Here is a 57671-nt window from a genome sequence, read left to right on the forward strand (position 1 = left end):
CAGGATCAAACTCTCCATAAAAAGAAATTTGATTAGCTCAAATTGTTTTGCTGGCATCATGTTTGATGTCCAAAATTTTGTTTCGTTCACCAACTCTAGGTTAGTTACTAAAAACTTTATTGATTACGTTTTGCTTGTTCAGTTTTCAAGGTTCATTTTGTTGCTGTTGTTTTCAGCGACTTTATTATCATAACTTGTATCCGATAAGAAGTCAACAACTTTTTTTCAAATCTTTTTTCAAATCTTTTTTTCAAGTCGTCCTTCTTGTTAAGGACAAGTAATAATATATAATATAGCAATTTATAAATCAAGCTTTTTTTAAAAAAAGTTTAAAAATCTTTTTCTCATCGACTACAAATAAGAGAATTCCTACTATAACAATGAATCCGCCAAAAATTTGTGTGGCTATTAAATACTCTTTAAAAATTAGAAGAGCTAAAATGGCCGCGCCAATTGGTTCAAATAAGATCGCAACGGAGACTACATTTGTACTAACGTATTTAATAGACCAATTAAATAGAGTATGACCAAATAAATTAGGAACTATCGCTAATAAAATAAACCATATCCAGTCCATAGCAGAATATGGACCGAACGATTCCCCTTTAATAAGAACATAGATAAACAATGTAATTGTACTAACAGCATAAACAATCATCGTATATGTCACAAGAGATAATCTTTTCCGTACATCTTGTCCAAATAAAAAGTAAGCTGTAACGAGTGCGCACGCGACAAGAGCAAGCATGTCTCCATAAAATGCAGTACCGCTAAGTTTAAAATCTCCCCAACTAATTAAAATACTACCGACAATAGCAATAACTCCTGCAAAAATGGTTTTCAGGGTAATGTTCTCTTTAAAGAAAAAATATGTACCTACAAATGCAAACAATGGCTGTAGTGTAACCAAAACTGTAGAACTTGCTACAGAAGTGTAATTAAGTGATTCAAACCACAAAATAAAATGAAAGGCTAAAAATATACCTGCAACAGAAGAAAATAGCCAATCACGTATTCTTAATCCCTTTACCTCCTTAGCGTACTTCCAAAAAAACAGAGGAGCCATTATTAACACCGAAAAGAACATACGGTAAAACGCAATAACCCCCGCTTCTGCATTTGCTAATTTTACAAATATGGCAGATAAGGATACTGAAATAACGCCAATAAAAATAGGTATGTATGGATGAATTTTTGGTTTCTCCATAAAATCCAACCTCCAATCAATTTTGTCTAGGTAGCATTACGTCTGGATTCGGTTTTACGCTCAGGCCTGCATGAGGGCCGACACGATGTCGGTCATTTCGGTAATGCCACAGGACGTGGCGTTTTTACCGATGCAGGTCAGTTAGCCGTTATCGCATGGATACGATGATTTTAGGCTAACATCCTTTAAAGACTCCTTTCCAATCCCGTGAAATCTGCGGGAAACTTTAACTTATACTCACATTCATCTCACTACATATAGAGGTAAAGACATTTGTAGCCGACGCTTTGCTTTCGCTACATAAAACTTTTGTGGCTGTCGCTTTGCTTTCGCTGTATAGAACAATTGTGGCTGCAGCTTTCTTTCGCTACCAAAAATATGTGCAGAAAGAATTAAAAATACTTATACTTCATTACGATCGTGATGTACAATACAAAAAAGTAATGTACATATAATAATGACACCTTGCATATCTCTTAGCAATACGAAATATCTGTGGAGGGTTGCGTATGGAAACCTTGGAAAATATGATTACATATGAAGTTGGCATAAAATTAGTAATTGCAGCCACATTAAGTTTAGTAATCGGCATCGAAAGGGAATTAAAAAAGAAGCCTGTAGGATTAAAAACGAGCTTAGTTATTGCTACATTTAGCTGTTTACTCACTATTATTTCGATTGAAACCGCCTACTCAACACCCCCTAGGTCAGGAATCAATATAACAATGGACCCCCTTCGTTTGGCTGCTCAAATTGTTAGTGGAATTGGATTTCTTGGAGCAGGTGTTATTTTAAGACGCGGGAATGATAGTATCTCAGGTTTAACAACTGCAGCAATGATTTGGGGAGCTGCGGGAATAGGGATTGCAGTTGGTGCAGGCTTCTATATAGATGCTACATTAGCCGTTATTATCATTGTCTTCGGAATTGAGGTTTTATCGCCGTTTCTAATGAAAATAGGACCAAGAAGAATTCGTATGCGAGAAATATCATTGAAGGTTCAGATTAATAATGATGAAAAGAGTGAATCCTTTTTACAATTCCTAAAGGAAAACAATATTATTATCGAAAACATACGCATTCAAGATATTCCGGATCCTGAACATGTTTTTCACGAATTAGATTTACGCTTATCATTAATAGTCTCTGATAACTTACTGTCATTTTATCGTTCATTACGAACACTACCCTATATAGAAAAAATCGAGATGGAAATTTTAAACTAGTTGGAGGATTCTTTTGTGGCAGAAATATTGAAACTATTAAAAAACGGGAATAAACCTTCTCTGTTGGCAGCAGTTGTCAATGCCTTTTTAGGAATTATTAAAGGTGTTGCCTTCTTCTTTACAGGTAATGTTGCCATGTTTGCAGAAATGATGCACTCACTAGGAGATGCAGCAAACCAATTATTCGTTTATATCGGCTCAGCGCTTTCGAAAAAAGCACCGACAAAACAGTTTCCTGGAGGCTTTGGCCGAATAGTAAATTTAGTTTGTCTTTTTGCTGTTATAATTGTGGCGATCCTTTCTTATGAAACTATAAAAGAAGGCTGGCATCATTTTATACACCCAGCTGGAGAATCTAAAGGAATGTTCATTGCACTTGGCGTATTATTGATTGGTATTGTTTTAGAAGGGTCAGTTCTTGCGAAGGCTGCCGTTGAAATACTACATGACGCTGGGCAGGAGAAAACTGGAATAATAACTGCTATCCCTAAAGCTTTTCCCTATTTAAATCGCGCAAAACCAGCAACAAAATTAGTGTTTATGGAAGACTTAGTGGCTACAGGCGGTAACTTCTTGGCCTTCGCAGCTATTTTAATCGCACATTTTACAGGCTGGACAAGAATAGAAGGACTTGTATCAATGATTATTGGCTGTATGATGTTCTATGTAGTAGCGAAAGTTTTCCTTGATAATGCGCGTGGGGTTATTGGTGAAACAGACGAAGAAATGCTAAATCATATTGCTCATCTTGTTATGGATGATCCAAACATTAAAGATATTGTTCGTTTAGAGGTCGTTAAAGAAGGCGAATTTTTACATGTAGAATTAGTTGCCGAAGCTGATCCTAACCTATCACTCGCTTTTTTAGATGATGTACGCGACCATTTAACAGAGGTCATTTCAAGTCAGAAAGGCGTATCAAAAGTAGCCATTTTATTTGATGAGGATGATGGGAAACTAGCTTGGGTGCATATTGGTGAAAGACCGGAAAACTCAACACCCAAACAATAACATCATGATCCAAAATAATTTTTCTAAATAAAATAAATAGCCAATTGCCTTATTTCAGGCAGTTGGCTATTTATTATACCAGCACTAGATGACTTTGTTCTCGTTTAACTTCTTTTGTATCTTCTATTAAGTAATCTAGAATCTCTTCATTATTTACAAAAACATGATCTGTTATCATAAAAGTTAATAACATTTTTAATGCAATAACCTTTTTTACACCTTGCTGTTGAATAACGATTTTTGAGAATTTTAATGTTGCCAATCGATTAGCTAATGCATATTCTTCTGCATTTGTAATCTCTCTTCCATCTGCATAGCAACCTAATATGAAATTACCCGCATAAGAATCTTTCAATACATTAGGATGCATAGATCGGTAATGTACCTCTGCAATTGAATCATCATTATTCATCATTTGATGAGTCACCAAATAATGTTTTAAAGCACCTTTTAAATCAATCGCAATAGCTGTATCTGCTAGTATTGTTCGATAATAAACTAGCACTATTTCAGCATCTCGTAAATAAGGTTCCACTTCTACAACGATTTCTCCAGAAGGACGTACAAAAACTTGTACATTTGCTTTATTTACACCATCTGTAAAGGTAATATTCGTTTGGCCACATTGTAAACTTTTAAAGAATATACTTTGATCAACGATATATCCCGTGACAATTTGGTCATTCTCAACTTGCAGTGATTTCGTTTCAATCCCCAATACTTCTACACAATTCTGCATTTTATAAACGTGCCGCTGAAATGGAGTCTTTATGCAACCCGATGTGACATTGCAATCTTCAAGCATTTGTTTCAACATTTGTCCCTCTCTATCCTAGTTTATTATTATCTTTATTTTAATAAACATAGTTGAACAAATTCTGAACAATTTTACAATTAACGAGAACATTCGACAAGGAATTAGTTATTTCCTAAGATTTTTGTTAGGACACTTGCACAATAAAAAATATGAGACTACAACGGGTAGCCTCATGTCTATTTTCATATTAAAGAGCGTTTTGCAAAATAGTTCGCACATCTTCTTCCTGTAATTTTTTGAAGTTTCCAAAGGGTCCATTTTGCATAGCATGCTCTACAATTTGCTGGAATTTTGAATCATCAATTTCATAATCTACAAGTCGACTCGGAGCTCCTAGTGAAGTCCAGAATGCCGATAAACGATCAATTCCTTCGTATGCAACCTCTTCTGGAGACTTCCCTGATGCGTCAACACCAAAAACGCGTGTTGCAATGCCTGCAAAACGTTCTGGATTTACGGGTACACATAGACGCATCCAATGTGGTTGTAATATCGCTAAACCACCTGCGTGCGGAATATCGTACACTGCAGATACAGCGTGCTCAATATTATGTGACGCCCAATCACCGCGAGAGCCAATTGATAAGAATCCATTTAACCCAATTGTTCCGGCTAATAAAATCGTTTCACGCAACGGAATATTCTCTAAATCTTCTATTAATTCAGGTGCTGTTGCAATGACAGTTCTTAATACTCCTTCACACATTTCGTCTGTAATCGGTGTATTCGTCGTATTATGGAAATATTGTTCAAGTACATGCGACATCATATCAACCATACCGTAAACTGTATGATTTTTTGGTACTGTCACCGTATACGCTGGATTTAAAATCGAAAATTTCGGGAATACCGCAGGGCTACCCCAGCTTAGTTTTTCCTCAGTAGCCGCATTTGTAATAACAGAGCCTGAGTTCATTTCGGAACCTGTTGCAGCTAGCGTTAATACCGTTCCAAGCGGTAAAGCGTCCTGCACAAATACTTTACGCTTTACAATACCCCAAGCATCGCCATCATATTTTGCACCAGCGGCTATTAGCTTAGAACAGTCAATTACGGAACCACCTCCTACAGCTAGGACTAGATCAATATCTTCTTTTTTACAAAGATCAATACCAAGTCTTGCTGTTTCAACACGTGGATTTGGCTCAACACCACTTAGTTCAAATATTGTTTTATCGGCTTCTTGTAACTTCTCGATGACAGCATCGTATACACCATTTTTCTTAACGCTACCTCCACCATATACAACTAGCACCTTTTTACCATGCTGCGCTAACTCATTCGAAAGCTTTTCCAATGCATTTTCACCAAAATGTAACTTCACTGGGTTATAAAATGTAAATGAATCCATTCAATTCGCCCCTTTCTGCTTGGATTTTCTCATATTTATATTGGAGAAAGCAAAGAATAAAGATCCCTAAACATGAATCATGTAAGCATTATAAATACTAAAAATTTTCTCTGGTACTGAAATACCAATTTCCGATAATTTTTCTTGTATCCTCTCATAGCACTTTATACAATCCTGTTTTTTGTTTTGCCCAATTAAAAATTCTAGTAGTAGAAACATATAGTTTTCGTTAAACTCATCTAGCTCTAACGTCTTTTGTAAACAGTTTAATTTTAGTAATGAATTAATAGAAATTGTAGTAGTAATATACATTTCGAGTACATGTAAGATCCCTTGCTTTAAGCGCAGCTGGGTTTGAATAGCCCAAGAGTACTCCTCCTCCGCTAAAAAATCACCTTCATAGTAATTTAAAAGCTGCTGGATGGATATTTCATCATGCCTTTTCTGCTCTAGCAAATAAATAAATTTATCATAATCACTAGCAATTTCCACATTTAATTGATAATGATTATTGACCAATCGAATTGGATCTTGAATACCTTTTTCTTTAAGGTGCTTCCTTAACTGGTAAATAGACGTATGTAAGTTACTGGCCGCCTTCTCAAATTCTAAATCTGGCCAGAGCTCCTCTATTATGACAACATTTAACATAGGCTTTTTTTGATGAAACCATAAATATAAAAATAGTTCTCGCACTTTCCTAGTACGCCACTTCATAACCTCATGCTGGGCATCCAATAAATAAAAGCTTCCAAATGTATGTGCATATAAGAGATGTTCTTTTTTCACTTTTGCTACATCTTCTTGTAATTGCAACTTCTGCTGCGCTTTGATCAACGCCTTTATGAGCCGCTTCTCATGAACAGGTTTTAACAAATAATCCGTTGCCTCTACATCAAATGCATCCACTGCAAATTGGGCATGTGCTGTAACAAATATTATTTGTGTAGATGATGATTTCCCTTTTAATTGTTTTGCTACCTGTAAGCCATGCACATCAATCATTTCTATATCTAGAAAAACAACATCAATAGATTCTTTTTCTAGAAAAATCAGGGCATCGGCTGCATTCGTAAATGTTCCTTTAATAGAAATCTGAAATTGTGTAAGTCGATTTAACTTGAAACGTAAAACATCAATAGCCATTTTTTCATCATCTATGATAATAATATTCATGCTCCATCACCCTTCGGTAATAATATTAGAATAGTTGTCCCCTTTCCTTCCTCACTATTTAAACGAAGGCTCGCATTTTTCATTAATTTAAATTTTTTTAACGGATTTGTAAAACCAATGCGCGAACTTTCTTCATTAATTAATTGTTGTAACTTTTTAGCGGGTATACCTACCCCATTATCTTGTATTTTAATCCGAACAAATTGTCCTTCTCTCTGGACACTTACTTCAATTGTACCTCCCTCTGGCTTTTTGGAAATACCATGAAAAACGGCATTTTCCACTAAAGGCTGTAGCGATAATGCTGGAATCATAAGTTGTATAGATTCATCAATATCATATTTGACAGTTAAACGATTACCAAAACGCATCTTTTCAATATAAAGATATGCTTTTACGAGCTCCAATTCTTCTTCAATCAACACCATACTGTTACGATAATGAACATTGAGCTTTGCACGGAAGTAAGTTGCTAGGCAGTATAGTGCTTCCCTTGTATTATCCATATCGGAATAGCTCAATCCAATAATTGTATTGAGTGTATTATAGACAAAATGAGGGGTCACTTGCGCATATAAATAATTCATCTCAACTTCGATTGCATCTATTGATGATTGTCTAACCGCTAATAATGATTCTATTCGTATAAGCAATTCATCAGTTGCTACAGGCTTTCGTAAATAATCATTCGCTCCTACTTGCAAGGTTAGCACTAAATCAGAATGTTTCATAATAGCAGTTAAAACAATGATTGGTAGTTCTAACATGTCATATTGCTTGCGCACTTGCTTACATAATTCATAGCCCGACATACCTTCCATCATTAAGTCGACTAGCATACAATCCACTTGATTCGTTTTGATGTAGTCGATAGCGTCAAAGCCATTATCAACACCAATCACTGTATAGCCCTTTAGTGCTAATACATCCGCTAAAACCTTTATATTGACATGATCATCATCTACTACAAGTATTTTTTTATCGTTTCCATTATGAATCAACGGTAGCTCAAGTTGTAATATTTTGGATGTGTTGGCATGTGAGACGATTGCGAATGAGTTTTCAATACCCACTTGCTCTTCTGTTGCAAGAGGCATTGTGAATGTAAAGATTGTTCCTTCTCCTAAAGTACTTTTTACATAAATATCACCATTTAATTTATCTACAATATTTTTTGCAATGCTTAATCCTATTCCAAGGCCCTCTTTCTGATGATTATTTTTCACTTGATAAAACGAATTAAAAATGCGTTCTAAATCCTGAGCAGGAATCCCTTTTCCGGTATCGCTTACCTCGATGACCATATGTTTCTCTTGCTGATAGGCAGTTACAGTAATTTCTCCAATTTCGGTATGCTGGATAGCATTGTGTAACAGATTGTACAACACCTGCTTAAAGCGCAATTCATCGGTCAGCATGGGTGGCAATGTCAAATCTACTTCAACGAGTAATCGTACGTGACTATTAGTAGACATCACACTGCGAATTTCTGCTACTACCTCATTAATCACCGTTATTGCCACTGTACGAGGAGAGACACGTATTTCGCCAGACATATAATTGGATGAAAACAGTAAATCCTCTACTAAATAACCTAAACGCTGCGTCACATTATGAATTAAAATCACTTGCTCCTGTTGGGTACGCTTCAACGGCCCCTCAGCACCTTCCATTAGTGACTTTGATAAATTCAAAATCCCATTTAACGGTGTGCGCAATTCATGGGAGGTTTTCAGTAAAAATTCATCCTTCATTTGATTGTGTACTAATAGCTCTTTTGATAATGTCTGTGCATCCGTAAAGGCCTGATTCATACGATAGTTTAGGAGTAAAGTGAAGCCAACTAATGTACAACCCAAAAATACCAATTTACTATACTCATTAGGTACTTCTATTAAAAAATTAATGATTACTAATAACGCATAACAGCAACCTCCTGTAAAAATGATTAATATATATCGTGCACCTTCTAGTTTTTTCAAGATAACACGGATTAACATCAATTGCGTGTAGCCAGTTAACAAAATAATCAAAGCTACGTATGTAATTTGTCGAATAATCATTGCTTGTGCAGTCATTTCACTTGTATCGATATAAAATGGATTATAAATACCATATAGAAAAAAAACGCAACCTAGTGAAATAACAATTGTATTGACAATTTTTTTATTCGCCACTTGTGGATACATAGTATAAAGAAAAAGTATTTGACAAATATCGATTAGAGGGATAACACCGAGCTGTAAACGTGACTGCGTAAAGGTTTCTGCTATAGGAAAAACTTGAAAGAAAATCTTGTGATTAGTAAAGGACGACTGAAAACCTATCAGTAACATATAAAGTCCGAAAAACAATTCTTCTTTCCTTTTGCGACTTTGTCCATAGATAGTCAGATAAATGATGCCAAAAACGATATATCCAAAAATCACCAATACATCAATTAACCTCTTGTGATCGTAGAAATTCTGTATGCTCTCCCTTGTTCCAAATTCAACAGGATAAATCATTCCCGCTGTCGGATATTTATTGTAGCTAGCTACCTGTATTAATATATCAAGCTCTTGCTCGTCACTTTGCCCAATGGCAATAAATGTATCATCATTTTCTGATTGAAAGCTTGAGAAAGACGTACTTGGGTTTCCTTTTCCCCCAACCTTAATACCATTAATGAAAACACGACTAGATGAGTGAATATAGCGAAAAAACAAACCATACTGCCCTTCTGTAGGAACCTTTACTACAAGATGATATGTACCGACAAGAGGACCTTTTTCATTGAATTGAAAATAATCCTCCCATTTATCAGGAACTTTCATAGATATACGCCGCTCTTCGAAATCATCTAATGACTGTTGAGGCGATATCAGAACGTTTGGATAAAAAGACCAATCTCCATTGAGCTTAATGGTGTTATTATTTTCAAGTTGCTCATTTGAAACAACCGTCATTCCCTGTTTCACAATACTGTCATTATTTTCTAAAAAATAATGCCTATTCCCTATTACAAAAACTATGGCAAATAGCATGAAGATACTAAACACTATTACAAAATCTTTTTTCATTATTATGTTCCTACTATCGTTTGATTTATTTACATACATTCGATTGCTTAGTCATTTATTTTTTTATGTAATTTTTTCTATTATAAAATATTTGAACAAATTCTGAACAATAATTGGGAAGTTATTTAATAATTTACCCATTCACAAAGCCACGTTCAAACAATTCATTAACATATTCATAGTAGTCAGAGGTTGTTTTGACATCCGTAAATACTTCCTATTTGCGGCTTTTGCCATGTTTGATGCCACAACAGCAATTACACTTGTAGCCATAGCTGCTTTAAATAGTTTGTCGTAAAGTGTTGTGCTATTTTTCATCTTTATGTTCTCCCCTTCACTAAATATCGGCTTCATGATTTTCCTATTTAGTCTATAAGGGATGCCTGAACAGAATCTGAACAGATCTTTTAAAAATATCAACTTATTACCAAAAAAATCTTTTCAATCAATAAATAACTGAAAAACAGGCTAAAAAATACTTAGCCTGTAATTGCCCATACTTATTCAATTAATCTGCTCTTGCCCCTCTTCATCGATGAAATATGCATGAGGTTTTGCAGCCTCTTCAATTTCGTTAAACGCCCAGTGAGATGCCTTTACATCTGGGAAGCTTGGTGTTGTCACACCATGTAGTGGACCGCGTTCAAACATACGGTTCATCATCACCACGGCTTGGGCACGTGTTAAGTGCTCATCTGGTGCGAAACTTCTGTCTGCGCGACCGTTAATAATGCCTGCATTACGATTCGCTTCAATAATCCATTGCGCCCAGTGGCCTTTTGTATCATTGAATGTAATTGCTACATTTTCTTCGATATGCAGCTGCTTATAGTTCGCGACCACTGTAGCCATTTGTGCACGTGTGATATTCTCACTTGCGCGGAAGTTGCCATCCACATCCCCATTCATAATACCGCGCTCTTTGACAAAGGCAATTGCGCCAGCTGCAAAATGATTACTTGGAATATCATTGAATGGTGCCTTGCTAACTGCTTGGCCATCTGTATAGCCTAAGATACGCGCAATCATCGTTGCCACTTGGGCACGTGTCACGTTTTTCTCCGGACCAAATGTACCATTAGGGAAGCCTTTAATGTATGCTTCATGGTGGTGAATAGCTTGCTTTTCCACCTGAATAATCGTAAATGTACTAAACTTGTCCACTGTGAAACGTAAGCCAAGTTCACCCTTCGCCTTTGTCACGACTTCAGGGAATACAACTTTTTTCTCGCCATCCGAATGTTCAATAAAGACAGCTAATTGGTCTAGGAATGCTTGTCGCTCAGCTGCCGCTACTGGCACATTAACACCTTTCAATGGAAGTGTCACTTGTACTGGTCGACTTGGCATATTCGTTTCAATCGTCATTGGACGAGCTACGACACGTACATTATTGCTTTGCAGTGTTTTACGGACAACCTTCTCCACTCTTGCACGTTCTTCAATCGCCTTACGCTCACTTTCCTTTTTCACAGGTACTAAACGGAAGTAGAAATTATCATTCACACCGTCCATTGAGCTGAGTGGAATTGCAATCAGTCCATTCTCTGTAGCAAATTCTAATGATAAACCATTGTCATGTAGTAATTGAAGAGATTGTTTCGCTATTTCTATCGTTACTTTATCTACTTCATCATTGACATCCGGAATGACGATACGAACAATGTTATTGCCAATTCGGTTCGCTTTTTCTACAGCTTCCTTCGAGTTCGCTTCTGTTAATACCACAAAATCTGTGATTTCACCCTTGGCATGTTTTGTGCGCTCAATTTCTACTGTTGTTTTTTCCAGTGGGTTTTCGCCATCAATTTCTAATGCCACTTGGATTTTCGTTGTAGTTGTACCAGGTTCAGTCGTTGTTGGTGGAGCTGTCGTCCATGTATCTCCGCCACCGCCTGAGCCTGATGACGAGTCAGCGGCACGATAAACCGTAATTGTATATTGTTTGACTCCTGTACCATCTTGAACCGTAATAACTACGGTATTTGCACCGACTTGGAGTGGAACAAGACCATTTGTCGCAACTTGTCCATTCACAGTCATCGTCACTGTAGCATCTGGATTGCTCGGGAGTGCTGTAAATGTTAATTGAGACGTTGCGTAATTCACATTCATTGTGTAATTTGTGACTTTTGATGAGAAGTTTGGACTTAATGCGCCTGTTGATGGTGTTAGTGAGCCTAGACCTGATGTTGGTTGTGTAGGTTTCTTTACAAGTGCATTCTGCGCTGCTGTTAATGCTTGTAAGGCATCGTCTATTTCTGTTTGCGTAGCGCTTCCTTTTGTCAACATAGCTATTGCATCATTTAACGCTTTTTGGTAGTTTGACCAACTTTCTGGTGTATAGCTACCTGCCGATAAGTTCGCTGATTCATCTACTTTAGCTTGCAATGCTGTTTTATCTACTGTAGGAGCAGTCGGGGCATCTATTAATGCATGACGCGCTGCAACTAATTTTTCCCAAGCTGCATTCACCTCTTCTTGGGTTGCTTGTGGATTATTGAATACATCTTGAGCATCTTTTTTTGCCGTTTCAAATGCAGACCAACTATCTTGCGTATAATTCAACTCGCTAAACCCAGCGGCAATTGTAAGCTCTTTTTGCAGATTCGTTTTATCAACTGTTTTATCCGGATCTACAAACTCCAATCCATCATGTTTTGCTTTTAAAGCATTGTAAGCTGCTTCTATGTCAGCTTGTGTTGCATTTGGATTGTCCAATACAGCTTTTGCTGCACTCAATACTGGCTCTAAGTTATTCCAACTTTCAGGAGTATAATCTTCGTTTGTTAAGCCTTCGACAATCTCCACTCGTGTCGCTAAAAGTGATTTATCTGGCGCATCGACTGTTAAAAGTTTTGATACTATGCCAGATGTATGACCATTAAGTTCGGCTGTATACTCGACATTGTATATGCCGTTAGGTATATCTTTGTTCGGTGTGATGCTCCAGTTTCCATGTTCATCTGCTGTTGTTGTTAACGTTATGTTATCAGAATTTTTGATTTTTACTGTTGCACCTGGTGTTGCTGTTCCAGTAAATGTTGGTTTACCTGTACTCACCGTTTCTGTTGGTGCTGTTACTCCCACTGTTGGATTTGGAGCTGCTGTATCTACTGTCATGTTTACCGTTTGTTTTGCTATCTTGTCGCCTTTTTTTGCCTCGACTTCGATTATGTAGTCGCCATCTACTAAGTCAATGCTTGGCGTGAATGCCCAATTGCCACTTCCATCAACCGTCGCATTCCCACTCGCATTTGGTACTTCATTGCCGTCTTTATCTTTAATCACAACTTTCACCGTTGCGTCTTTATCTACTGTTCCTTTAATGTCTGGTTTCTTAGTGCTCACTTTACCTGTTGGATCCGTGATTTGTAGAGATGGTATGGCAGTGTTTGTCATAGTTTCTTCAAAGCTATTTACCGGTACACCATCTGTACCTGTTAATTTTCCTTGTCCGTCATACTCTACTTTTACGGATTTACCAGTGGAATCTGTCCCTGGTAATGTAATCAGTAATTGCTTTGGATCAGCTGGATTTACTTTCACATCGGCATCAGTTAGTGTAATTGTTTCAGTTCCTACTGTCACTGTAAATCCAGTTGCTTCAGGTGCTGTTAATTTGATGTCTTTATCAAACGACACGATAATTTGATTTTGATTCGCTGTGATTTCTTCCACTTTCACGCTTAGTGGTGCTGGTGCATCCGCTGCAAACGTGAAATATTGACCATTGGCTAATGTCGCTTTTGCAGCATAATGAGGTGCGCCATTTAAAGTAATCTCTGTTAATGTATGTTCAGTCGCTAGTGCAAAATCTGTATCGCTGCTTCCTACTCGTAATGTTGTGTTTTCTGGAAGAGCACTCTTTGGAATGGCAATTTCTACTTCACCCACACTTCCTGTATTTTGTACTTTCCAAATACGTTCAGCATGATTTTTGTGAGTTGTGCCGATTTGCTTTGTGAACGCTAGATCCTTGCCGTTATCGGCCCAAATCAAATATTGTCCATCTGTAAGCGTACCTTGATTAGCCAAATTTGTAGCTGTAAGTGCCTCAACACCAATTGCAACCTGTGTACCTTCGTTAATGCTTCGGCTTTGCTTTTGCTCAAGGTCCTCTGCATTGTCACGACCGATACCAGCGATATTTTGTTGATACTTGGTGTTTGCATCCCACACAACCGTGTTATTCGTCGCAACGTAATTGCTAGCACCATCATTTAACGTAATGCCATATTTTACGGCTAAATACGTTTCAATTTTAGCAGCATCTGCACTTATTTCCCCATCATACAAAATAACCTCTGCCACATCAGCATTGAGACCTGAGAAGTTACTACCAGAAGCTCCAGGTCCAGTAGCTCCAATAACAGGTGTAAATGTAATGGGTTTAATTGTAATTGTTGGTTGGCCTACAGTAGTCAGCTGTCCATTTATTCTTGCTAATGCCTTTGTGCCATCATCATTCATTTCATAGTTTGCCATTTGGAATATTTTTCTATTAGCAGGTCCAAAAGAGCGCCATGTAGAGTTTGCACCTGTCCCTACTGCGAAATAGTTTCCACCGCTTCCACCCCCACCTAAAATCTGAGTACCGTACTTGATTATTTCCGTAGAACCAACAAGTGCCCCTGCAGTCCCAGCTTCAGGCCATTTATAAACCGCATATCCAGACTGGAAAGTAATCTGTTTATCTCCTACTAATTTAGCAGATTGATTATAGTGAGCTGCTCCACTTGGGTTATCAAATTTTACACTTGGGTTAAAGTTCACACCATTTACGTTATACTTCGGTGTTCTCTCTTCTTGTCCTGTTGGAATATCAAGTGTAAAATTCACTGGTGCTACAGATTGATCAGCCCAATGTGTTAAATTTCCAGCACTTTCTTTTACACCTTCATTTGATTTCAACCATAGTACTGGTTGTGTACTTACACCACCCGGATTCACAGGATCCGCTGCTAGCGCTTTTTTAGGCAACCCTGTCAGCGAAACACTACTTGTCACAAGTGTAAGTGAAAGCATGACCGTAAGTGAACGCTTCCACCATTTTTTCTGTTTCGTTTTGATATGCATCCTTTTCCCTCCTACCTATTTAAAACTCCGTTGTTTTTCATTAAATATTTTCGCCCCTTTCAAATTTTTAACACCGTCATACCTCAATTTACTATAGTCTTCCTGAACAGAATCTGAACAATTAGTTCTATTTGTCTATATATCAATTCTATCTACCTGCACATATAATCTATCCATATGTTCAGATTTTGTTTAGGTAGTCATTGTATAGTAGAGACAGTGCATAGAACAAAGGAATTTTGCTTATGATTATGTTAAATATTGTAACTATTTGGTTTGTTGTTATTTTCGGTGGATTAGGTATATTGAAATATATGGTTATACAAAAGGAGCGGAAAGTAAGAAAAGCGATGTTAGAAAAGCGGCTGGAGCATCTTATCCAAACGAATAAATTCAAATCGCCCCAAGAAAAAAACGAGTCATCCTAATGATATAGGAGTGACTCGTTTTGTATTTATTTATTTATTTATTTATTTATTTATTTATTTATTTATTAAACCCATCCACGGAAGCGTGAAGCTTCTGCAGTGCGGCGAACACCTACCATATAAGCTGCTAAACGCATGTTAATGTTACGTGTTGTCGCTGTTGTATAAACGTTTTCAAACGCATCAACCATTTTTTTGTAAAGACGTTCTTCAACTTCTTCTTCTGTCCAGTAATAACCTTGGTTATTTTGTACCCATTCGAAGTAAGAAACTGTTACACCACCAGCAGATGCTAATACGTCTGGTACAAGTAAAATGCCACGATCAGTTAAAATTCTAGTTGCTTCAGAAGTTGTTGGACCGTTCGCTGCTTCAACTACAATGTTTGCTTTAATGTTGTTTGCATTATCAGCAGTAATTTGGTTTTCAATAGCAGCTGGCACTAAAATATCACAATCAAGTTCTAGTAATTCTTTGTTTGAAATTGTGTTTTCAAATAATGTTGTTACCGTACCAAAGCTATCGCGACGATCTAATAAGTAGTCGATATCTAAACCTTCAGGATCATGTAGTGCACCATAAGCATCTGAAATACCGATTACTTTTGCACCTAAATCATGCATGAATTTCGCTAGGAAGCTACCTGCGTTACCGAAGCCTTGAATAACAACGCGCGCACCTTTTATATCAATGCCACGTTTTTTCGCTGCTTCTTGGATAACGATTGTTACACCTTGTGCAGTCGCACGGTCACGACCTTGAGAACCACCAAGCACTAATGGCTTACCTGTGATGAAACCTGGAGAGTTGAATTCGTCCATACGGCTGTATTCATCCATCATCCAAGCCATAATTTGTGCATTCGTAAATACGTCTGGCGCAGGAATATCTTTTGTTGGTCCTACGATTTGACTAACTGCACGTACATATCCACGGCTCAATCGTTCGATTTCATCCATAGACATTTGACGAGGGTCACAGATGACACCGCCTTTACCACCGCCATAAGGTAGATCCACGATACCACATTTCAATGTCATCCACATTGAAAGCGCTTTAACTTCTTCCTCAGATACGGCCGGATGGAAACGAACCCCACCTTTAGTTGGTCCTACTGCATCATTATGTTGTGCACGGTAACCAGTAAATACTTTTGTTGTACCATCATCCATTTTCACTGGAATACGCACTTGTAGCATGCGAAGCGGTTCTTTTAACAATTCATACATTGCTTCGTCATAGCCAAGTCTATTTAGAGCCTCTTGAATGACTTCTTGAGTTGATGTGAACAGATTTAAGTTTTCAGACATTATTAAATCGCCTCTTTGTTTTTATAATGATAGTATATCGGCATCATTGTAACATACTTCCGAATTGAAATGTGAACATTTTGTTAAACTTTAAAAACTTTTTCAATTTGCTCAATTGACCAATCTAAATCCTCTTGTGAAATAACAAGTGGTGGCGCAAATCGAATGACAGTATCATGTGTTTCTTTACATAATAGGCCTAATTCTTTAAGCTTTTCACAGTACGGGCGTGCTGCCTCTGTTAATTCCATTCCGATAAATAAACCACGACCACGAACGTCTTTAATGACTGGGTTGTTAATTTCTTTTAATTTCCCTTTAAAGTATTCACCAAGTTCGTGTGAACGCTCTGCTAATTTTTCATCTAGTAATACTTTAATTGAAGCAATAGATACAGCACATGCTAAAGGATTACCACCGAAAGTTGAGCCGTGTGATCCTGGATTGAATACACCTAAGATTTCACGATTTGCAGCTACACAAGAAATCGGGAATACACCGCCGCCTAAAGCTTTTCCTAAAATGTACATATCAGGTTCTACTTCTTCCCAATCACATGCGAACATTTTACCCGTACGTGCTAAACCAGCTTGGATTTCATCCGCAATGAATAAAACATTGTTTTCACGGCATAGCTCGCGAGCAGCTTTTAAGAAGCCTTCTGATGGAATAACGATACCCGCTTCACCTTGAATTGGCTCAATTAAAAACGCTGCTGTGTTTGGAGTAATTGCTGCTTTTAATGCATCCAAGTTACCGTAATCTACTAACTTAACATTCGGTAACATTGGACCGAAGCCACGACGATATTCTTCGTCAGATGATAAAGATACAGCAAGCATAGTACGACCATGGAAGTTACCATTACATGCGATGATTTCAGCTTTGCCATCTTCTACGCCTTTTACATCATAAGCCCAACGACGAGCTGCTTTAAATGCAGTTTCTACCGCTTCTGCACCTGTATTCATCGGTAATACCATTTGTTTATTCGTTAATTTACCAACAAGCTCATACCATTCACCAAGGTTTTCGCTATAAAATGCACGAGAAGTTAATGTTACTTTATCAGCTTGTTCTTTTAACGCTGCGATAATTTTTGGATGACGATGCCCCTGATTTACAGCAGAGTAGGCTGATAGCATATCTAAATATTTGTTACCTTCTGGATCTTTTACCCAAGCACCTTCAGCCTCTGAAATAACGATTGGTAGCGGGTGATAGTTTGCAGCACCAAAATTTTGAGTTTGTTCAATAACTTGATTTGTTTTTGTCATATAGTTTTCTCTCCTTACGTTCATGATGAAAATCTCTGGTAGACTCTGTTTTTCTATAAGTAAATTCAATAGAATAATTTCAGCATTTTCTGAATATAAAAAGCAAGAATCTGCACACTACTCCTAGGTAAGCCACCTCGACATTAGCGCCTGCGGTTCTTGTCGGACTCACTTTACCAGGAGGAGTCTCGCAGATTCTCTTATAATTTATGCCTCCACATAATTGCGTCCGGAGGCAACTTCTTCTGTCAGCCGAAAGAAGTTATAGCATTTCAGAAGTTGTTTTTGCTTGCATGTGAAGTTGTAGATAGTCAGGGCCACCTGCTTTTGAGTCAGTACCTGACATATTGAAGCCACCGAATGGTTGGTAACCAACGATTGCACCAGTACAGCCACGGTTGAAGTATAAGTTACCTACATGGAAATCTTCACGTGCTTTTTCTAAGTTCATACGATTATTTGTAATAACCGCACCAGTTAAGCCGTATTCAGTATCATTTGCAATATCAATTGCTTGATCGAAATCTTTAGCTTTTGTAATAGCTACAACTGGTCCAAAGATTTCTTCTTTCATAACGCGTGCAGAAGGATCTACGTCTGCAAATACTGTTGGTTGGATGAAGTAACCAACTGAATCATCAGCTGTACCACCTGCAACAAGGCGACCTTCTCCTTTACCAATTTCAATGTACTCTGTTACTTTATTGAATGCTGCTTGGTCAATAACTGTTGCCATGAAGTTGTTGAAGTCTGATGGGTCACCAACTGTTAACGTGTTTGTTAATTCCACTACACGGTCAACAACTTGGTCATAGACATCTTCAACGATAATAGCACGAGAACATGCTGAACATTTTTGACCAGAGAAGCCAAATGCTGATTTTACGATAGATTGTGCTGCAAGCTCTAGATCTGCTTCTTTATCAACAACGATTGTATCTTTACCGCCCATTTCAGCGATAACACGTTTAATCCAAATTTGACCGTCATTTAATACAGACGCACGTTGGTTAATACGTAAGCCTACATCACGAGATCCTGTGAAGCTGATGAAACGTGTTTTTGGATGATCAACTAAGTAGTCACCTACTTCTGCACCAGAACCTGGTACAAAGTTCACAGCTCCTGCTGGAAGACCAGCTTGCTCTAACACTTCGATAAATTTATAAGCAACTACAGGTGTTGTTGAAGCTGGTTTTAATAATACAGTGTTACCTGTTACTAAAGCTGCCACCGTTGTCCCTGCCATAATAGCGAATGGGAAGTTCCATGGTGAAATAACAATACCAATACCTAATGGAATATAGTCATAACGGTTATATTCACCTGGACGACTTTCTACAGGTTGACCTTCTTTAATACGTAGCATTTGACGACCATAGTATTCTAAGAAATCAATTGCTTCTGCAGTATCTGCATCAGCCTCAGCCCATGGTTTACCTGCTTCTTTTGTTAAAAGTGCAGAGAATTCATGTTTACGACGACGGATAATTGCCGCTGCTTTAAATAGTACGTCTGCACGAATAGCTGGATCTACTTTTTTCCAAGTTTTGAATGTTTCGTCCGCAGCTTGCATTGCTTTTTCAGCTAGTTCTTTGTTTGCTTTTGATACGCGACCAATTACTTCTGTTTTCTTTGCTGGATTATATGAAATGATTTTATCTTCTGTCGTAATACGTTCTCCACCAATTATAAGTGGATAATCTTGACCTAAATAACCTTCTACTTTATTTAATGCTTCTAAATAAGCGTTGTAATTTGCCTCTTGAGTAAAATCTGTGAATGGTTCGTGTTTGTATGAAATCATACTAAATCCTCCCTCGTGAGATATGTTTTAAGTGTGCAAAAAACATTGACGCAAAATATCTTTGCGTTTAGAATATTCTTACACTTATTATAATGCAAAATTTCGTTGCATATTTCAAGTAAAAAATTTTTTGAGGTGCACATTTTATGAAAAATTTTGAACCTTTACTCCCTTTTTATGAGTTCATTGCAACAAATGTATCTGTTGGTATTCATGCTGTAGACCTTTCTGGCAAAACAATTATTTATAATACAAAGATGAAAGAAATTGAAGGTTTCCATTTTGATGAATTAGCAGATCGCTCTGTTATTGAAATGTTTTCCTTCCGCCAGCATGAAAGTACTTTAATGCGAGTATTACAAACAGGCAAAAAGGAGATCAATGTAAAACAAACTTATTGGAATAAAAATGGTCATGAAATTACAACGATTAATGATACTTTTCCACTTTATGTTGAAAATAAACTAATTGGAGCGATCGAATTTGCTCGTGACATTACATCACTCGAAAAGCTAGTTTATCAGCCTCTTCGTCGATATGATGAACCTTTAACATTCGATATGATTACAGCTGTATCCGAATCGATGCGACAAATTATCGCAAACGCCAAAAAAGCAGCAGCTGTGAAATTACCGGTATTACTAATTGGAGAATCGGGTACAGGAAAGGATTTAGTCGCAGAGGGCATGCACCATGCAGTATCGGCTGATCCTGAAGCATTTGTAACTCTAGTGAGTCGTCGCTCTGCTCAATCTGTTTTAGACAAATTACAGGAGCTCTTACAAGATGACAAAGCATACACTTTTTTCTTTGAACGCATAGATTTTTTAAGTCTAGATATCCAAGAGCAACTTTTAGAGATATTACAATCTCTTCCACAGTCTAAATACATGCTCATCGGTAGTGTCGGAAGCGACCCTATTGCATTGATTGAGGAGAAGAAACTTTCAAAATCACTGTATTATTTCTTTGCTACAATGTCTATTACCATCCCAAATCTAACAGATCGAAAAGAAGATATTCTTCCATTCGTAGATGATTACTTTAACCGCCATCGAGAACGCTTCGCTTCAAATGTCGCGAATCTAGCACCTGATGTACAGGATTTATTCTTGCAATATGATTGGCCAGGAAATTTAAAAGAGCTTGAGCTATTACTAGATGAAATTGTGTCATTTATGACCACTGAATCAACAGTTACCTCAGATTTATTACCAATGCATTTCCGTTTCAAGGTACAGCAGCAAGACACATCTAATCACGAGCCGGAATTCTTTATGTTCCAGCAACAGAACGATGTTATGCCGCTCGATGCTTATTTGCGTGAAGCCGAATCATATTATGTGCAAAACGTCTTAAATTTATATGAAGGCAATATTACAAAGGCCGCTAGTGCACTTGGCATGAGTCGTCAAAACCTACAATATCGAATTCGAAAAATAAAAAATCAATAGTTATATTTGAATACAAAAAAACGAGGGTACCTTCATATTTGAAAGCATCCTCGTTTTTTTATCACGCATTAACAGGCAGTAATTTATATCTCAAAATTCAGCAAAAGCAAAGAAGTTAGGTAAAATAACTGCCAGTAAACGCCCGATCAGTGGAAACTAGTAATCAGTGGAGATCACTGATTACAGTTTTACTTTATTGTCCTGACTGTTCGATCCAGTCCTGTAATTTATCTTTTAGGGAATTAAAACCATTCGCATCCGATTCATCTACACGGTCCTGCAATGATTTACGTGGTAGTACATCTTTTTTACGCAATGTAGCTGGGCGCTCCTGCAAAGCACGAATCGATAAACTAATTTTTTCGGCATCTTCATCGATTTCAAGTATCTTCACTTCGACCTCTTGCCCAACTGACAAAAATTCACTAACGTCCTTTACAAAGCCGTACGTAATTTCGGAAATATGTACAAGGCCTTGTGTATCTTCATCAAGCGCAACAAATGCACCATATGGCTGTATACCTGTAACTTTACCAGTCAACACGTCCCCTAATTCATATTTTTGTCCCATAACCTTTGCCCACTTTCTTTTTGTTTGCTACGTATATATCACCATAAATTATAACATAGGTGTATTAGTGGGGCAAAAAATCTCCTTACTCGTTAATAGCACTAATTAGGTAATGCTGTCCACCATTTTTAGTTACTACAGAGGTTAATTTAAAGGATAATTGCTGTCCAATTACTCCATGTGCTGCACTTTTTACAGTGGCTCCAATATGAAGTGAGTAACCCTCTATTTCATGAAGAGATTTAAAATTTCCCATCCCATCAAACTGAACAACTTTATCTATATCCAAATCATCAGTTAGTAGTGTTTGAGCTACTTCTCGATCACCAACCCCATGAGCATATAAAAATAAACTAACGATATTTATTGGATTTAATGTGTCAATAATTGTCTCGTCTCTCGTCTCAACATACGAATTATAAAGAGATTTAGTTTGCTCAATCCAATCAGGATTAATTGCTATACTTGTTGTCCCATCCTCCGTCTGCATATACGTGTCTTCTCGCGCATATAAAATCCCCATCCATATATCGTATGGTGTTAACTGTTCTAGAGTTTTGGATTGTCCAGTCAACTTTATTTCATCTAGTATTAATTGAGCAGTTTTGCGCATTGCCTCACCATATTCACCATTCGCAATAATCGTTAGTAGATCCATGTATTCAGGCTTAAATTGACCAGTTTTTGTGCGAATTGGATTGCTGTCAGTTCCTTTAATAATGGCAAGCCACGTATTTTCAAACTCTCCCTTTAATACGTTAAAATTAACCTGCTCAGTAGATTGATCTGCTACAAGTGTTTTTTCATAGAGACGCAGAATAGTGGCAGAATCCTCTATAGAATAAAGTAAATCTCCGCCAACAAGTAAAGAGCCTGTAGCCAAGTATTTAAAATAACCTAATACATTTGGGTGAAGGCGGTCCAAATATTCGGGCGCGTCTTTTCCGAATACAGGATTAGGTCGAAAACTATAACTTTGTCCATTATATCGCAATTCCAAATATTGCCTTTTAGCCGTAGCAATTAATTTATTTAGGTCTGTAGGGAGACTTTTTGGTTTTTGTGATAATACTTTTTCATACGGAGCAAGTTTATTGGAATAATAGCCTGCAATTTCTTCTACCGAGTTAGAATATATACTATAAAAGTAATAAGATTCTTCAAACGACATAGGATTTTCGAAAGTTTCGATACTCTGTATTAGCTCCCGTGGCGTTTGTAGATTATCCAATGCATCTTTTTCTAAACTTTTTAAAAAGTCATTATTATTGGTGTTCTGTATTTCTATAAACATCTCTTTTCTTTTAGGTAAAGAATAAATTTCAGTATCTGCAATTTGAACTTTTGATATCTCACTAAACTCTTTCTCTGGTATATCGAGCTCTTTACGCATCTGCTCACGTTTTTCTTGATATTTTTTTGTAAAGTTTGAAACCCATTCGTTATATTTTTGTTCTTGTTCCTGTTCAGCTGTTTGAACAAAAGTCGATGGATCAATGACATACGACGAAATAAGAACACTTAATAAAAGTACACTTGCAATGCTTGCTATCCAGACAGCTGGCTTTTGCCATCTTAAGGGGGGCTTTTTTGTTGTTATGATTTCTGGCGAATGTTGTGTTGCATTTTCTGCTTCGATTTGTGTGAAAACGGCTTCTGGATCTAACTGTGATTCCATGCGATCATAGGATTTTTTTAGAAGCTCCATTCGTTTTTCAAATTGTTTATCATCCATTTTCAACACTCCCCTCCTGCATTAACACCGCTTTGAGCTTTTCCTTTGCACGTAATATACGAACTTTGACAGTTGATAACGAAATATTTAGTACCTCGGCTATCTCCTCATACTTTAATTCATGGAAGTAAAATAATATAAGAGGATAACGATATTTTTCATCCAGTTCGTTAATGGCATTATGTAATAGCCTATCCTCCTCAAAATTAAGGGCATGCTTTTCTGCTGAAGATGAGGGCATTTGTTGCTGAGCACTTAGCTTTTCTTCCTTTGCCTGCTCTCGTTGTTCTTTGCGATAATAATCACGTGTTGCATTTAATGTGATTTTATAGAGCCATGTCGTAAAACGATCCTGCTTAAATTGATGTAAAAAACGATAGAGCTTCACAAATACCTCCTGCGAAACATCTGCTAAATCATCACTATGTACGCCGCATTGAAAAGCAAATTTTTCAACTGTTCGTTGATGTATTCGGATCAGCTCTATATAGGCGTCTTTGTCTCCTAGCTGAGCCCGTTCTATTAATTCAGTTTCTGTCACAGTCATCCCCCCCTTTGCACATGTAACGAATCATCCCTCCTAATTGTTACATATTTAAACGAATTTTACTTTTTTAATAATTTACCCAAACACTTATTATGCCTCTAAAATTACCCCGGTTGCACAAACGAAATTATTTTAGAATATCTATAAGTCATTTCTGAAATTTGCTTGTGTAACGAGAATATTGCTGTAAAATGAAACTTTAGTATAAGGAGGATTTATTTTCGTGTCTTCGAGAGATCAATTTACATCTAAAATTGGGTTTATTTTAGCTGCCGCTGGAAGTTCTATAGGGTTAGGAGCGATTTGGAAGTTTCCTTATATGGCGGGTACTAACGGCGGAAGTGTTTTTATTTTATTATTTATCCTATGTACATTTTTCATCGGCTTGCCGGTATTAATTGCAGAATTTATGATTGGACGTCGCGGGCAAAAGGATGCCGTCACGTCGTTCAAGGAACAAGCGCCAGGAAAACCATGGTACTTAATAGGGTGGGGCGGCATGATTATTGCCGGTCTAATACTTTCATTTTACAGTGTTGTTGGTGGCTGGATTTTAAGCTATTTAGGCCGTTCCCTAACGTTCCATTTCAATAGTTCAAATGGTAATTATGCAGATTTATTTAGTAACATTATTTCAAGCCCATTTGAAGCGGTGATTGTTCAAGGGTTATTTATGTTGTTAACTGTAGTGATTGTATCAGCTGGTATTAAAGGCGGGATTGAAAAAACTAGTACATGGATGATGCCACTGTTATTCATCTTTTTCATCGTATTAGTTATACGTTCTTTAACTTTGGACGGTGCAATGGAAGGCGTCAAATTTATGTTCGTCCCTGATTGGTCCTATTTAAATGCGGAAACATTTTTAAAAGCGCTTGGACAAGCATTCTTCTCGTTAAGTGTTGGGATTGCGGTAATGATCACATACGCTTCCTATTTGTCGAAATCAGAAAAGATTGGAAATTCAGCCATCAATGTGGCATCGATGAATATCATTATTTCTTTACTTGCAGGTCTAGTAATTTTCCCAGCAGTGTTCGCACTTGGCTATACTCCTGATCAAGGCCCTGGCCTCGTTTTTATTATTTTACCTGCTGTTTTTGAACAATTACCTCTTGGTGGTCTATTCTTAACGATTTTCTTCGTACTCTTACTATTTGCAACAGTTACTTCTTCCATTTCCATGTTAGAAATTGTCGTGGCTATCGCAATTGGAGATAAGCCTGAAAAGCGTAAAAAAATCGCTTGGATTGGCGGTATTATTATTTTTATTGTCGGTATTCCAAGTGCATTATCATTCGGTATCCTATCTGATGTAAAAATTTTAGATCGTTCTATTTTCGACTTTGTAGACTTCTTGACGAATAATATTGGTATGCCAATTGGAGCCTTACTAATTTCTATCTTTGCAGGCTATTATTATACAAAAGATATTTCTCGTAAGGAGCTTGCCTCATCTAGTCTGATGTTCAATATTTGGTATATTTTAATTCGGTATGTTTCTCCAATAGCGATAGTAATTATTTTCATCCAGGGGATCTTACCTTTGTTTAAATAAAAAAACGAGGTTGTCTCTCAATTGAAAGTGACAACCTCGTTTTCTATAGAAAAGCAAAAGCATCATTGCGTCCGGATTCGGCTTTGTGCTTAGGCCAACAGATGTTTTTTGCGCGTAAGCGTAGTGCTAACGCAGCGGCAGCGGCATATGTTTTTTGCGCGTAAGCGTAGCGGCAGCGGTATGATGTTGGTCACTCAGTCATTGCTACAGGACGTGGTGTTCTTATACTGAGTTCCTTTATTTTAGCGGATGTTTTGACTCCCGCTAAAAAGAAGTTAAATAATGCATTTTGCTTCAAATTTTATCGCAATAAGTTTGTACGAAATAGCTACACAATCTTCAAATGGAATCCATTCTTCAAACGAATGCTCATATGTTTCTTGAATAACCTTTGCAAGAGTAGATGGATCATCAATACCTTGCAATGCTGCTACAACATCTGCAGTTTCAGTATCATAATGATCTGGACCTAAGTGGAATGGATCCCACTCCTCTAGCAGACGTACGGCTGCTTGATTCATTTTTATATTTTCCAAAATACTCACCTATTATCCTTTTATCATACTCGTATGATACCATAGTAAATAAAAAAGAAAAGAGTGATTTGCTTGTCTATTTTCGATCAAACTATTAAACGTCGTTGTACAAACTCTGTAAAGTGGGACGCAATGGAAAATGTATATGGGCTACAAGATGCTTCAGACATACTACCAATGTGGGTAGCTGATATGGATTTCGCTGCTCCAGTAGCCGTATCAAAAGCGCTACAAGAGCATGCTGAAAAGACAGTTTTCGGCTATAGCTTTGTTAGTGATGAAGCAGTGCAAGCGATTGTAGACTGGCAGAATGCTCATCATGATTGGCACATTGACAAAGATTCAATTGTTTTCTGTAACGGTGTTGTTGCTGCTTTAGCGGATAGTATCAAGGCATTTACAAATCCAGGAGATAAAGTACTTATTTCCTCACCTGTCTACCCACCATTTTATAACATTCCAAAAAGTAATGGCCGAGAGATTGTTAGTTGTCCTTTAGTAGAAAAAGATGGCACATTTGTCTATGACTTTGAAGCCTTTGAACAAGCACTTGCTCAAAATGTGAAAGCCTACATATTGTGTAATCCTCATAATCCTGGAGGCTATGCATGGGATGAAGTTACATTAAAGGAAATCGTACGACTATGTGCAAAATATGATGTAGTGATTATTTCCGATGAAATTCATTCTGATTTAATGTTAGATGGCTCAAAACATACACCATTAGCAAAAATCGCTGGTGATGAAATTGATCGTATTATTACGTGCATGGCACCGACAAAAACATTTAATCTAGCTGGTATTCAAGTCGCTTATATGATTGTGCCGGATAAGGAAAAGCGTATGCTACTAGAAGCAGTTCATATGGCTAGTGGGCAAGGCTCCTTAAATACCTTTGCTTCTGTTGCACTTCAAGCTGCTTATACAGAGGGTTCCCCATGGTTAAATGACATGCTTTCTTATATTTCAACTAATATGGACTATGTGATTTCTGAATTAGGGCAATTACCTGGCATCCATATTAATAAACCTCAGTCCACATATTTACTTTGGATTGATTATCGAGAATTAGGACTTGATGAAAAAGAAATCATGAAACGCTTGCTGGAAAATGGCAAGCTAGCATTAGAGCCTGGGACAAAATATGGTGAAGAGGGTCGTGGCTTCCTACGTATGAACGTCGCTTGCTCATTTGACACAGTGAAAGACGGTGTTCAGCGCTTTAAGCAAGCACTTCAGCAATAGAAAATAAATAGCGAAGGATATCTCAAGTTTTCCCGAGATATCCTTTTTTTGTTTAGAAAATATATCTCATATGGAGAATGGTACTAAGAAAACAATACATGAGGTGTTTTGGCATAAAATAAATGCGAAAATACAAATGCCCCGCAGTCCTTAAAGGCTGCGAGGCATCTCGTACAATCAATTATGCCTCGGCATAATTGTAGGCTATAGGCTAACAGATGTTTTTTGCGCGAAAGCGTAGTGCAACGAAGCGACAGCACAGATAAAACCGTGTTGCTGTCGCTTCGCTTTCGCACAGATAAATTGCCACAGGACGTGGCGTTCTTAGACTGAATCCCTCTAATTCAGTGGGTGTTTAGACACCCGCTAAATACAGTTAAATATTTTGCTGATTGTTTGTATTATTTTTCTCTGAAAGAATACGTGCTTCGATTTCCTTTGATTTCATTTCTTGTTTCTTAGAAATCTTACGGAAAACAGTAAAGACAACAATACATAAAATAAGCATTATTAAAAATTCAAAAGCTGCAGGAATGTAGCCTGATTTATCTTCTGGGAAATATAAAAATTGATACATTAAATGTTTCATGTTTTACACGTCCTTACAATTATTATTCAAAAACTGTAATTGACTCGATTTTCACATCTTCTACTGGTTTATCACGCATGTCTTTTTCTACGTCTGCAATTTTGTCTACGATGTCCATTCCTTCAACAACATGACCAAATACTGTATGTTTATGGTCTAACCAAGGAGTACCACCATTTTGAGCATATGCTTCAATAATTTCTTCTGGGAAGCCAGCACCTTGTAATTGACGAAGCATATCACTTGGAAGGTGCTTCATTTGTACGATAAAGAATTGTGAACCATTTGTGTTTGGACCCGCATTTGCCATTGAAAGGGCACCGCGAAGATTAAATACGTTTTCAGAGAACTCATCCTCGAAAGAGTTACCCCAAATTGATTCACCGCCCATACCTGTACCAGTTGGGTCACCACCTTGAATCATAAAGTCTTGGATCACACGGTGGAAAATGATGCCGTCATAGTATCCTGATTTTGCATGGCCTAAGAAGTTTTCAACAGTTTTTGGTGCATGCTCTGGGAATAATTTAATTTTGATGGCACCTAATGTTGTTTTCATTTCTACAAGTACTTCGCCTTCTAGTACTTCTGTTGTTAATTGTGGAAACATTGAAGTCTCTCCTTTAAATGTAAAATTTCAGTTTCAATGAAAATGATAGCACTATCATTTCTGACCTCATTTTAGTCTAACATACTTCTTAATGGTTTTCTTCACCAAAGTATTGACGATTTTTTGCACTTTTAATTTTTTAGCTTATCACCATACCGTGGGGTTGATTTCCGTTCCGGTTGGACGCTTTGCTTTCGCTACAGAAAACATTTGTTGCTGACGCTTCGCTTTCGCACAGACAAAACCCAGTTGCTGCCGCTTCGCTGCAGGATCTCGAGCCAACATGTTGTTTGTCACGAAGGCGTTATCACAGTACTGGTTAAGAAATATTCTTTCATATTAACCCCCTTAGTATATTTTTTATGATTGTTCATATATTCCGTTGGTCAATCGTAAAAATGGATTATATGGATAATGATAAAAAAAAACGGAGGGATTGAAATGAAATTCATACAAAAAATAAGTGTAATCGGACTGTCGGTATGTATGTTGAGTATCGTTTTTTCATCTGCCAGCATGGCAACAAAAACCGTTACAGAAGAGCACCTGAATTCAGTAAATGATAAAAATAAAAAAGAAGTTAATTATTACAAAAACGACTCCGCCAAAATATTAGCACAAGAAACAAAAACGGTACTGATTAAAACAGTAAAAGAGGATCAATCATTATTAGAGCAAAAAACAAAAGAATTTGAAGAAAAAATGAAAAAGGAACAAATAGCCTTTATTGAAGAGGGTTTGAAAAAAGCAACAACGCTTCAAGATGTAGAAAAAGTAAAAAGTGAAGCAGCCAGCTTATTAACAAAAGAAAAAGAATTGTTTAAAGCAGAAAGTGAAAAATATGTAAAACCAATGATTGATACGGAAAAAATGAACTTAGCGATGATTTCAAGTTCATATAAGACGTTTAGAGATGACTTTTTCACCTTTAACAAACACGGATTCTATTACTATGATGTCGATAAAAATGAATTTGTTCCAAACAATAAAGTAAATACAACAAAAGAGGTAAAAGAATTTGAAAAAAAACACATAGAAGATACAAAAGTAAAAGATAATCCAATCAACACCTTAATCCTGTTCATTCTCCTTGGATTGTTATGTATAATTCCTCTTTTCATAAGTAACAGACAAAAAAACAGAGCGTAATCTTTGTTGCTGCTAGTAGCCTTCGTTCTCTATCGCTAACCCTAAGGAGTTGCCAAACCTCCACTCCAATCAACTTATTTACAGGAACACGCATTCCTATAAAATAACACCCCACTTTTTAGTTTTATCGACATTCGCCTTCCTAAGAGCAAAAAGGATTTACACAAAACTGTGTGTGAATCCTTTTACTTTATTATGTCGCCCAGCCTCTACTCCAATCATTAATAAGCTTTAACAACCGTCATCTCCAACTTCATGGCAAAATTAATTATTTGATAAATACAAATAGGTCGTAACGCGTATTTGGAAACTATCCAAATTATGTTATTCTGTTGAGTGACTCATATTTAGAGTGGAGGCACACATGAAAAAGGCTTTTGGTTTTTTTATCATTTTACTGTCCTTACCTGTCCTTTGGTGGATTAGTACAAATATTAGGACAGAGATCAATGCGGCACAAGCGCATGAGGAGGAAATTGCTAGTGCTATTCATTTACCGGAAGTACAGCCACAGCTTCCAGTAACACTTATTGATCGAAACGGCAAAACATTTAGCGAGGAATATGTCGAATGGCGTCAACCTCTAACATTACAGGAAACCCCAAAAATTGCCCAGGAAATTTTTATCGCAAGTGAGGACGCACATTTTTATGAGCATATCGGCTTTGACCTCAGTGCGATCATCCGTGCAGTTGTTGCTAACTCAAGCTCAAATTCAGCTTCTCAAGGTGCTAGCACCATTACACAGCAGCTCGTTCGTATGCGTTATTTATCCGATGAAAAAACATATGAACGAAAATTAACAGAGATTTTTTACTCCTATGAGCTTGAGAAAGAATTTGATAAAGACGAGATTTTAACGATGTATCTAAATGAAGCCTATTTTAGCAATCAAGTTTATGGAATTGGTGGAGCAGCTACATATTATTTTCAAAAACCACTCCAAGAGCTATCTATAGCTGAAATTGCTTTTATTGCTGCCATTCCAAATAACCCCTCGCTTTATAATCCTTTAAAAAACTTTGATAAAACAAAAGCGAGGCAAGAGCGGTTATTAGATACACTCGCAGCGAGTGGCGCTATAACAAAAGAAAATGCCACTACATATAAAGCTGAAACTATAACGTTAAATGTAAAGAATAAAGCGCAAAGCTACCCTATGTACAGCACGTATGTCCTACAAGAGCTTAGATGGTTAGTTGCAGAAAAAGAAGGTTATTCAGATCGACTTGCAAATACACAAGGCGAGGAAGAGAAGAAAAAAATCAAAGCGCAGCTAGACAATCGACTCAATACATTATTCCAAAATGGATTAACGATTTATACCGCGCTTGACCCAGACAAACAAGCACATGATGAGAAAAAAATGACTGCAATTCTAGGCTCAGGTAAATTACAAGCAGCTGGAGCAGTTATTGATAATACATCCCGAGAAGTTGTTAGTCTTTATGCTGGGAAAAACTACGAGAAGTTTGGTTATCATCGTGCCTTTCAAGGTACGCGTCAGCCAGGCTCTGCCTTTAAACCGTTAGCGGTGTACGCTCCTTTCTTTGAAACGACAGCTCACACACCTGATTCTATAGTAAGTGGTGGCAGTTATTGTGTCGGTTCATTTTGTCCGCAAAACTATGGAGGCTTTAAATACGGTGATGTACCAATTAGAGTAGCATTTCGAAATAGTTACAATACATCGGCTCTTCGTCTCTTTAACACAGTCGGAATTGACACAGCCTTTAGTTACTTAGATCGCTTTCATTTCCGCTCCATCGTGGCAAAAGACCATGATTATGCTCCTGCCTCTTTGGGAGGGTTAACGTATGGTGTTACAGCACTTGAGCTAGCAGATGCTTATACAAGCTTTATAGACGGCTCATACGTACTTGCCCATAGCATCCGTAAAGTAACAGCATCTGATGGCACGGAGCTTTACAGCTGGGATTCAGCACGCGATCAAATTTGGTCACCGAAAACGGTTAAGTATATGCGTTCGATGCTTACAGATGTTGTTACTAAAGGTACAGGACAAGGCGTTTATAGTAGAAGTAACTATGTCGGTGCCAAAACGGGAACAACTAACGACTATCGCGACTACTGGCTTGCTGGATTAAATGATGAATACACTGCAGCAGTATGGCTTGGCTACGATAAGCCACAATCTATGGAGAGTTTAGAATCTTATAAGATTCACCACAAGCTATTTAATGTTTTACTGGAATAAAAATCAATTATGCCTCGGCATAATTGTAGCTGACGCTTTGCTTTCGCTACATAAAACATTTGTTGCTGTCGCTTCGCTTTCGCACAGATAAACAATACGTCCGGAATCGGCTTTGTGCTTAGGCCTGCGTGAGAGCCACACGATGTCGGTCGTTTCGGTAATGCCGCAGGACCTGGCGTTTTTACCGATGCAGGTCAGTTAGCCGTTATCGCATGGATGCGATGATTTTAGGCTAACATCCTTTAAGCACTCCTTTCCGATTCCGTGACATCCGCCGGAGGCTTAACTTCTTACAGCGGATGTCTTTTGTACCGAAAGCGTAGCGACAGGTACAGATGTTTGGACAACCGCTGTAAGAAGTCAAAAGGAGCAGCCCTGAGTGAAATTCTTCACTCTAGGGCTGCTCCTTTATTGTTTTAACGTTACTATGTAATTTAATAAACCACGGCATTTAATGAGCAAACGGTAAGCTTGCCAAAATACCATTATACAATTTTAAAACAACATAAACTAATAGCGATAATAGTATTGTCCACATAAAAAGCTCAAATACTAATAAGCCAATCGTTCCACCCATCGACATAAAATGACTCATTTTATAGATAAGGTAAATAAAGTAGATAAAAACAGTTAAGATAAAAATACCTACTAAAACGTAAATAAATTGAATAGCAAAGGCTGAACAGATTGCACCAACCAATAAAATGATGTATCCACCTCGTGCTTGATTAACTGTCGCACCATCATGATCCTTTGAGAAAAACAACATTCCTAGTTCATGAATAGTTTCCCCTACTAATTTTAATGCCGAAAATAACATAAAAAAGATTACTGCAAAGACAATTAGCAAGAATACACGGAGCTCGAAATCGGATAAAAACTCACGCATGCCGGAATACACACCGATTGCATGAAAAACTAGCAACGATTCACTTACTGCATACATTCCAAATGTCAAACTAAACAATAAAATCGTAATTAATGGTAGATAACCATAAATATAAGGGTTCTTCATAAATTTTTTTCCTCTATTATTATTGATAACTTCCTATTTATAATATATCCAAAATTCTTCCACTATCGCAAGCTAAATCCTATGAGCATATGCATTCATACAAAAAGTGCGATATAATTAACATACTTATCTGCATAAAGGAGGATTTTTTTGTTACAAGTACTTTATATTTTCATTCCAATGCTTGCTGCAATATTTGTGCCACTTTTATATAAAAACATTAAAAATATTCACACAGGCTGGTTTGTTCTTGCGGTACCTGCTACACTCGCGATTATTTACGCGTCTTATATCGGGAAAGTAGCAGATGGTAAAGTATTTCTTGAAGAGCTTCCTTGGATTCCATCGCTTGATATTTCCATCGTTTCTTATTTAGATGGACTTAGCTTGCTGTTCTCATTACTGATTACTGGAATTGGCTCATTAGTCGTACTTTACTCTATTTTTTACTTAGACAAACATAAAGAAAAATTACATAATTTTTATGTTTACCTATTATTATTTATGACCGCAATGCTAGGAGTAGTACAGTCAGATCATTTAATTACGCTGTACTTCTTTTGGGAACTAACATCTATTTCATCATTTTTACTGATTGGCTATTGGTATTCTCGTGATGCCTCTCGCTTTGGTGCACTTAAGTCAATGATGATTACAGTCGGTGGCGGCTTAATGATGTTAGGAGGATTCATCCTTCTTTATATAATGGGAGGAACGTATTCAATCCGTGAACTTATTATCATGGCACCTAGTTTAGTGCAGCATCCGCTGTTCACCTGGTCGCTCGTTTTAATACTTCTAGGAGCATTTACGAAATCTGCCCAATTCCCATTCTACATTTGGTTACCAGATGCAATGGAAGCGCCAACACCAGTAAGTGCATACCTTCACTCTGCAACAATGGTAAAGGCAGGTATTTATTTAGTTGCACGCTTTACACCGATTTTTGCTGTTTCTGAGCTTTGGGTATGGCTCGTTACAGGCGTAGGTATCTTAACGCTATTCTGGGGTTCATTCTTTGCTGTGAAGCAAACAGATTTAAAAGGGATCCTTGCTTTCTCTACAGTGAGTCAGCTTGGACTTATAATGTCATTGCTCGGCGCAAGTGCTTTGGCGTTTCATGGCAACGGGGCAACAGATACTATTAAATTTGCTGCCTTTGCGGCGATTTTCCACCTTATTAACCACGCAACATTTAAAGGAAGCCTATTCATGATTGCTGGTATTGTCGATCATGAAACAGGTACACGTGATATTCGTAAGCTCGGAGGCTTAATGAGTATTATGCCGCTTAGCTTTACAGTAGCGGCAATCGGAAGCTTATCAATGGCTGGTCTACCGCCATTTAATGGCTTCTTAAGTAAGGAAATGTTTTTAACTGCAATGCTTGCACTGCAAAATTTCGAATTTTTAGGCTTTGAAACATGGGGAGCACTCTTCCCGATTGTTGCTTGGATTGCTAGTATATTTACATTTGTCTATAGCTTCTATTTTGTTTTCAGAACATTTACTGGTAAATATACACCAGAAAAATTACCTCATAAACCACACGAAGCACCGATTGGCATGCTAATTTCGCCGATGATTTTAGCAGCATTAGTCGTAACAATATTCTTTATTCCGAACCTAGTTGGTGATACTTTTGTAAAGCCAGCAGTACAAGCTATTCAGCCATTCTTATATGATTCACCGAAGGATATTGATATTCATGTGGCAGCCTGGCATGGTGAAATTACACCTGAATTGCTTATGACGTTTGGCATAGTAATTGTTGGGGTTCTATTATTTGTAGCGTTACCGAAATGGCAGGGTATTTATCAAAAATTCCCACGAGCTTTAACATTAAATAATGCATACAACAAGATTATGCTTGGACTAGATGTTGGGTTAAATCGCGTATCACGTCTTTATATGACAGGCTCTATGCGTCACTACCTGCTGTATATGTTTAGTAGCATTGCAGCAATTGTAATAGGTTCTTTATTTGTGAAGGATGCTTTTACAGTCTCCTTCCAAGATACTGCACCTATTCATCCTTACGAGATCATTTTAGTTTTGGTGTTAGTCGTTGGAACAGCCATTACTATTTTAGCAAAATCACGTTTAACAGCCATTATAGGTCTTGGTGCAGTGGGCTACACAGTAGCATTATTCTTCGTTATTTTTAATGCTCCTGATTTAGCATTAACACAGCTTGTCATTGAAACAATTTCTGTTGCGCTATTTTTACTAGCGTTTTATCATCTGCCTAAGCTTGGAAAACGAGAAGAGCGCATGAGATTCCAATTAAATCGCGCGATTGTTTCCATTGCAGTCGGTGTTATGGTTACGCTTTTAGCACTGTCTGCACATTCACAAAAATTGATTCCAACTATTTCGAAGTATTATGAGGAAACAGTTTATTCAAAAGCAGGCGGTGGAAACATTGTCAACGTGATCTTAGTAGACTACCGTGGCTTTGATACATTATTTGAAATTACAGTACTAGCTATTGCTGGAATGGCCATTTTAGCAATGATAAAGCTACGCATGAATAGAAAGGAGAAAACACATGAAAACAAATGATGTCATTATACAATTTACAACAAAAATTGTATTCTTCATTATTTTCTTCTTCTCCATTCATATTTTTCTCGCTGGTCATTACACACCTGGAGGCGGCTTTGTTGGTGGACTTTTAACATCGAGTGCTATTGTACTCTTAGTCCTTGCCTTTGATTTAAATACGGTTCGTAAGGTTTTACCTATAAATTATACGTATTTAACAGCAATTGGCTTACTACTTGCACTGGCAACAGCCGCTTTCCCAATGTTTGTAGGTCAACCGTTTTTTACACATTTCTTTGATTATTTCGATTTACCGCTTCTAGGCAAACAGTCATTACACACGGCTATGCTTTTTGATAGCGGTGTCTATTTGGTTGTTGTCGGCGTTACGATGACCATTATTCAAACGATTGGGGAGGATGAATAATGGAAATATTGATGGCGTTTGTCATAGGCTTTCTGTTTATGGCAGCGGTTTATTTAATCTTATCTAAAAGCTTATTGCGTATTATTATCGGGACAGGCCTTTTAAGTCATGGCGCTCATCTTCTCATTTTAACGATGGGCGGGCTAGGTGGAGAAGCACCACCTGTTTTAAAGGAAGGGGCAAAAACTTTTGCAGACCCATTACCACAGGCGCTTATTTTAACAGCGATTGTTATTAGTTTTGGGGTAACAGCTTTCTTCCTTGTACTAGCATACCGTTCTTATCAGGAGCTTGAGACAGATGATATAAGCTTAATGAGAGGAAGTGATGAGGATGAATAACTTCCTTCTACCGCCAATTATCATCCCGTTTTTCTTCGGTATGATTTTAATGTTTGGGCAAAAAAACTTAAAATACCAACGTTCATTCGCATTACTTGGTATAGGGCTCGCACTTACATCAGCGATTTCACTACTTTTAAAGGTGAAAAATGACGGTATCCAAAAGGTGACATTCGGAGATTGGCCTGTGCCATATGGCATTACGATGGTTTCTGATATGGTGTCCGCACTGCTTGTCACAACAACGCTGCTGATCGCACTTTTTGTTGTTTGGTATGGCTTCGGTTCCATCACAAAGGAACGTGAACGCTTCTTCTACTATCCTGGAATTATGTTTATTTTAACCGGGGTTAACGGGGCATTTACGACAGGCGATATTTTTAACCTTTTCGTATTCTTCGAGGTATTGTTAATGGCCTCTTATTTACTCATCGTTCTTGGGGGCGAGAAAGGACAGCTTAAAGGTTCTATTAAATATATTTTAATTAATGTTATTTCATCTGCATTATTTGTTATTACAGTTGCCTACCTTTACTCTGTAGTAGGTACATTAAACATGGCAGATATTGCAGTAAAGATTGCTGAAATTAATCAACCAGGTATCGTTACTGTTATCGCTGTACTATTTTTAATGGTATTTGGGTTAAAAGCGGCTATTTTCCCGCTATACTTTTGGCTTCCAACTTCTTATGCAGCAGCACCTATACCAGTACTAACGCTATTTGGTGCACTACTAACAAAGGTGGGCATTTATGCGATTACTCGAACATATACATTGTTCTTTGTTCATGATTTATCGTATACACATGATCTACTGATGGCATTAGCAGTTGCAACAATTATTGCGGGCTGTATTGGTGCACTTGCCTATCACGATGTAAAGCTCATCATTATCTATAATATTGTCATAGCTGTAGGTGTTATTTTATTCGGTGTATCTCAAATGAATGAAATCTCCCTAAAAGGTGCAATGTTCTATTTAATTCATGACATGCTTATAAAAGCAGCGCTCTTTATGTTAATAGGCATAGTGATTTACATTACGGGTACATCTGATTTACGAAAAATGGGCGGTCTTATGAATAAATATCCTGCTCTTGGTTGGTGCTATTTAATTGCAGCATTTGGTCTAGCAGGGATTCCTCCACTTAGTGGCTTCGTTGGAAAGCTGTTGATTGTACAGGGAGGCTTTGAAGCAGGCAGTAAATGGAGCAGTATTTTTATTTTAGCTTCGTCTCTTCTCGTTTTATTGTCTGTTATTCGTATTTTCCTTTATGCCTTTTGGGGTGAAGAAAAAGAAACAACGGGTACTGTCGATAAAAAAGTCTACAATACTCTATTTGTGCCTACTGTGCTTTTAGTACTCATTACTGTAGCCTATGGTGTAGGCTCTGAATGGATTACTCCATTTATGGACGATGCGGCAAAACTATTAAGTGATCCATCTATTTATATAGATGCTGTAATGAAGGGGGATTAGAGATATGGCATTTCAAATTATTTTAAATGTTGTACTTGCCTTCGTTTGGATGTTCCTTTCTTCTAATTACACAGCAACAGGCTTTATCGTTGGGTTCATTCTCGGTATTATATTGCTCATTATTATGCGAAGGTTTTTTACTACCCGACTTTACGTCTACCGTATATGGGCAATGATTAAACTGACGTTACTCTTTTTAAAGGAGTTAGTGTTAGCGAATATACAAGTTCTTCAAGTAGTCTTAAAGCCTAAGTTGGATATGCAGCCTGCATTCTTTGCCTATCCGACTGTTTTAACAGAAGAATGGGAAATTACTTTATTATCAAGTCTTATTACGTTAACACCTGGTACAATAGTAGTGCATGTATCAGATGATGCAAAAACTTTGTATGTACATGCTATCGATATGAGTGATGTCGATGAAGCGATTACAGCAATTCGAGATTCATTTGAGAAAGCGATTTTGGAGGTGAGTAAATCATGACAACATTTATTATTGCTTCGATTGTAGTGATTTGCTTATCAATGATTGCAGTCATTTATCGAATGGTTAAAGGACCTTCTGCATCCGATCGTGTAGTAGCATTGGATTCATTAGGTGTATCAGTAATCTCGCTAATTGGACTGTTTTCAGTACTGGTTGAAACAAGCTTCTTCCTGGAGATTATATTATTGTTAGCGATTTTATCGTTTATCGGTACTGTTGCTTTCTCTAAATTCATAGAGAAAGGAGATATCATTAAACGTGACAATTCTCGCTAATAGTTTAGTTATCTTTTTCATTTCTGTAGGGGTGCTATTTATAGTTGTGACAGCCATTGGTCTTGTCCGTTTACCTGATTTGTACACACGTGCGCACGCTGCTTCTAAAAGTGCAACGCTCGGTGTCATGTGCGTACTCATTGGCGTATTCTTTCACTTTTGGCTGATTGAAGATCACTTTAATCCCCGCATTTTGCTCGGTATACTGTTCCTGTTTATCACAGGTCCTGTCGGAGGGCATATTATGGCTCGCTCCTCATACATCGCTGGCGTAAAACCTTGGAAAGGCACAGTACACGACGAGCTGGGACCTGAAATTGATCGGATGAAAAAGGAACAAGGCATTAAATAACTTTTCAAAAATAGTTGGCCAATGAATAAACTTCATTGGCCAACTTTTTTTAATTATTTGATAGCATAAAAAATTCCTTCTCTAAACCAATGCCTTCCCAAAAGTTTAGTGCTAAGTCATTTTCTAAATCTACATAGACATTTACTACAGTAGTATCATGTTCGTCATTAAACCAATTCACTAAATCATCTACTAGACGTTTAGCAACCTTCTGTCTTCTATATACTGGTACTACATAAACCTCGTCTATTTGACCGTAGTTCATATCGTAAATAAAATCCTTTTTGATCGATGCCAATCCAAAACCAATCATTTCATTATTTTCATTCGTTGCTATATAAATGGCCCCATATTTTGAATGAATATATTGTTCCAGCTGTTCTTGAATTCCCTTCCTTTCACTCTCCCCTAATTCACAATCTGCCGTTTCTATGGCATTTTCATTCCATAGTTCCAATATTTCATTTAATAATTTCTGGTTTACAACATCCTCAGTTAATAGTTGAATATGTATGCTCATTTCTTTCATCTCCTATAACGTTTGATGATTTAATCATCTCACAATATATGGAATCATTCTATTATAAACAGGTAAATCTACCAATTAATTATACTTCGGCATAATTGTTGCTGTCGCTTCGCTTTCGGTACAAAAAACATTCGCTGAAAGAAGTTAAAAAAATCTGCTCATCATAAGTAAGCAGATTCTTTAAGAAAACAGATTTAGTATATATATCCTTTTAAAGTTAATATGTCTGTGAGCTGTTCTACGCATTCTTCGATAGAATGGCGTTCTGTGTCTAAAATAATTTCTGGGTTTTCCGGTTCTTCATAGGGTGCACTAATCCCAGTAAAGTTTGGAATTTCCGCATTACGAGCTTTTTTATAAAGACCTTTTGGATCACGTTTTTCACATGTTTCAACAGAACACTTCACATAGACCTCTATAAATTCTCCGGCTTCCACAAGCTCACGGACAACTTGACGATCTTCACGGTAAGGTGAAATAAAAGCAGTTAGAACAATTTGTCCATTTTCCACAAAAAGCTTAGATACCTCTCCAATACGTCGTATATTTTCTTTACGGCTTGTTTCGTCGAATCCTAAATCCTTATTTAAGCCATGGCGAACATTATCACCATCTAAGACAAATGCTTGATTGCCCCGTTCAAAGAGTCGGCGCGCGAAGGCATTCGCCACAGAAGATTTTCCTGATGCTGATAAACCAGTGAACCATAAAATAAAGCTTTGATGCTTGTTTTGTGTACGACGCTCCTCTTTCGTAATGGACGCTTCATGCCAAACGATGTTTGAACTCACTTTAAAACCTCCTTACGCATCCCTTTAATTAGTACATCCACAACCTCTTTACGACTAAATGTACTTGGTGGTACTTCGCCATTACGTAACATTTCACGAACCTTAGTACCCGATAAAATAACATGTGCTGAGCTATCATGTGCACAAGTTTTCGTCGTTGCCATGCCTTCACATATGTTGCAATAGAAGCTATGCTCAAATTTTAAAGGAACAATTCCTAATTCATCTTCCGTAAATTGTTCAAAGATTTTTTGTGCATCGTATGTGCCATAGTAATCACCAACACCTGCATGGTCACGCCCAACGATAAAATGCGTACAGCCATAATTTTTTCGTACAAGTGCATGGAAGATAGCTTCCTTTGGCCCTGCATAACGCATTGCAGCTGGAAACACGCCTAATTGCACGCGTTTTTCAGGATAATAATTTTGTAGTAAAACTTCGTAACTTTCCATGCGAATTGCAGCTGAAACATCGTCTGACTTCGTTTCCCCAACTAGCGGATTTAAAAATAATCCATCAATTGTTTCAAGTGCAGCCTTTTGAATATATTCATGTGCTCGATGCACAGGATTCCGTGTTTGGAAGCCAACAATTGTTTTCCAACCCTTTTCAGCAAAAAGCTTTCGTGTTTCAAGCGGATCGAATGAATAGCCAGGAAACTTTTGCTCTAGACGTTTTACTAATGTAATTTTTCCACCCACATAAATACTTGGACGTTCAAGCAACTTGTTAACACCTGGATGCTGTATATCCTCCGTGCCGTATATTAACAATGCCTCTTTCCGTTTATTTGGCTCATAAATATCGGCAACTTCAATAACACCATAAACAGCATCACCGAATACTAGTTTTGCCTCATCACCAGGCTGCAATGTTGTCGCTACATCCTTTGCTACAGGTAATGTAATCGGAATACTCCATACCACGCCTGACGCTAAACGTGTATGTTCAACAACGGATTCATAATCTTCCTGCGTTAAAAAACCTTCAATTGGACTGTAACCACCGATAGCAATTAACTCTAAATCACTCAGTGCAATGGCATCAAGCTCGATAACTTTATTTATATGCGTTACATCCTTCTCTGGATTAAAGGCTTGCACTAATAGTCCACCATGTGGTTGTAAACTCATCAAAATCTCCTCCTAGTTCTATAAAATTACTCATTTATATTTAAGTGTATTTGCATATTTTATTGATTTTTTGTCTTAGGCAAATTGAGGCTTCTGCAATTGACTGGCTTCCTTTCAAAAGTGATCGGGCATCTCCTCTGATTTGATCGGCTTCCTTTCAAAAGTGATCGGGTACTCCTCTGATTTGATCGGCTTTCCTCCTCAACCGGATATTTAAATTCCTTCACCCGCATCGTATATTGAGCGCTCTTCTTCACGCATTGTTCGCATTAAACTAATGACACCCAGTGTTCCAACAATAATACTGCCAATTAATACGATGGCATAGACATCTTTCTCTAAAAAAAGTTGTACTAAAAAATAGGAAATGGCTAAAGAAAGGATTGGCGAGACAATCCAAATACGGATTATTTTTTTCACAATATGCTTATGGAAAATTTGTTTCCCGTCTTTGGCCATCCCCATTCCGATAATCGAAGAGGATGTTACTTGTGTTAATGGTACGGGAAGCCCAAAGATAGAGCTTATACCGACTAGAAATGCACCTGTACTCGATATTAATATTCCTTCTGCCTTTTCAAAGCGCATAATTTTTTTTCCGTTTGTTTCAAGCACACGTTTTCCTAGTAGCACCGCCCCAAGCGCCACAAATGCCCCACCAAGCAATATTCCAGTTGTTACACTCATCATTCCTGCACCAACAAGAGGCCCAATTGCATTTGCTACGTTATTCATCCCTGCTGAAAATGCTTCGAAAAATCCTGCAAACACAAGGAGAATCGTTAATATTGGATGATCTTTTAACAAACCTTTAACTCGTAATTTATACAGCCACTTCCCAAAGACAAATGCAATGACAAACGCTATGATTGGCACTATTACCCAAAACGATATGATGACAAGCAATGATTTAATATATAACACTTTGTAGGCAATCCCTACACCTACAACTGCTCCTACTGTCACTTCACTTGTTGATAACGGAATGCCTAAAAGATTGGCGAGAAATAGTGAGCTTGTCGCAGAAACCAATATAATAATGACAATCTTTACTGTAATGTACTCCTGCGGCATTATGCCGGAGCTGATTGTTTTTACTACCTCTCCACCTCCAAGAACTGCCCCAGAAAAAACTCCTACTGAGCAAATGAGCAATGCTTGCCAAGCTTTTTTGATGGCACCTGCTCCGTAAGCAACTCCCATTGAGGCTGCCGCTCCACTAGCACCTATATTCATCGCAAAAAATAAACTAATCGCTATTGCTACATATTCAAGCATGGCAAAACTCCTTTACTCATGTAATCCACACTCAGTTTTACCAGACCCCTGCCATCTACCTGAACGCAAATCATCCATTGTAAATGCTGGTTTTGTACAATGCTCACAGCCAATGCTTGGATAGCCTTTATCATGTAAAGGATTGTACGGCAAATTATGCTTTGAAACATACCGCCAGATATCCTTCCATGACCAATGAATGAGTGGACAAATTTTAATGGATTTAAATTTATCGTCATGATTGATAAAGTTCATATTTTGTCGGGTTGGTGATTGTTCACGTCGTAAGCCTGAAATCCAAGCCTTTGCTCCAGCTAACGCTTCATGTAACGGCACAATTTTGCGAATTTCGCAGCATTTATTTGCATTAGACTTCCATAATTCATTACCAAATTCTATTGCCTGTTGTTCGAGTGTCAGTGCAGGTTTTTGCATAATAATGTTAAGCTGCGGATATTTTTCTTTTACTTTATCAATTGTTTCATATGTTTCCTTAAAATGAACATCTGTATCTAAAAAGATAATCGTAGCATTAGGCTTCACCTTTGAAATAAGGTCAATCAAGACAATTCCCTCAATCCCAAAGCTACATGCATAGACGATATCCTCACCATATTCAGCATAACTCCACTGTAAAACCTCCAATGCACCCTTATTCGTTTCGTCTACCTGAAAATTCAATGTTGGCTCATGCCAAGTTGCATATGTTAGCATATAATCCCCCTCATAACGAAAAAGAGGCGTTCTAACGAAAGACATATATAGACATGTCTTTGTTAAAACGCCTCTAGTTTTACTAGCCAGCTTATTAGTTCATTATGTAATGATTGTTCACTAGTATTGCCTACCCCGTTCTACAATCATTTTTCTTATTACCCAATATATACTAAAGTACACCTAGTAGTCAACTAGGTTTTTGTAAAAATTCATTTCAATGAGTCCAAATTTTTTATCCCGGTCAAAAGTAATATCTTTAATTCCATGTTGACTAATAGGAAATATATGTTTAATGTATAACTAAGCTTTGAACCAAACCAATATAAAATGCTGATCAGAGGATCTGAAGGCCATCTACTTATGACGATTATAAATCGTATTGGTAGATGGCCTTTTGTTTCTCTAGACAAAAAAGGAGCGATATATTTTATGAAAAAAAGAAAACAACTTTTCCAATCGTTAGCATTGATATCTGCATTAACGCTGACATTAACAGGTTGTGGTAGTAGCTCTTCGGAAAAAGATACAGGTGCTCAGGATACCAAAAAAACTGTAGAACTATTAAATGTATCTTATGATCCAACACGTGAGCTTTACGAGGAGTTCAACAAAGATTTTATAAAAAAATGGAAGGATGAAACCGGTCAAGATGTAACGATAAAACAATCACATGGTGGCTCTGGTAAACAAGGTCGAGCTGTAATCGATGGTCTGAAGGCTGATGTTGTGACACTAGCACTAGCTTACGATATTGATGAGATTGCACAAGCTCGAGGCCTATTAAAAAAAGATTGGCAAACAAAATTTGAAAATAACTCTACACCTTATACATCGACTATTGTCTTTTTAGTACGCAAAGGCAATCCAAAGGGTATTAAAGACTGGGATGATTTAATAAAAGACGATGTATCTGTCATCACACCAAACCCTAAAACATCTGGTGGTGCACGGTGGAATTATTTAGCCGCTTGGGCCTATGCAGGGAAATTATATAACAATGATGAGGCAAAAATAAAAGAATTTATGAAAGCTCTATATAGCAATGTGGAGGTGCTGGATTCTGGTGCACGCGGCGCTACAACAACTTTTGTTGAACGTAAAATTGGTGACGTTTTAATTGCATGGGAAAATGAAGCCTATTTATCGCTTAATGAATTGGGTGATGATGAGTTTGACATCATTACACCTTCTTTAAGTATTTTAGCTGAGCCTCCTGTGGCAATTGTTGACAAAATCGTTGATAAAAAAGGTACACGCGAAGTAGCAGAGGCCTATTTAAAGCATTTATATAGTAAGCGGGGTCAAGAAATTGCTGCTAAAAATTACTATCGACCACGAGATGAAAAAATTCTAGCAAAATATCAAGAGCAATTCCCAAAACTTGAACTTGTTTCAATCGATGATTTCGGTGGCTGGGCAGAAGCACAAGCAAAACATTTTAAAGATGGTGGTACATTCGACGAAATTTATGTACCTCAATAAGGAGACCTATCTATTATGAGTAGTTTAACTGCTAATAAGAAAACACGCCGCATTATCCCTGGCTTTCACCTTTCTCTTGGCTATACCATGTTATATGTTAGCTTGCTAGTCTTATTGCCACTATCGATGATTTTTATTCATACAATGTCTCTAAGCTGGACAGAGTTTGTTAATATTGTGACCGCCCCTCGTGCTGTTGCTTCCTATAAGGTAAGCTTCAGTACAGCTCTCGCTGCTGGTTTATTAAATGTTATTTTTGGCACAATCATTGCTTGGGTGCTTGTGCGCTATAGCTTTCCCTTTAAACGAATCATCGATGGGCTTGTCGATTTACCATTTGCTTTACCAACTGCTGTAGCAGGCATTGCCTTAACATCACTCTATGCACCAAATGGTTGGATTGGTCAATTTTTCAATTTTAAAATTGCCTTTACACCACTCGGCATTATCATTGCCCTTACATTTATCGGGCTACCATTTGTCGTTCGTACTGTGCAGCCTGTCTTACAAAATATTAGTGCTGAGGTTGAGGAAGCCTCTGCAAGCCTTGGAGCAACTCGTCTACAAACCTTTCGTAAAGTGATTTTTCCAGAGCTTGCTCCTGCCATTTTAACAGGTTTTTCATTAGCATTTGCACGTGCACTAGGAGAGTATGGTTCTGTTGTTTTTATCGCCGGGAATATGCCGATGAAGACTGAAATTACGCCATTAATTATTATGACAAAGCTCGAACAATATGACTACGCTGGTGCAACTGCTATTGCAGTGATCATGCTTGTCACGTCCTTCATCCTATTATTTAGCATTAATTTAATACAATGGTTGGCAAATCGTCGCTTTGTACATTAGGAGGTATTTATGGAACAGTCAACATTTATACAGCAAGTTGCTCCTGAAAAAAATAATGCAGTGACAAAGTCTGCTGCCTTACAAGAGCCTCGCTTTGTCCGATATACGCTAACTTTTATTGCGCTAGCTTTTTTAGCATTGTTCATTGTGCTTCCGCTAGTATCAATTTTTTCCACTGCCTTTCAAAAAGGAGTAGACGTATATGTAGCAGCTATCACACATCCAGATGCATTGGCGGCTATTAAGTTAACCTTAACTGTCGTCGCGATTGCAGTACCAATAAACGCAATCTTTGGAGTTATGGCTGCTTGGGCTTTAACAAAGTTCAACTTTAAAGGGAAAAATCTATTACTTACGATTGTCGATCTTCCTTTTGCAGTATCTCCTGTTATTGCAGGTTTAGTATTTATTTTGTTATTTGGCTCACAGGGACTATTTGGGGATTGGCTATTTGAACATGACATTAACATTGTTTTTGCGCTACCTGGTATTGTCCTAGCTACTGTCTTTGTCACGTTGCCCTTTGTTGCACGGGAGCTTATTCCTCTTATGCAGACACAAGGCACTTCTGAGGAGGAGGCATCCATTTCACTTGGTGCCAATGGTTTTAAAACATTTTGGCATGTGACATTGCCAAATATCAAATGGGGCTTATTGTACGGCCTTATCCTATGTAATGCTCGGGCAATCGGTGAATTTGGTGCCGTTTCTGTTGTATCAGGGCATATTAGAGGGATGACAAATACGATGCCCCTTCATATTGAAATTTTATACAATGAATACCAATTTGCAGCAGCCTTCGCCGTTGCTTCATTGATGAGCGTGATCGCCATTATTACACTTATCGTTAAAGATATTATTGCTTGGAAATCAAAATCTGCCTAAAGGAGGTATTGTCAGCATGAGCATTCAAATTAAAAATGTATCTAAAAAATTCGGTTCCTTTCAAGCTTTAGAAGATGTTTCACTTCATATTCAATCAGGGGAACTGGTTGCCCTTCTCGGCCCATCTGGTTCTGGCAAAACTTCTTTACTACGCGTTATTGCTGGGCTTGAAACGTCAGATGTTGGCGAGATTTTATTTGACGGTCAATCGATGATAGATCGTCATCCAAAGGAGCGAAATGTAGGCTTTGTATTCCAGCATTATGCGCTTTTTCGCCATATGACAGTTTTTGATAATGTCGCTTACGGTCTTAAAGTACGCCCTCGTAAAACAAGACCTTCTAAACTTGAAATTAAGGACAAAGTGATGGAACTTCTACGACTCGTCAAACTAGATAATTTTTCTGATCGTTACCCAACTCAGCTTTCAGGTGGGCAACGTCAGCGTGTTGCACTTGCTAGAGCTCTCGCCGTGGAGCCCAAGGTGCTTTTATTAGATGAACCTTTTGGAGCACTGGATGCTAAGGTACGCAAGGAATTGCGGCGCTGGCTACGAAAGCTTCACGATGATTTTCATATAACAAGCATTTTTGTTACACACGATCAGGAAGAGGCACTTGATGTTGCAGACCGAATTGTCGTGATGAACAACGGCAAGATAGAGCAAATTGGTAGCCCAGACGACGTATACACAAACCCAAAGAGCCCTTTTGTTTTTGATTTTTTAGGTAATGTGAATCTCTTTAAAGGACGATTACATAATGGTAAGCTCCTGCATGGTGAATTTGCGATTGATGTACCTGGCGTACAAGAACATACAGAGGATCATGCAGTAGGCTATGTACGTCCCCATGATATTCATATTGAGAAAACTAACGTACCTGGCACCGTCCCCGTCAAAGTAAGCCATATTCATTTGCTCGGACCTATCGTGCAGATTGAGCTACGTCGTGAAGATATAGATGAATTTTTAGAGGCAGAACTGACTAAAGAACAATTTACTAATCTGCAGCTTAAGGTTGGTGACCATGTATTTGTCAGACCAAAGCAATTAAAAGTCTTTATCCCCGAAGACTTTTCCATTTAAAAAAGCCGTGTAGCAAATTTCTGCTACACGGCTCTTAGTGTTGAAAAACAAAATGATCAAGGAAATATTGTGAAATGTTCTGCCGCTTTAAATGATGATGATTCCCGTTCTAGGCTACTAGTCACACAACTAAGCGTCCAGTCGGAACGGAAATCAATCCCTCATTTTGCCGAAGACCCAGACTTTATTTAATAGGACACAACAACATAAGCCCTGTAGCAAAGAAATTTGCTACAGGGCTACTATTTTATTTATGATGAAAATCTCGTCCGTCGTGAACAGCTGTTACATAGCCAGCACGAATAACAAAATCACCGAAATGCTCGCCATCTTGACGTTCCTTCGCATAGCGCAGAAGGATTGGACGAAGCTCCGCTAAAATCTCCTCTTCACCTATATTTTCGCGATAAATTTTATTGAGACGATTACCAGTAAAGCTCGCCCCTAAATACATATTATATTTTCCTGGACCTTTACCGATAAAGCCAATCTCAGCCATTGCTGCGCGTGAGCAACCATTCGGACAGCCTGACATGCGAATAACGATTTCTGTATCGTTTAAGCCTGCTTCATCGATGATTGTTTCTATTTTTGTAATAAGAGAAGGCAGATAACGCTCTGCTTCTGCCATGGCTAAACCACATGTTGGTAACGATACGCAAGCAATCGAATTACGACGCAATGCAGAATAGTGTGCACCATCTGTAAGCTTGTATTGCTCAATAATAGCAGCGATTTTTTTCTTCTTTTGCGGCGTTACATTACTAATCATTAAATTTTGGTTTGGCGTTAAGCGGAAATCACCCGTATGCACCTTCGCAATTTCTCGTAATCCTGTTAGTAGCTCATAATTTTCAAAGTCCTTAATACGACCATTTTGAATAAATAATGTATAATGCCATTGGCCTTCTGCACCTTTAATCCAGCCAAACTCATCACCTGTACGATTAAAGGTAAATGGACGAGCCTCTTGAATATCCCAGCCTAGACGACGTGTTAGTTCTTCGTTAAACCATTCAAGTCCTCTAGCATCAATTGTATATTTAAAACGTGCATTTTTACGAACCGAACGATTCCCATAATCGCGCTGAATCGTAATAATTTTCTCCGCTGTTTCCAGTAGTTTATCAGGTGTGATAAAGCCAATTATACGAGCAAGCTGTGGGTATGTTTCATGATCGCCATGTGTCATGCCCATTCCTCCGCCAACTGCTACGTTAAAACCTATTAACTTATCCTCTTCAGCAATTGCAATTAACCCTATATCTTGTGAGAATACGTCCACATCATTACTTGGCGGAACAGCAATACCAATTTTAAATTTACGTGGCAAATATTGCGCACCGTATATAGGTTCAATTTCTTCATCTTGAGTGTCAACTACCTTTTCACCATCTAGCCATAGTTCATGGTAAGCTCGTGTTCTAGGCAGTAAATGCTCACTTAATTTGGCAGACCAATTATAGATTTCCTCATGTAATGCGGATTGATTGGGATTCACATTACACATGACATTACGATTGACATCTCCGCAGGCAGCTAGAGAATCTAATAACACCTCATTAATTTCCTGCATATATTTTTTGACGTTCCATTTTAAAATACCGTGCACTTGGAACGCCTGACGTGTCGTTAATTTTAAGGAGCCGTTACCATACTTTCTCGCCATTTCATCCATTACAAGCCATTGTGCTGGAGTAGCTGCTCCGCCCGGTGTACGTACACGCACCATAAATTGATAGGCAGGCTCAAGCTTTTGACGCTGGCGTTCATTACGAAGATCGCGGTCGTCTTGTAAATAACTACCATGGAACTTCATTAGACGATTATCATCCTCTGGAATACCTGAGCTTAATGGATTGTTCATCGTACGTTCTAATGTCCCGCGTAGATAATTACTGTCGGTTTTAATACGTTCTACATCACTAGGCTTCCCTGGTTGTGGAGGTAGAATAATTTTTCCTGTCATTTGTTATCGCTCCTTTATTAATAGACGTCACGTTGATAGCGTTTCTGCTGTTTTAGCTCTTGAACAAAGGCTTTCGCTTCCTCTGGCGTTTTTTGTCCCTGTTGTTCAATAACGCGAAGTATTGTTGCATCAACATCAGCAGCCATTGATTTTTCATCGCCACAGACGTAAATGATAGCTCCTTGCTCTAGCCATTCATAAAAGGCGACAGCATTTTCCTCAATTTTATGTTGAACATATATTTTTCTATCTGTATCACGTGAAAAGGCGACATGCATTTCACTGAGCGTGCCTGCAGCAAGCCAACGCTGCCAATCCGTTTGATAAAGGAAGTCAGTGACAAAATGTTGATCCCCCAAAATTAGCCACGCTTTTCCTTCGACGCCTAATTCCTCACGCTCCTCCAAAAATGCACGATACGGGGCTACACCTGTGCCAGCACCAATCATAATAATCGGTGTATCCTCATGCTCCGGTAATCTAAAGTTCGGATTTTTATGAACATATATCTTTAATGTATCTCCAATTTGAATATGTTCCGCTACACTTCCGGAGCAAACACCAAGACGTTGTCGTCCATTCGTCTCATAGCTTACTTTCCCAATTGTTAAATGTACTTCTTCACTATTTGCCTTTTGACTACTAGCAATGGAATATAGACGTGCTGGAATTTTACGTAGTAAATCTACAAATTGCTGCGCATCCCATATAAATGGTGCAAAGTCTTGCACAACGTCAAGTAAATCTCTTCCTTTTGCATAGTCCTTCCAGGAATTAGAGTCCTCAAGTAGCTTTGTAAATTGCTCATGGACCGTATAGGCACCAATTTTTTGTAACAACGGCTTTGACAGTACAGTAATTTCTAGCTTTTTTTGTAATGCATCCTTTAATGGTAGCGTTTCTTCGAAGACGGTTACATCCGTTTGTGGATCAAACTGTAACGCAGTGATTAAAGCATCTACTAGCTTTTCATCATTATCTGGTTGAATACCGATACTATCTCCTGGTTCGAAGTGGAAACTTGCACCTTCGATGGATAATTCAATATGGCGTGTTTCTTTGTTTGATCCTCGGCCGTTTAAATTAATGTTTTCAAGTACTTCTGCATAAAACGGATTTTTACGAGAATATGTAGTGTCTCCTTGTACTGTCTGATTTTGTGTAGTAGATGTAGCAGCTAAATCGGTCTGTTGCAACAACTCCTGCTGAACAGCAGAAAACCATTGTGCAGCCGTGTCATCATAATCTACATCACAATCTGTGCGAGGGACGATTAGAGTTGCCCCTAATTTTACAAGTTGCTCATCAAAATCCTTTCCTGTTTTACAGAAAAATTCATAAGAACTATCTCCTAAGGCTAGTACAGAATAATGAAGATGCTCTAACCTAGGAGCACGCTTACTATGCAAAAAATCGTAGAACTGTATTGCTTGATCAGGCGGATCCCCTTCCCCATGCGTGCTAACAATGAGCAAAAGATTCGTTACCTTTTTTAAATTATTTGGTTTAAACGTTGCTAGCGATGAAATGGTTACGTCGACATCGTTATCTTTCAAGGCTGAGGCATATTTTTCAGCTAACCCCTGACTATTGCCTGTTTGTGAACCATATAAAATCGTCACTGTCTTGGTGCTTGGTTTTACTATCGGCGTTGCTTCTTCGACAACAGCATCAATAGTTGCTAGTGGTGCACTTAAATAGCCGTTTAACCACACCCTCTGTTCTCCTGTTAGTTTAGGAAGCAGCTCATTTAACAGCTTTACCTGCTCCTCATTAAATGGACTATTCACTACTTGCAGTTTCAATCTTGCCACCTCACGTATTCGTATCATTTTCTACTCTTGATATTTTGTCTGACAAAAACATTATTATCGAAGTCGGATTTTTTCCTTCTTTTCAATTTGGACCACATAGGAATTTTGCACAATCAATGTAATCGATCCGTGGTTCACAGTATTTAAAATTTGGCGAACATTATCTAATGCTAGATTTACATTTTCAGTTCTTTTATCTATCATTACAAAACACCTTCCTCGGTAAATTTTAACAATGGATAAATACGTTCCACTAAAACTTTCTTTACATTGTCGTCATAGCCTAAACTTTCACATAACATAACGTTCTTATTCTCATAATCTTGTAATCGCCTTGTTATGCTTTGGCGCAAAATCCCAGTAAACAACAAATACGGCACTATAAATACTGGATTGGTCCTATTCTTCTCTTGTTGTAACCACTCTTCAAACGTAGGACCCATTCCATATAAAAAACATGTGTCTACGGTTTTATAAGCATATTTATCACGTAATCTTGCCGCAATTTTGGCTAAAACACTCTTTACTTCAGGATCACTACTCCCACGACCTATAAGTAAAACACTTGCATCGTTAGTAGGGCACCTTGCTTCTAAAATTCTAGTCTGTAATGTATCAATTAATAGTTCATGGACACCAAGTGGTTCACCGTATGTAAAACGCACTTGTGGATGCTGTTTTTTTGCTTTTTCAATTTCATTCGGAATATCGTGTTTTGCATGCTGAGCGGCAAGCAATAAAATAGGCACGATCGCTATAGCTGTAGCCCCTTGGTTAATACAGCTTGCTATACCTTCAGCAATTGTCGGCGTCGCGAGTTCTAAAAAACTAATTTCTTGAATCGGTATGTCAATCTCCTGTTGTACACTCTTTAGAAAGGTTACAGCTTGCTCTACTCCTGCCTTTACTCTACTTCCATGAGCGATATATAAAATGGCTTGCATAACCCCACATCCTTACACAGAAATTTCTGCTAACTGTGGCTGTGGAATGTTTTGCTCGAACCATTGAATTGTTTCCCTCAAAGTCACAACTTTCCCTACTACAATTACGCTTGGATTTTGAATATTTTCTCGCTGCACTAGTTCTTCAATATTAGCTAAAGTACCTGTGACTGTTTTTTGTTGAGAAAATGTACCCCAATGAATGAGCGCTATTGGTGTTTCTTGATCACGGCCATACTTAAGTAGCTGCTGACGGATATAGGGAAGGTTACCGACCCCCATATAAATAGCAATCGTATCAATCCCTTTCGCCAGACTTTCCCATCGGATGGCATCATCCTTGCCCTCTCTCATATGTCCAGTAACCACTGCAAAACTTGAGCTTAAGTCACGATGTGTAACAGGAATCCCAGCATAGGCAGGAGCTGCTATCCCTGAAGTAATGCCAGGCACAATTTCAAATGGAATATTATGCTGAGCTAGCACCTCTGCTTCCTCAGCCCCCCTTCCAAACACGAAGGGGTCGCCTCCCTTTAATCTCGTCACAATCAATCCTTGCTGTGCATGGCTGACAAGTGATTGATTAATTTGCTCTTGAATCATGGCGTGCTGCTGCGGTAGCTTACCGCAAAAGATAAGCTTAGCCTCTTGTTTAGCATAGGATAGTAGATTCTTATTAATGAGTCTGTCATACAGGATGACATCAGCACATTCGATACACCGTAATCCTTTTACCGTGATAAGATCAACATCACCAGGACCAGCACCCACTATAAAAACTTTTCCCATTTGATTTCACTCCCTCTTGTCAGATAGAAAAAAAAGACTCAAATCATTCATGGACAGAGCAATGTCTGTGAATAATTTGAGCCTCTAGTTTGCTAGTCAGCTACGTATTTAATTCTTAGTAATATAATAAGAATAATATATAATGTAGTATATTCTGTCAACAGTTTATTTAGTGCCTAGAATATGATATTTATTTTATTTACTTAATTAAAGAAAAAACCAGGTGTCACTTGCTGACATCTGGTTTTTTTGAGATCTATCTTATTTGAATTAAAATCTACGAGGACCTCTAAATGGTGGACCTGGTCTGAAACCTGGTCTGAAACCCGGACCGAAAAACGGCGGTCTGAAAAACGGTGGGCCGAAAAATGGCGGCCCGAAAAATGGTGGTCCAAAAAATGGCGGCCCGAAAAATGGCGGTCGGAAAAACGGCCCACCTACTGGCATAAAGCCTCCTGGAAAACCTCCGAAGAATGTCATAAGCTTCCTCCCTTTTTTTATTCTATCTTATGTAGGAGGATGCATTTATCACATGTCTATTGCCTATTCTATTTTTCTTCTCCCAAACGTTGCACAAAATTTGCTAGTGTACGTACCATTACTCCTGTACCACCTTTTGGACCTAGGTCATGTGCAGCAATCGCATCTGATGTTCCTGCTATATCTAGGTGAATCCATGGTGTGTCACCAACGAACTCTCCAACGAAGCCTCCACCAAAGATCATATGTCCATCACGACCAGGAGAGTTATTTAAATCAGCGACATCTGATTTACGAATTCGTTTTTTATCATTTTCTGTTAAAGGCATGCGCCACACAAATTCATCAGTCTCCTGTGCAGCTTCAATGAAAGCAACAAAGAATTCATCATCATTTGAAAGGGCACCTGTTTTATCCATACCAAGTGCTGTAATTACTCCACCCGTTAACGTTGCAACATCGATCAGGGAAGTCGCTCCTTGTTGTTTAGCATATGTAGTAGCGTCTGCTAATACTAAACGTCCTTCCGCATCGGTATTTAAAACTTCTACTGTCTTACCACTATATGTCGTAATGACATCATCTGGCTTAAATGCTGTGCCAGATACCATATTATCGGTAGAACCAATAACTGCAACGACATTTTTATTAGGACGTAATTCACCGATGATTTTCATGGCACCTAGCACTACTGCTGCACCACCCATATCACCCTTCATGCCTACCATTGCATCTTTTGGCTTTAAGGAGTAGCCACCTGTATCATACGTAACCCCTTTGCCGACAAGGCCAATTGGATCGTCAAAGTCTTCAGTCGCTTTATATTTTAATGTTATTAAACGAGGTTCTTCATGGGAGCCTTGATTGACACATAAAATACCACCCATACCAAGCTCCTCTATTTGTGCTTTATCTAAAATTTCCACTTCAAAATCGTACTCGACTGCAAGGGACTCTGCGTAATTAGCTAAGTCTGTCGCTGTCAGTAAGTTTGGTGGTAAATTAATTAAACTACGTGCTTCATTTACAGCATTTGCATAAATAGCACCAACCTCAAAGCCTGCCACCACTTCATCTAAATCATTAGCAGTAGTCACAATGTGAACAGCGGCAATACGTTTCTCTACTTCATTTGATGTTGTTTTGTAATGAGGAATTGAATAATAACCAAGTCCTGTTCCTTCACCAGCTAAAAAGGCAACATCTGTTACAGTAATCGACTCTGTCGTAAACGACTCAAGCCAAATGGAATATTCTTTAACCTTTAAGGCTCTTAGTTCCTTGCCAAGCGATCCAAATGCTGCACGAACATCGCCTTCTGTTAAGTTTTTTCGCTCATCTAAACCAACAAATAATATGCGTTTAAGATTTGCGTGGCCCTTCAAGAATGGCAATTTCGTTATTTTTTTTAGCTCAGTAGATACATCCCCTGCACTAATCCACATATCAAGGGATTCTCCATAAAATGTTGAAAAGCTTGCCCAATCCTGCATTTGCTCACGATGTTTAGTGACTCCTACTACTAACACTTCAGTTGAAATCGTTTCAAATGTTTTTGCTTCTTTTACAATATGCATGTTAAATTCCTCCATTCACTATTCTATTATACCTAAGTTTCAGAAAACGCGTTATATTTGGCTTTTAGAAAATAATGAATGTTATAATAAAAACAATTATAAGTGAAGGTTGTGATGATTATGAGTTTACTTCAAAATACCCCTTTACTCGTTGCCCTTTTTGCAGTTCTCTTTGCACAGTTTGTAAAAATCCCTATTCATTTTTTTATGACAGGCAAGATTAACTGGGGATTATTTACTTCCACCGGAGGAATGCCTAGCTCCCACTCCGCTTCCGTAACAGGACTAACAACCTCTATTGCCTATGAAACAGGATTAGATTCCCCAATTTTCGCTGTAGCCGCTATGTTTTCATTTATCGTCATGTATGATGCGAGTGGAGTACGCTTCCAGGCAGGTCAGCATGCAGCCGTATTAAATCAACTACGTAAAGACTTTCAAACATTGCTACATGATTTAAAAAAATGGCCTCAAATGGATGGGCAAGAAAAAATGGAAGAGCTAAAAACATTGCTAGGCCATAAACGGAGCGAGGTAGTTTTTGGGGCATTAACCGGCATTTTTATCGCCATCATCACATACCAGTTTATTTTGTGAAAACAGACACATCCTCATGTTGAGGCTGTGTTTTTTATTTATCGGAATAATTTTGAGATTTATCGGAAACTTTTCACGTTTTATCGGAATCTTTCGTGATTTTATCGGAAACTTTTCTAGATTTATCGGAAACATTCAAAAAAAAATCAGCAGGTGTATTGACACCCGCTGAAAAGTGACTTAAACCCGCATTCATCTCATCACCTATAGAGGTGGGGGACATTTGCTGAAATAAGTTAAAACATTCGATAACCACTTTTACGCAAATAAATCATGACAATTCCCGCAACAATTGAACCGGCAAAGCCACCAGATAAGATTGAAATATCTACAAACTGCAGTGCTTGCAACTTATCTAAAAGTGCTGGAAATGCGGAACCTGGCTTGAAAAAATAATCTAAAAAGCTTACATCATCGATAATAAAGATAACAACAATTGGATACACTATTGCCATTAACCATGTCATTCGCAGAAGCATATTCAATAAAAATCCAATACCAAAGAACATGACGAAAAATAACAAAATTGAAATAATTAACTGTACTAGTGAAACTGGACCATCCATGTATGTATAACCTCCGTTTTCCTCTCATTAGTTTACATGATTACTACAACGCTTTCAATGAACATATCCTTGATTTCGCTTGTTCGTCATATTTAGGGATTGTTACCATAACGTGTGGTTGATTGGCGCTTGAGGGCGTCCGTTGAGCCGCTTCGAGCAACAAATGTTTTTTGCGCGAAAGCGTAGCGCTAACGAAGTGACAGCAACGTGTTTTATCTGTGCGAAAGCGTAGTGCAGTAGCAGGATGGTTTTTGCTCGAAAGCGTAGCGCAGCAAAAAGGTTTTATCTCCGCTAAAGCGAGGCGGCAGCGGCAACAGTATGGTGTTGATACGAAGGCGTTATCACAGGACATGATGGTTTTAGCCTTCGTTCCCCTATGTGCTGTCTCATCTGTGGCGCTAATCCCCAAGGAGTCACCCAGTCGGAACGAAAATCAACTGATTCACATGACATACCACTTTTGAGTATTATCGGAACACCTTTACGTTTTATCGCCCAACTTTTGAGTTTTATCTACTAACTTTCACGTTTTATCAACCAACTTTTGAGTTTTATCTACTAACTTTCACGTTTTATCAACCAACTTTTGAATTTTATCGACATCCACCTACCAAAGAGCGAAAAAGATTCATGCATAAAACTGAGTGTGAATTCTTTTACTTTATTATGTCGTTAAGTCCACTCCCATCAACTTATAAATGGCAAACATTTTAACAAATGCCATCCGCTATTTTGATGATAAACCATAATTAAGAAATTAAAAAACTATTGAAAACTAGTATACGACTAATTTTCAATAGTTTCTCGATTTTAATTATGAAGCTGTTTGTGATAATAAATACTTTGGTGACTTCCAAAGCTCTGCCCATTTTTTAAAGGCAGCTATCACAATTATTAAGCCTAAAATTAACATAATAACAGACAATATACCATTTAACATATTGTATCCAGCAGCCGCTGTATTCCAATAAACATTTTTAATCATCCAAAGGCCAGCTGCATTTACAGTGACATATAAATAGGCTAATGGGATAAAGCAAGTTAAGGCGTAGATTCGCTTATCTGCAACTTTTAAGACTATTGTTACACCACATACTAAACCGATTGTTGCCATCAACTGATTCGAAACGCCAAATAATACCCAAATCGAACTGATATCTCCTGAATACAATAAATAGCCCCACATAAAGCATGCAAGTGCACTTGCAAAGATTGTACCTGGAAGCCAATTTGTACGCTTCAACGGTTTGTATACATTGCCGCCAAAATCTTGAATTAAATAACGCGCTACACG

The 57671-nt window shown here is 37.9% G+C and carries 49 protein-coding genes and 1 pseudogene (1 of these 50 running past the window's edge); 19 read left to right on the forward strand and 31 right to left on the reverse strand.

The genetic code is table 11. The features are described from left to right. Nucleotides 1-307: 307 nt before the first annotated feature. The gene (locus ABH966_RS10065) at nucleotides 308-1207 is read right to left on the reverse strand and encodes a DMT family transporter (protein WP_370077977.1); all 900 of its coding nucleotides are present in this window, start codon (nucleotides 1205-1207) and stop codon (nucleotides 308-310) included. Between the two features lie 509 nt (nucleotides 1208-1716). On the opposite strand from ABH966_RS10065, the gene ABH966_RS10070 reads away from it, so the two are divergent. Both ABH966_RS10070 and ABH966_RS10075 read left to right on the forward strand, forming a co-directional pair. Further along, nucleotides 1717-2433 carry an MgtC/SapB family protein gene (locus ABH966_RS10070; protein ID WP_370077979.1) on the forward strand — a complete coding sequence of 239 codons (717 nt, stop codon included), beginning with the start codon at nucleotides 1717-1719 and terminating at the stop codon, nucleotides 2431-2433. 15 nt (nucleotides 2434-2448) lie between these two features. Continuing rightward, nucleotides 2449-3444 carry a cation diffusion facilitator family transporter gene (locus ABH966_RS10075; protein ID WP_370077981.1) on the forward strand — a complete coding sequence of 332 codons (996 nt, stop codon included), beginning with the start codon at nucleotides 2449-2451 and terminating at the stop codon, nucleotides 3442-3444. Nucleotides 3445-3517: 73 nt separating this feature from the next. Here the strand turns inward: ABH966_RS10075 and ABH966_RS10080 are convergent, their stop codons facing one another. The 9 genes and pseudogenes from ABH966_RS10080 to pruA form a co-directional block, all read right to left on the reverse strand. Continuing rightward, a complete protein-coding gene (locus tag ABH966_RS10080; RefSeq protein WP_370077983.1) occupies nucleotides 3518-4261 on the reverse strand; it encodes a hypothetical protein in 744 nt (247 codons plus the stop codon). 187 nt (nucleotides 4262-4448) lie between these two features. Continuing rightward, complete coding sequence (locus ABH966_RS10085; RefSeq protein ID WP_370077985.1) at nucleotides 4449-5612, reverse strand: iron-containing alcohol dehydrogenase; 1164 nt, start codon at nucleotides 5610-5612, stop codon at nucleotides 4449-4451. Between the two features lie 66 nt (nucleotides 5613-5678). Next, nucleotides 5679-6788 carry a response regulator gene (locus ABH966_RS10090; RefSeq protein WP_370077987.1) on the reverse strand — a complete coding sequence of 370 codons (1110 nt, stop codon included), beginning with the start codon at nucleotides 6786-6788 and terminating at the stop codon, nucleotides 5679-5681. After that, nucleotides 6785-9850, reverse strand: a complete 3066-nt coding sequence (locus tag ABH966_RS10095; protein ID WP_370077989.1) for a sensor histidine kinase — start codon at nucleotides 9848-9850, stop codon at nucleotides 6785-6787. Before ABH966_RS10095 ends, ABH966_RS10090 begins: the two co-directional genes overlap by 4 nt. A 133-nt stretch (nucleotides 9851-9983) precedes the next feature. Further along, a pseudogene (locus ABH966_RS10100) lies at nucleotides 9984-10028 on the reverse strand (hypothetical protein); the annotation flags it as partial. A gap of 326 nt (nucleotides 10029-10354) precedes the next feature. Continuing rightward, nucleotides 10355-14929, reverse strand: coding sequence for a DUF8202 domain-containing protein (locus ABH966_RS10105; RefSeq protein ID WP_370077991.1), 4575 nt, complete (start codon nucleotides 14927-14929; stop codon nucleotides 10355-10357). A 493-nt stretch (nucleotides 14930-15422) separates the two neighbouring features. After that, nucleotides 15423-16667: a Glu/Leu/Phe/Val family dehydrogenase gene (locus tag ABH966_RS10110; RefSeq protein WP_370077993.1), complete on the reverse strand. Its 1245-nt coding sequence runs from the start codon at nucleotides 16665-16667 to the stop codon at nucleotides 15423-15425. Nucleotides 16668-16750: 83 nt separating this feature from the next. Then, nucleotides 16751-17944 carry an ornithine--oxo-acid transaminase gene (locus ABH966_RS10115; RefSeq protein ID WP_370077995.1) on the reverse strand — a complete coding sequence of 398 codons (1194 nt, stop codon included), beginning with the start codon at nucleotides 17942-17944 and terminating at the stop codon, nucleotides 16751-16753. Between the two features lie 262 nt (nucleotides 17945-18206). Next, nucleotides 18207-19751, reverse strand: a complete 1545-nt coding sequence (gene pruA, locus ABH966_RS10120; protein WP_370077997.1) for an L-glutamate gamma-semialdehyde dehydrogenase — start codon at nucleotides 19749-19751, stop codon at nucleotides 18207-18209. 146 nt (nucleotides 19752-19897) lie between these two features. Here pruA and ABH966_RS10125 point away from each other — a divergent pair, with 146 nt between their 5' ends. After that, nucleotides 19898-21205 carry an AAA-type ATPase lid domain-containing protein gene (locus tag ABH966_RS10125; protein WP_370077999.1) on the forward strand — a complete coding sequence of 436 codons (1308 nt, stop codon included), beginning with the start codon at nucleotides 19898-19900 and terminating at the stop codon, nucleotides 21203-21205. Nucleotides 21206-21398: 193 nt separating this feature from the next. Here the strand turns inward: ABH966_RS10125 and yugI are convergent, their stop codons facing one another. From yugI to ABH966_RS10140, 3 genes are all read right to left on the reverse strand, one after another. Beyond that, nucleotides 21399-21776 (reverse strand): S1 domain-containing post-transcriptional regulator GSP13, encoded by a 378-nt coding sequence (yugI, locus tag ABH966_RS10130; RefSeq protein ID WP_132361692.1) that lies wholly within the window; start codon nucleotides 21774-21776, stop codon nucleotides 21399-21401. An 85-nt stretch (nucleotides 21777-21861) separates the two neighbouring features. After that, entirely contained in the window at nucleotides 21862-23511 is a 1650-nt protein-coding gene (locus ABH966_RS10135) for a hypothetical protein (protein WP_370078002.1), read from the reverse strand. After that, the gene (locus tag ABH966_RS10140) at nucleotides 23504-24052 is read right to left on the reverse strand and encodes an RNA polymerase sigma factor (protein WP_370078004.1); all 549 of its coding nucleotides are present in this window, start codon (nucleotides 24050-24052) and stop codon (nucleotides 23504-23506) included. Before ABH966_RS10140 ends, ABH966_RS10135 begins: the two co-directional genes overlap by 8 nt. 229 nt (nucleotides 24053-24281) lie before the next feature. On the opposite strand from ABH966_RS10140, the gene ABH966_RS10145 reads away from it, so the two are divergent. Further along, complete coding sequence (locus ABH966_RS10145; protein ID WP_370078006.1) at nucleotides 24282-25616, forward strand: sodium-dependent transporter; 1335 nt, start codon at nucleotides 24282-24284, stop codon at nucleotides 25614-25616. Nucleotides 25617-25891: 275 nt separating this feature from the next. On the opposite strand, the gene ABH966_RS10150 is transcribed toward ABH966_RS10145, so the two are convergent. Beyond that, nucleotides 25892-26152, reverse strand: a complete 261-nt coding sequence (locus tag ABH966_RS10150; protein ID WP_132361698.1) for a DUF1871 family protein — start codon at nucleotides 26150-26152, stop codon at nucleotides 25892-25894. A gap of 72 nt (nucleotides 26153-26224) precedes the next feature. On the opposite strand from ABH966_RS10150, the gene ABH966_RS10155 reads away from it, so the two are divergent. Next, on the forward strand, nucleotides 26225-27397 hold the full coding sequence (locus ABH966_RS10155; RefSeq protein WP_370078009.1) for a MalY/PatB family protein: 1173 nt from the start codon (nucleotides 26225-26227) through the stop codon (nucleotides 27395-27397). Between the two features lie 376 nt (nucleotides 27398-27773). On the opposite strand, the gene ABH966_RS10160 is transcribed toward ABH966_RS10155, so the two are convergent. Next, on the reverse strand, nucleotides 27774-27986 hold the full coding sequence (locus ABH966_RS10160; protein WP_053484185.1) for a hypothetical protein: 213 nt from the start codon (nucleotides 27984-27986) through the stop codon (nucleotides 27774-27776). 22 nt (nucleotides 27987-28008) lie between these two features. Next, a complete protein-coding gene (locus tag ABH966_RS10165) occupies nucleotides 28009-28596 on the reverse strand; it encodes a peptidylprolyl isomerase (protein ID WP_370078011.1) in 588 nt (195 codons plus the stop codon). 441 nt (nucleotides 28597-29037) lie between these two features. Here ABH966_RS10165 and ABH966_RS10170 point away from each other — a divergent pair, with 441 nt between their 5' ends. Both ABH966_RS10170 and ABH966_RS10175 read left to right on the forward strand, forming a co-directional pair. After that, nucleotides 29038-29745 carry a hypothetical protein gene (locus tag ABH966_RS10170; protein WP_370078013.1) on the forward strand — a complete coding sequence of 236 codons (708 nt, stop codon included), beginning with the start codon at nucleotides 29038-29040 and terminating at the stop codon, nucleotides 29743-29745. A gap of 364 nt (nucleotides 29746-30109) precedes the next feature. Beyond that, on the forward strand, nucleotides 30110-31963 hold the full coding sequence (locus ABH966_RS10175; protein ID WP_370078015.1) for a transglycosylase domain-containing protein: 1854 nt from the start codon (nucleotides 30110-30112) through the stop codon (nucleotides 31961-31963). A 451-nt stretch (nucleotides 31964-32414) separates the two neighbouring features. Here the strand turns inward: ABH966_RS10175 and ABH966_RS10180 are convergent, their stop codons facing one another. After that, the gene (locus tag ABH966_RS10180) at nucleotides 32415-32978 is read right to left on the reverse strand and encodes a DUF5366 family protein (protein WP_370078017.1); all 564 of its coding nucleotides are present in this window, start codon (nucleotides 32976-32978) and stop codon (nucleotides 32415-32417) included. Nucleotides 32979-33128: 150 nt separating this feature from the next. Between ABH966_RS10180 and ABH966_RS10185 the strand changes: the two genes are divergently transcribed. The 7 genes from ABH966_RS10185 to mnhG are packed head-to-tail and all read left to right on the forward strand — an operon-like array spanning nucleotide 33129 to nucleotide 38887. After that, a complete protein-coding gene (locus ABH966_RS10185; RefSeq protein WP_370078019.1) occupies nucleotides 33129-35543 on the forward strand; it encodes a Na+/H+ antiporter subunit A in 2415 nt (804 codons plus the stop codon). Next, nucleotides 35530-35952 (forward strand): Na(+)/H(+) antiporter subunit B, encoded by a 423-nt coding sequence (locus ABH966_RS10190; protein WP_370078021.1) that lies wholly within the window; start codon nucleotides 35530-35532, stop codon nucleotides 35950-35952. Before ABH966_RS10185 ends, ABH966_RS10190 begins: the two co-directional genes overlap by 14 nt. Beyond that, on the forward strand, nucleotides 35952-36293 hold the full coding sequence (locus tag ABH966_RS10195; protein WP_249106769.1) for a Na(+)/H(+) antiporter subunit C: 342 nt from the start codon (nucleotides 35952-35954) through the stop codon (nucleotides 36291-36293). Before ABH966_RS10190 ends, ABH966_RS10195 begins: the two co-directional genes overlap by 1 nt. Continuing rightward, nucleotides 36286-37773 carry a Na+/H+ antiporter subunit D gene (locus ABH966_RS10200; RefSeq protein ID WP_370078023.1) on the forward strand — a complete coding sequence of 496 codons (1488 nt, stop codon included), beginning with the start codon at nucleotides 36286-36288 and terminating at the stop codon, nucleotides 37771-37773. Before ABH966_RS10195 ends, ABH966_RS10200 begins: the two co-directional genes overlap by 8 nt. Before the next feature lie 4 nt (nucleotides 37774-37777). Then, a complete protein-coding gene (locus tag ABH966_RS10205; RefSeq protein ID WP_370078025.1) occupies nucleotides 37778-38257 on the forward strand; it encodes a Na+/H+ antiporter subunit E in 480 nt (159 codons plus the stop codon). Further along, entirely contained in the window at nucleotides 38254-38535 is a 282-nt protein-coding gene (locus tag ABH966_RS10210) for a Na(+)/H(+) antiporter subunit F1 (protein WP_142510536.1), read from the forward strand. Before ABH966_RS10205 ends, ABH966_RS10210 begins: the two co-directional genes overlap by 4 nt. Then, nucleotides 38519-38887 (forward strand): monovalent cation/H(+) antiporter subunit G, encoded by a 369-nt coding sequence (gene mnhG / locus ABH966_RS10215; RefSeq protein WP_370078027.1) that lies wholly within the window; start codon nucleotides 38519-38521, stop codon nucleotides 38885-38887. Before ABH966_RS10210 ends, mnhG begins: the two co-directional genes overlap by 17 nt. A gap of 49 nt (nucleotides 38888-38936) precedes the next feature. Here mnhG and ABH966_RS10220 read toward each other — a convergent pair whose 3' ends face one another. The 5 genes from ABH966_RS10220 to ABH966_RS10240 form a co-directional block, all read right to left on the reverse strand. Continuing rightward, the gene (locus ABH966_RS10220; RefSeq protein WP_370078029.1) at nucleotides 38937-39407 is read right to left on the reverse strand and encodes a GNAT family N-acetyltransferase; all 471 of its coding nucleotides are present in this window, start codon (nucleotides 39405-39407) and stop codon (nucleotides 38937-38939) included. Between the two features lie 203 nt (nucleotides 39408-39610). Next, entirely contained in the window at nucleotides 39611-40207 is a 597-nt protein-coding gene (gene cysC / locus ABH966_RS10225; RefSeq protein WP_370078031.1) for an adenylyl-sulfate kinase, read from the reverse strand. Continuing rightward, nucleotides 40204-41343 (reverse strand): sulfate adenylyltransferase, encoded by a 1140-nt coding sequence (sat, locus tag ABH966_RS10230; protein WP_370078033.1) that lies wholly within the window; start codon nucleotides 41341-41343, stop codon nucleotides 40204-40206. The genes cysC and sat overlap by 4 nt, the downstream gene beginning before the upstream one ends. 213 nt (nucleotides 41344-41556) lie before the next feature. After that, nucleotides 41557-42621, reverse strand: a complete 1065-nt coding sequence (locus tag ABH966_RS10235; RefSeq protein WP_370078035.1) for a sulfate permease — start codon at nucleotides 42619-42621, stop codon at nucleotides 41557-41559. Nucleotides 42622-42633: 12 nt separating this feature from the next. Further along, the gene (locus tag ABH966_RS10240; RefSeq protein WP_370078037.1) at nucleotides 42634-43335 is read right to left on the reverse strand and encodes a phosphoadenylyl-sulfate reductase; all 702 of its coding nucleotides are present in this window, start codon (nucleotides 43333-43335) and stop codon (nucleotides 42634-42636) included. A 432-nt stretch (nucleotides 43336-43767) separates the two neighbouring features. Between ABH966_RS10240 and ABH966_RS10245 the strand changes: the two genes are divergently transcribed. Genes ABH966_RS10245 through ABH966_RS10260 form a run of 4 tightly spaced genes read left to right on the forward strand, consistent with a single transcriptional unit; the run spans nucleotide 43768 to nucleotide 47641 of the window. After that, on the forward strand, nucleotides 43768-44820 hold the full coding sequence (locus ABH966_RS10245; protein ID WP_370078039.1) for a sulfate ABC transporter substrate-binding protein: 1053 nt from the start codon (nucleotides 43768-43770) through the stop codon (nucleotides 44818-44820). A 15-nt stretch (nucleotides 44821-44835) separates the two neighbouring features. Beyond that, nucleotides 44836-45669 (forward strand): sulfate ABC transporter permease subunit CysT, encoded by an 834-nt coding sequence (cysT, locus tag ABH966_RS10250; RefSeq protein ID WP_370078041.1) that lies wholly within the window; start codon nucleotides 44836-44838, stop codon nucleotides 45667-45669. Nucleotides 45670-45678: 9 nt separating this feature from the next. Next, a complete protein-coding gene (gene cysW / locus ABH966_RS10255) occupies nucleotides 45679-46554 on the forward strand; it encodes a sulfate ABC transporter permease subunit CysW (protein WP_370078043.1) in 876 nt (291 codons plus the stop codon). Between the two features lie 16 nt (nucleotides 46555-46570). Continuing rightward, the gene (locus tag ABH966_RS10260; RefSeq protein ID WP_370078045.1) at nucleotides 46571-47641 is read left to right on the forward strand and encodes a sulfate/molybdate ABC transporter ATP-binding protein; all 1071 of its coding nucleotides are present in this window, start codon (nucleotides 46571-46573) and stop codon (nucleotides 47639-47641) included. Nucleotides 47642-47888: 247 nt separating this feature from the next. Here ABH966_RS10260 and cysI read toward each other — a convergent pair whose 3' ends face one another. From cysI to ABH966_RS10295, 7 genes are all read right to left on the reverse strand, one after another. Continuing rightward, entirely contained in the window at nucleotides 47889-49610 is a 1722-nt protein-coding gene (gene cysI / locus ABH966_RS10265) for an assimilatory sulfite reductase (NADPH) hemoprotein subunit (RefSeq protein WP_370078047.1), read from the reverse strand. A 17-nt stretch (nucleotides 49611-49627) separates the two neighbouring features. Next, nucleotides 49628-51415 carry an assimilatory sulfite reductase (NADPH) flavoprotein subunit gene (locus ABH966_RS10270; RefSeq protein WP_370078049.1) on the reverse strand — a complete coding sequence of 596 codons (1788 nt, stop codon included), beginning with the start codon at nucleotides 51413-51415 and terminating at the stop codon, nucleotides 49628-49630. A 63-nt stretch (nucleotides 51416-51478) separates the two neighbouring features. Beyond that, nucleotides 51479-51628 carry a YezD family protein gene (locus ABH966_RS10275; RefSeq protein WP_370042262.1) on the reverse strand — a complete coding sequence of 50 codons (150 nt, stop codon included), beginning with the start codon at nucleotides 51626-51628 and terminating at the stop codon, nucleotides 51479-51481. Then, nucleotides 51628-52368 (reverse strand): sirohydrochlorin chelatase, encoded by a 741-nt coding sequence (locus tag ABH966_RS10280; protein WP_370078051.1) that lies wholly within the window; start codon nucleotides 52366-52368, stop codon nucleotides 51628-51630. The genes ABH966_RS10275 and ABH966_RS10280 overlap by 1 nt, the downstream gene beginning before the upstream one ends. Before the next feature lie 12 nt (nucleotides 52369-52380). Continuing rightward, a complete protein-coding gene (gene cobA / locus ABH966_RS10285) occupies nucleotides 52381-53157 on the reverse strand; it encodes a uroporphyrinogen-III C-methyltransferase (protein ID WP_370078053.1) in 777 nt (258 codons plus the stop codon). 270 nt (nucleotides 53158-53427) lie between these two features. Further along, on the reverse strand, nucleotides 53428-53637 hold the full coding sequence (locus tag ABH966_RS10290) for a hypothetical protein (RefSeq protein ID WP_370078055.1): 210 nt from the start codon (nucleotides 53635-53637) through the stop codon (nucleotides 53428-53430). A 68-nt stretch (nucleotides 53638-53705) separates the two neighbouring features. Then, nucleotides 53706-55214 carry a leucyl aminopeptidase gene (locus tag ABH966_RS10295; protein ID WP_370078057.1) on the reverse strand — a complete coding sequence of 503 codons (1509 nt, stop codon included), beginning with the start codon at nucleotides 55212-55214 and terminating at the stop codon, nucleotides 53706-53708. Nucleotides 55215-55328: 114 nt separating this feature from the next. Here ABH966_RS10295 and ABH966_RS10300 point away from each other — a divergent pair, with 114 nt between their 5' ends. Continuing rightward, entirely contained in the window at nucleotides 55329-55811 is a 483-nt protein-coding gene (locus ABH966_RS10300; protein ID WP_370078059.1) for a divergent PAP2 family protein, read from the forward strand. Nucleotides 55812-56047: 236 nt separating this feature from the next. On the opposite strand, the gene ABH966_RS10305 is transcribed toward ABH966_RS10300, so the two are convergent. Further along, a complete protein-coding gene (locus tag ABH966_RS10305) occupies nucleotides 56048-56377 on the reverse strand; it encodes a YuiB family protein (protein WP_370078061.1) in 330 nt (109 codons plus the stop codon). Nucleotides 56378-57191: 814 nt separating this feature from the next. Then, nucleotides 57192-57671 carry the 3' portion of a carbon starvation CstA family protein gene (locus ABH966_RS10310; protein ID WP_370078063.1) on the reverse strand. 1314 nt of this gene lie beyond the right edge of the window, so the window shows 480 of its 1794 coding nt (coding positions 1315-1794); its start codon lies off the right edge, out of view — the gene reads right to left on this strand; the stop codon is at nucleotides 57192-57194.

The sequence above is a fragment of the Lysinibacillus sp. RC46 genome (assembly GCF_041262385.1).
Lineage (GTDB): Bacteria > Bacillota > Bacilli > Bacillales_A > Planococcaceae > Lysinibacillus.

What these genes read in the sequence shown, in the direction of transcription:
- ABH966_RS10065 (WP_370077977.1), bottom strand. Translation starts at nt 1,207, where the DNA reads ATGGAGAAACCAAAAATTCATCCATACATACCTATTTTTATTGGCGTT.
- ABH966_RS10070 (WP_370077979.1), top strand. Translation starts at nt 1,717, where the DNA reads ATGGAAACCTTGGAAAATATGATTACATATGAAGTTGGCATAAAATTA.
- ABH966_RS10080 (WP_370077983.1), bottom strand. Translation starts at nt 4,261, where the DNA reads ATGTTGAAACAAATGCTTGAAGATTGCAATGTCACATCGGGTTGCATA.
- ABH966_RS10085 (WP_370077985.1), bottom strand. Translation starts at nt 5,612, where the DNA reads ATGGATTCATTTACATTTTATAACCCAGTGAAGTTACATTTTGGTGAA.
- ABH966_RS10090 (WP_370077987.1), bottom strand. Translation starts at nt 6,788, where the DNA reads ATGAATATTATTATCATAGATGATGAAAAAATGGCTATTGATGTTTTA.
- ABH966_RS10095 (WP_370077989.1), bottom strand. Translation starts at nt 9,850, where the DNA reads ATGAAAAAAGATTTTGTAATAGTGTTTAGTATCTTCATGCTATTTGCC.
- ABH966_RS10105 (WP_370077991.1), bottom strand. Translation starts at nt 14,929, where the DNA reads ATGCATATCAAAACGAAACAGAAAAAATGGTGGAAGCGTTCACTTACG.
- ABH966_RS10110 (WP_370077993.1), bottom strand. Translation starts at nt 16,667, where the DNA reads ATGTCTGAAAACTTAAATCTGTTCACATCAACTCAAGAAGTCATTCAA.
- ABH966_RS10115 (WP_370077995.1), bottom strand. Translation starts at nt 17,944, where the DNA reads ATGACAAAAACAAATCAAGTTATTGAACAAACTCAAAATTTTGGTGCT.
- pruA (WP_370077997.1), bottom strand. Translation starts at nt 19,751, where the DNA reads ATGATTTCATACAAACACGAACCATTCACAGATTTTACTCAAGAGGCA.
- ABH966_RS10125 (WP_370077999.1), top strand. Translation starts at nt 19,898, where the DNA reads ATGAAAAATTTTGAACCTTTACTCCCTTTTTATGAGTTCATTGCAACA.
- yugI (WP_132361692.1), bottom strand. Translation starts at nt 21,776, where the DNA reads ATGGGACAAAAATATGAATTAGGGGACGTGTTGACTGGTAAAGTTACA.
- ABH966_RS10135 (WP_370078002.1), bottom strand. Translation starts at nt 23,511, where the DNA reads ATGGATGATAAACAATTTGAAAAACGAATGGAGCTTCTAAAAAAATCC.
- ABH966_RS10160 (WP_053484185.1), bottom strand. Translation starts at nt 27,986, where the DNA reads ATGAAACATTTAATGTATCAATTTTTATATTTCCCAGAAGATAAATCA.
- ABH966_RS10165 (WP_370078011.1), bottom strand. Translation starts at nt 28,596, where the DNA reads ATGTTTCCACAATTAACAACAGAAGTACTAGAAGGCGAAGTACTTGTA.
- ABH966_RS10170 (WP_370078013.1), top strand. Translation starts at nt 29,038, where the DNA reads ATGAAATTCATACAAAAAATAAGTGTAATCGGACTGTCGGTATGTATG.
- ABH966_RS10175 (WP_370078015.1), top strand. Translation starts at nt 30,110, where the DNA reads ATGAAAAAGGCTTTTGGTTTTTTTATCATTTTACTGTCCTTACCTGTC.
- ABH966_RS10180 (WP_370078017.1), bottom strand. Translation starts at nt 32,978, where the DNA reads ATGAAGAACCCTTATATTTATGGTTATCTACCATTAATTACGATTTTA.
- ABH966_RS10190 (WP_370078021.1), top strand. Translation starts at nt 35,530, where the DNA reads ATGAAAACAAATGATGTCATTATACAATTTACAACAAAAATTGTATTC.
- ABH966_RS10195 (WP_249106769.1), top strand. Translation starts at nt 35,952, where the DNA reads ATGGAAATATTGATGGCGTTTGTCATAGGCTTTCTGTTTATGGCAGCG.
- ABH966_RS10200 (WP_370078023.1), top strand. Translation starts at nt 36,286, where the DNA reads ATGAATAACTTCCTTCTACCGCCAATTATCATCCCGTTTTTCTTCGGT.
- ABH966_RS10205 (WP_370078025.1), top strand. Translation starts at nt 37,778, where the DNA reads ATGGCATTTCAAATTATTTTAAATGTTGTACTTGCCTTCGTTTGGATG.
- ABH966_RS10210 (WP_142510536.1), top strand. Translation starts at nt 38,254, where the DNA reads ATGACAACATTTATTATTGCTTCGATTGTAGTGATTTGCTTATCAATG.
- ABH966_RS10220 (WP_370078029.1), bottom strand. Translation starts at nt 39,407, where the DNA reads ATGAGCATACATATTCAACTATTAACTGAGGATGTTGTAAACCAGAAA.
- sat (WP_370078033.1), bottom strand. Translation starts at nt 41,343, where the DNA reads ATGAGTTTACAACCACATGGTGGACTATTAGTGCAAGCCTTTAATCCA.
- ABH966_RS10235 (WP_370078035.1), bottom strand. Translation starts at nt 42,621, where the DNA reads ATGCTTGAATATGTAGCAATAGCGATTAGTTTATTTTTTGCGATGAAT.
- ABH966_RS10240 (WP_370078037.1), bottom strand. Translation starts at nt 43,335, where the DNA reads ATGCTAACATATGCAACTTGGCATGAGCCAACATTGAATTTTCAGGTA.
- ABH966_RS10245 (WP_370078039.1), top strand. Translation starts at nt 43,768, where the DNA reads ATGAAAAAAAGAAAACAACTTTTCCAATCGTTAGCATTGATATCTGCA.
- cysT (WP_370078041.1), top strand. Translation starts at nt 44,836, where the DNA reads ATGAGTAGTTTAACTGCTAATAAGAAAACACGCCGCATTATCCCTGGC.
- cysW (WP_370078043.1), top strand. Translation starts at nt 45,679, where the DNA reads ATGGAACAGTCAACATTTATACAGCAAGTTGCTCCTGAAAAAAATAAT.
- ABH966_RS10260 (WP_370078045.1), top strand. Translation starts at nt 46,571, where the DNA reads ATGAGCATTCAAATTAAAAATGTATCTAAAAAATTCGGTTCCTTTCAA.
- cysI (WP_370078047.1), bottom strand. Translation starts at nt 49,610, where the DNA reads ATGACAGGAAAAATTATTCTACCTCCACAACCAGGGAAGCCTAGTGAT.
- ABH966_RS10275 (WP_370042262.1), bottom strand. Translation starts at nt 51,628, where the DNA reads ATGATAGATAAAAGAACTGAAAATGTAAATCTAGCATTAGATAATGTT.
- ABH966_RS10280 (WP_370078051.1), bottom strand. Translation starts at nt 52,368, where the DNA reads ATGCAAGCCATTTTATATATCGCTCATGGAAGTAGAGTAAAGGCAGGA.
- cobA (WP_370078053.1), bottom strand. Translation starts at nt 53,157, where the DNA reads ATGGGAAAAGTTTTTATAGTGGGTGCTGGTCCTGGTGATGTTGATCTT.
- ABH966_RS10290 (WP_370078055.1), bottom strand. Translation starts at nt 53,637, where the DNA reads ATGACATTCTTCGGAGGTTTTCCAGGAGGCTTTATGCCAGTAGGTGGG.
- ABH966_RS10295 (WP_370078057.1), bottom strand. Translation starts at nt 55,214, where the DNA reads ATGCATATTGTAAAAGAAGCAAAAACATTTGAAACGATTTCAACTGAA.
- ABH966_RS10300 (WP_370078059.1), top strand. Translation starts at nt 55,329, where the DNA reads ATGATTATGAGTTTACTTCAAAATACCCCTTTACTCGTTGCCCTTTTT.
- ABH966_RS10305 (WP_370078061.1), bottom strand. Translation starts at nt 56,377, where the DNA reads ATGGATGGTCCAGTTTCACTAGTACAGTTAATTATTTCAATTTTGTTA.